The sequence below is a fragment of the Blautia sp. AM28-27 genome, from assembly GCF_003480905.1.
In the GTDB taxonomy this organism is placed as follows: Bacteria; Bacillota; Clostridia; order Lachnospirales; family Lachnospiraceae; genus Fusicatenibacter; species Fusicatenibacter saccharivorans.
The window spans coordinates 1-57671 of the sequence record NZ_QUJK01000014.1; the positions used below are offsets into that span (position 1 = coordinate 1).

At 46.6% G+C, this 57671-nt stretch carries 52 protein-coding genes and 3 tRNA genes (1 of these 55 running past the window's edge); 47 read left to right on the plus strand and 8 right to left on the minus strand.

Annotated elements, in window-relative coordinates:
• The first annotated feature begins 196 nt into the window (after positions 1–196).
• A tRNA-Asn gene (locus tag DW743_RS14060) sits at positions 197–268 on the plus strand.
• A gap of 158 nt (positions 269–426) precedes the next feature.
• On the opposite strand, the gene DW743_RS14065 is transcribed toward DW743_RS14060, so the two are convergent.
• A complete protein-coding gene (locus DW743_RS14065; RefSeq protein ID WP_117761929.1) occupies positions 427–1284 on the minus strand; it encodes an AraC family transcriptional regulator in 858 nt (285 codons plus the stop codon).
• Between the two features lie 245 nt (positions 1285–1529).
• On the opposite strand from DW743_RS14065, the gene DW743_RS14070 reads away from it, so the two are divergent.
• Together DW743_RS14070 and DW743_RS14075 are read left to right on the plus strand one after the other, a co-directional pair.
• The gene (locus tag DW743_RS14070) at positions 1530–3725 is read left to right on the plus strand and encodes an alpha-galactosidase (RefSeq protein ID WP_117761930.1); all 2196 of its coding nucleotides are present in this window, start codon (positions 1530–1532) and stop codon (positions 3723–3725) included.
• A 197-nt stretch (positions 3726–3922) separates the two neighbouring features.
• Positions 3923–4807: an SH3 domain-containing protein gene (locus DW743_RS14075; protein WP_117761931.1), complete on the plus strand. Its 885-nt coding sequence runs from the start codon at positions 3923–3925 to the stop codon at positions 4805–4807.
• Positions 4808–4917: 110 nt separating this feature from the next.
• Here the strand turns inward: DW743_RS14075 and DW743_RS14080 are convergent.
• The 3 genes from DW743_RS14080 to DW743_RS14090 all read right to left on the minus strand — a co-directional run bounded on the left by DW743_RS14080 (position 4918) and on the right by DW743_RS14090 (position 6177).
• Positions 4918–4989: transfer RNA gene (locus tag DW743_RS14080), tRNA-Cys, on the minus strand.
• A 3-nt stretch (positions 4990–4992) separates the two neighbouring features.
• Positions 4993–5064 (minus strand) — tRNA-Glu (locus DW743_RS14085).
• 150 nt (positions 5065–5214) lie between these two features.
• Entirely contained in the window at positions 5215–6177 is a 963-nt protein-coding gene (locus DW743_RS14090) for an AraC family transcriptional regulator (RefSeq protein WP_117761932.1), read from the minus strand.
• A gap of 101 nt (positions 6178–6278) precedes the next feature.
• On the opposite strand from DW743_RS14090, the gene DW743_RS14095 reads away from it, so the two are divergent.
• The 7 genes from DW743_RS14095 (at position 6279) to DW743_RS14125 (ending at position 17019) form a co-directional block, all read left to right on the plus strand.
• A complete protein-coding gene (locus DW743_RS14095; RefSeq protein ID WP_022461722.1) occupies positions 6279–7910 on the plus strand; it encodes a glycoside hydrolase family 13 protein in 1632 nt (543 codons plus the stop codon).
• 66 nt (positions 7911–7976) lie between these two features.
• The gene (locus DW743_RS14100; protein WP_117761933.1) at positions 7977–9473 is read left to right on the plus strand and encodes a response regulator transcription factor; all 1497 of its coding nucleotides are present in this window, start codon (positions 7977–7979) and stop codon (positions 9471–9473) included.
• Entirely contained in the window at positions 9451–11163 is a 1713-nt protein-coding gene (locus tag DW743_RS14105; RefSeq protein ID WP_117761934.1) for a sensor histidine kinase, read from the plus strand. The genes DW743_RS14100 and DW743_RS14105 overlap by 23 nt, the downstream gene beginning before the upstream one ends.
• A gap of 253 nt (positions 11164–11416) precedes the next feature.
• Positions 11417–12403 carry an ABC transporter permease gene (locus DW743_RS14110; RefSeq protein WP_243004588.1) on the plus strand — a complete coding sequence of 329 codons (987 nt, stop codon included), beginning with the start codon at positions 11417–11419 and terminating at the stop codon, positions 12401–12403.
• Positions 12404–12414: 11 nt separating this feature from the next.
• Positions 12415–13314, plus strand: a complete 900-nt coding sequence (locus DW743_RS14115) for a carbohydrate ABC transporter permease (RefSeq protein WP_022461726.1) — start codon at positions 12415–12417, stop codon at positions 13312–13314.
• A gap of 21 nt (positions 13315–13335) precedes the next feature.
• Positions 13336–14958 (plus strand): extracellular solute-binding protein, encoded by a 1623-nt coding sequence (locus tag DW743_RS14120; protein ID WP_117761935.1) that lies wholly within the window; start codon positions 13336–13338, stop codon positions 14956–14958.
• Positions 14959–15135: 177 nt separating this feature from the next.
• A complete protein-coding gene (locus tag DW743_RS14125) occupies positions 15136–17019 on the plus strand; it encodes a serine hydrolase domain-containing protein (protein ID WP_158568577.1) in 1884 nt (627 codons plus the stop codon).
• A gap of 87 nt (positions 17020–17106) precedes the next feature.
• On the opposite strand, the gene DW743_RS14130 is transcribed toward DW743_RS14125, so the two are convergent.
• On the minus strand, positions 17107–18171 hold the full coding sequence (locus DW743_RS14130) for a PTS transporter subunit IIC (protein ID WP_117761937.1): 1065 nt from the start codon (positions 18169–18171) through the stop codon (positions 17107–17109).
• A gap of 207 nt (positions 18172–18378) precedes the next feature.
• Between DW743_RS14130 and srtB the strand changes: the two genes are divergently transcribed.
• The 10 genes from srtB (at position 18379) to DW743_RS14180 (ending at position 26168) form a co-directional block, all read left to right on the plus strand.
• Positions 18379–19230: a class B sortase gene (srtB, locus tag DW743_RS14135; RefSeq protein ID WP_117761938.1), complete on the plus strand. Its 852-nt coding sequence runs from the start codon at positions 18379–18381 to the stop codon at positions 19228–19230.
• Positions 19231–19256: 26 nt separating this feature from the next.
• On the plus strand, positions 19257–19991 hold the full coding sequence (locus DW743_RS14140; RefSeq protein ID WP_117761939.1) for an NAD-dependent protein deacylase: 735 nt from the start codon (positions 19257–19259) through the stop codon (positions 19989–19991).
• Between the two features lie 32 nt (positions 19992–20023).
• On the plus strand, positions 20024–20215 hold the full coding sequence (locus tag DW743_RS14145) for a DUF951 domain-containing protein (protein ID WP_022461609.1): 192 nt from the start codon (positions 20024–20026) through the stop codon (positions 20213–20215).
• A 147-nt stretch (positions 20216–20362) separates the two neighbouring features.
• Positions 20363–20650: a 30S ribosomal protein S6 gene (rpsF, locus tag DW743_RS14150; protein ID WP_022461610.1), complete on the plus strand. Its 288-nt coding sequence runs from the start codon at positions 20363–20365 to the stop codon at positions 20648–20650.
• Positions 20651–20661: 11 nt separating this feature from the next.
• Positions 20662–21123, plus strand: a complete 462-nt coding sequence (locus DW743_RS14155) for a single-stranded DNA-binding protein (protein WP_055220137.1) — start codon at positions 20662–20664, stop codon at positions 21121–21123.
• Between the two features lie 20 nt (positions 21124–21143).
• A complete protein-coding gene (gene rpsR, locus DW743_RS14160; protein WP_022461611.1) occupies positions 21144–21392 on the plus strand; it encodes a 30S ribosomal protein S18 in 249 nt (82 codons plus the stop codon).
• A gap of 189 nt (positions 21393–21581) precedes the next feature.
• Positions 21582–23627: a DHH family phosphoesterase gene (locus DW743_RS14165; protein ID WP_055228105.1), complete on the plus strand. Its 2046-nt coding sequence runs from the start codon at positions 21582–21584 to the stop codon at positions 23625–23627.
• A 1-nt stretch (position 23628) separates the two neighbouring features.
• Complete coding sequence (rplI, locus tag DW743_RS14170) at positions 23629–24075, plus strand: 50S ribosomal protein L9 (protein WP_022461613.1); 447 nt, start codon at positions 23629–23631, stop codon at positions 24073–24075.
• A gap of 4 nt (positions 24076–24079) precedes the next feature.
• Positions 24080–25414, plus strand: coding sequence for a replicative DNA helicase (dnaB, locus tag DW743_RS14175; RefSeq protein WP_022461614.1), 1335 nt, complete (start codon positions 24080–24082; stop codon positions 25412–25414).
• Positions 25415–25571: 157 nt separating this feature from the next.
• On the plus strand, positions 25572–26168 hold the full coding sequence (locus DW743_RS14180) for a MerR family transcriptional regulator (RefSeq protein ID WP_055220134.1): 597 nt from the start codon (positions 25572–25574) through the stop codon (positions 26166–26168).
• A gap of 64 nt (positions 26169–26232) precedes the next feature.
• On the opposite strand, the gene DW743_RS14185 is transcribed toward DW743_RS14180, so the two are convergent.
• The gene (locus tag DW743_RS14185; RefSeq protein ID WP_022461615.1) at positions 26233–26436 is read right to left on the minus strand and encodes a DUF1858 domain-containing protein; all 204 of its coding nucleotides are present in this window, start codon (positions 26434–26436) and stop codon (positions 26233–26235) included.
• Between the two features lie 206 nt (positions 26437–26642).
• Between DW743_RS14185 and DW743_RS14190 the strand changes: the two genes are divergently transcribed.
• Positions 26643–26813, plus strand: a complete 171-nt coding sequence (locus DW743_RS14190) for a DUF362 domain-containing protein (RefSeq protein WP_022461616.1) — start codon at positions 26643–26645, stop codon at positions 26811–26813.
• Positions 26814–26881: 68 nt separating this feature from the next.
• On the opposite strand, the gene DW743_RS14195 is transcribed toward DW743_RS14190, so the two are convergent.
• Positions 26882–27631 (minus strand): adaptor protein MecA, encoded by a 750-nt coding sequence (locus DW743_RS14195; protein ID WP_055220132.1) that lies wholly within the window; start codon positions 27629–27631, stop codon positions 26882–26884.
• A gap of 695 nt (positions 27632–28326) precedes the next feature.
• Between DW743_RS14195 and DW743_RS14200 the strand changes: the two genes are divergently transcribed.
• The 15 genes from DW743_RS14200 (at position 28327) to DW743_RS14270 (ending at position 44840) form a co-directional block, all read left to right on the plus strand.
• A complete protein-coding gene (locus DW743_RS14200) occupies positions 28327–30027 on the plus strand; it encodes a glycosyl hydrolase family 18 protein (RefSeq protein WP_158565888.1) in 1701 nt (566 codons plus the stop codon).
• A gap of 60 nt (positions 30028–30087) precedes the next feature.
• Positions 30088–31104, plus strand: coding sequence for a hypothetical protein (locus DW743_RS14205; RefSeq protein ID WP_117509772.1), 1017 nt, complete (start codon positions 30088–30090; stop codon positions 31102–31104).
• Positions 31105–31186: 82 nt separating this feature from the next.
• The gene (locus tag DW743_RS14210; RefSeq protein WP_330410121.1) at positions 31187–31978 is read left to right on the plus strand and encodes an N-acetylmuramoyl-L-alanine amidase; all 792 of its coding nucleotides are present in this window, start codon (positions 31187–31189) and stop codon (positions 31976–31978) included.
• Complete coding sequence (locus DW743_RS14215) at positions 31875–33149, plus strand: transglutaminase domain-containing protein (protein ID WP_117761941.1); 1275 nt, start codon at positions 31875–31877, stop codon at positions 33147–33149. Before DW743_RS14210 ends, DW743_RS14215 begins: the two co-directional genes overlap by 104 nt.
• 135 nt (positions 33150–33284) lie before the next feature.
• Positions 33285–33449: a hypothetical protein gene (locus tag DW743_RS17995; protein ID WP_158568578.1), complete on the plus strand. Its 165-nt coding sequence runs from the start codon at positions 33285–33287 to the stop codon at positions 33447–33449.
• A 120-nt stretch (positions 33450–33569) separates the two neighbouring features.
• Positions 33570–35231, plus strand: coding sequence for a class I SAM-dependent methyltransferase (locus DW743_RS14225; protein WP_117761975.1), 1662 nt, complete (start codon positions 33570–33572; stop codon positions 35229–35231).
• Between the two features lie 10 nt (positions 35232–35241).
• On the plus strand, positions 35242–36183 hold the full coding sequence (locus DW743_RS14230) for an ABC transporter permease (RefSeq protein ID WP_117761942.1): 942 nt from the start codon (positions 35242–35244) through the stop codon (positions 36181–36183).
• On the plus strand, positions 36180–36986 hold the full coding sequence (gene nikC, locus DW743_RS14235) for a nickel transporter permease (RefSeq protein ID WP_117761943.1): 807 nt from the start codon (positions 36180–36182) through the stop codon (positions 36984–36986). The genes DW743_RS14230 and nikC overlap by 4 nt, the downstream gene beginning before the upstream one ends.
• Positions 36987–37022: 36 nt before the next feature.
• A complete protein-coding gene (locus DW743_RS14240; RefSeq protein ID WP_117761944.1) occupies positions 37023–37859 on the plus strand; it encodes an ABC transporter ATP-binding protein in 837 nt (278 codons plus the stop codon).
• A complete protein-coding gene (locus DW743_RS14245; protein WP_022461627.1) occupies positions 37852–38619 on the plus strand; it encodes an ABC transporter ATP-binding protein in 768 nt (255 codons plus the stop codon). Before DW743_RS14240 ends, DW743_RS14245 begins: the two co-directional genes overlap by 8 nt.
• 71 nt (positions 38620–38690) lie before the next feature.
• On the plus strand, positions 38691–40253 hold the full coding sequence (locus DW743_RS14250) for an ABC transporter substrate-binding protein (protein ID WP_055228099.1): 1563 nt from the start codon (positions 38691–38693) through the stop codon (positions 40251–40253).
• Between the two features lie 107 nt (positions 40254–40360).
• Positions 40361–41770 (plus strand): Sapep family Mn(2+)-dependent dipeptidase, encoded by a 1410-nt coding sequence (locus tag DW743_RS14255; RefSeq protein ID WP_117761945.1) that lies wholly within the window; start codon positions 40361–40363, stop codon positions 41768–41770.
• A gap of 105 nt (positions 41771–41875) precedes the next feature.
• Positions 41876–42637: a GHKL domain-containing protein gene (locus DW743_RS14260; protein ID WP_117761946.1), complete on the plus strand. Its 762-nt coding sequence runs from the start codon at positions 41876–41878 to the stop codon at positions 42635–42637.
• Complete coding sequence (locus DW743_RS14265) at positions 42634–43920, plus strand: hypothetical protein (RefSeq protein WP_117761947.1); 1287 nt, start codon at positions 42634–42636, stop codon at positions 43918–43920. The genes DW743_RS14260 and DW743_RS14265 overlap by 4 nt, the downstream gene beginning before the upstream one ends.
• Before the next feature lie 203 nt (positions 43921–44123).
• Positions 44124–44840, plus strand: coding sequence for a LytR/AlgR family response regulator transcription factor (locus DW743_RS14270; RefSeq protein WP_117761948.1), 717 nt, complete (start codon positions 44124–44126; stop codon positions 44838–44840).
• 256 nt (positions 44841–45096) lie between these two features.
• Here the strand turns inward: DW743_RS14270 and DW743_RS14275 are convergent, their stop codons facing one another.
• Entirely contained in the window at positions 45097–45459 is a 363-nt protein-coding gene (locus DW743_RS14275; protein ID WP_227094231.1) for a helix-turn-helix domain-containing protein, read from the minus strand.
• A 158-nt stretch (positions 45460–45617) separates the two neighbouring features.
• Here DW743_RS14275 and DW743_RS14280 point away from each other — a divergent pair, with 158 nt between their 5' ends.
• From DW743_RS14280 to DW743_RS14330, 11 genes are all read left to right on the plus strand, one after another.
• Positions 45618–47024 carry a WG repeat-containing protein gene (locus DW743_RS14280; RefSeq protein ID WP_117761950.1) on the plus strand — a complete coding sequence of 469 codons (1407 nt, stop codon included), beginning with the start codon at positions 45618–45620 and terminating at the stop codon, positions 47022–47024.
• Between the two features lie 95 nt (positions 47025–47119).
• A complete protein-coding gene (gene essC / locus DW743_RS14285; protein ID WP_117761951.1) occupies positions 47120–51637 on the plus strand; it encodes a type VII secretion protein EssC in 4518 nt (1505 codons plus the stop codon).
• A 4-nt stretch (positions 51638–51641) separates the two neighbouring features.
• Positions 51642–51893 (plus strand): hypothetical protein, encoded by a 252-nt coding sequence (locus DW743_RS14290; protein WP_147345110.1) that lies wholly within the window; start codon positions 51642–51644, stop codon positions 51891–51893.
• Between the two features lie 8 nt (positions 51894–51901).
• Positions 51902–52198, plus strand: a complete 297-nt coding sequence (locus DW743_RS14295; protein WP_117761953.1) for a WXG100 family type VII secretion target — start codon at positions 51902–51904, stop codon at positions 52196–52198.
• 46 nt (positions 52199–52244) lie between these two features.
• On the plus strand, positions 52245–52550 hold the full coding sequence (locus DW743_RS14300) for a WXG100 family type VII secretion target (RefSeq protein WP_117761954.1): 306 nt from the start codon (positions 52245–52247) through the stop codon (positions 52548–52550).
• Positions 52551–52568: 18 nt separating this feature from the next.
• Positions 52569–52859 carry a WXG100 family type VII secretion target gene (locus DW743_RS14305; RefSeq protein ID WP_117761955.1) on the plus strand — a complete coding sequence of 97 codons (291 nt, stop codon included), beginning with the start codon at positions 52569–52571 and terminating at the stop codon, positions 52857–52859.
• A gap of 18 nt (positions 52860–52877) precedes the next feature.
• Complete coding sequence (locus DW743_RS14310) at positions 52878–54035, plus strand: hypothetical protein (RefSeq protein ID WP_147345111.1); 1158 nt, start codon at positions 52878–52880, stop codon at positions 54033–54035.
• A gap of 31 nt (positions 54036–54066) precedes the next feature.
• Positions 54067–54360: a DUF4176 domain-containing protein gene (locus DW743_RS14315; protein ID WP_117761957.1), complete on the plus strand. Its 294-nt coding sequence runs from the start codon at positions 54067–54069 to the stop codon at positions 54358–54360.
• A 1-nt stretch (position 54361) separates the two neighbouring features.
• Positions 54362–55828, plus strand: a complete 1467-nt coding sequence (locus DW743_RS14320; protein ID WP_117761958.1) for a serine/threonine-protein kinase — start codon at positions 54362–54364, stop codon at positions 55826–55828.
• 25 nt (positions 55829–55853) lie between these two features.
• Positions 55854–57422, plus strand: coding sequence for an NPCBM/NEW2 domain-containing protein (locus tag DW743_RS14325; protein ID WP_117761959.1), 1569 nt, complete (start codon positions 55854–55856; stop codon positions 57420–57422).
• A 35-nt stretch (positions 57423–57457) separates the two neighbouring features.
• Positions 57458–57671, plus strand: the start of a protein-coding gene (locus DW743_RS14330) for a zinc-ribbon domain-containing protein (RefSeq protein WP_117761960.1). The gene runs 566 nt beyond the window's last position; 214 of the gene's 780 nt are visible here — the first part of the coding sequence; it begins with the start codon at positions 57458–57460; its stop codon lies off the right edge, out of view.

Consider the following 57671-nt stretch of genomic DNA (forward strand, 5'->3'; position numbering starts at 1 on the left):
GGTCGAGGGCTTGACCTAATTGGTTGTGTTCACAGAAATGGAATGATAGATGTAAAGTATGTGCGGTTTTGAAGGTATATCAGAAAGGCCATCGGAGAGATCCGGTGGCTTTTTGTAATTATTTTCCGCAAAATACTTGTTTTTCGAAAAAGATTGTGTTATAGTAACGATTGTCAGGAAAAGATTCCTGAGGTATTCCTCGATAGCTCAATGGTAGAGCATTCGGCTGTTAACCGAAGGGTTGTTGGTTCGAGCCCAACTCGGGGAGCTAAGATGAAGAAGCGATACAGAAATGAGAAATCATAACTGTATCGCTTTTTTGATGTCTGTAGCCATTAAGAAACGCCATCTAACATTTTGACGGTTTTCCATAACATTTCTTCCTGTTCATGGAAGAAAGATTTCGTTATAATAAAATCAGACAGATCACGGAACATGTGCAGAGTCAGGAGTCGTGTCAAGGCGGAACTTTTTCCGATAGGCGCTTGGCGTCATGCCCTGCTTCTGGCGGAAGGCTTTGGTAAAAACTTCGGCATTCCGGTAACCACAGGAAAAAGCGACCGTTTCGATGGGGAGATCCGTATATGATAAAAGCTCAAGCGCACGCGTGATCCGGCAGGAAGAAAGATAGTCCTGCGGTGAGGTATGGAGATATTTCTGAAACAGGGTATAAAGGTAACTCCGGTTGATGCATACATATCTGGCAATATCCGAGACAAGAATTTCATTGGAATAATTATTTCGGATAAACTCAACGGCTTTTTCCACGTAAAGATTGCCGATCTCCCGTGCAGAAGGATCGGCAAGCGTGATTTCGCGGGAAAGAATTGAGAAAAACTGGTACAGACAGCCTTCCAGAAGATACTGGTCAGAGGTGTCATAGGTATTGTGCTTCTGCATCTGAAACAGGAGGGACTGCAGTTCACCGGAAAAACTGCACTGGTAGACAGGGTGCTCCTCGGAAAGACCGAGTTCCTGTACATAAGAGGCAGCTTTTTCGCCGTCAAAACCGATCCAGAGATAGGTCCAGGGATCATCCGCATCGGCTTCATAGTAGGTGCGGACATTTGGCATCAGGAAAAAGCCCTGTCCGGCGGTTAGGCGGTAAGTGCGGTTTCCGATGGTAAAAGTGCCTTTCCCGGAAATAATATAGTGGATCACGTAATTGGGGCGTACAGCAGGGCCGTAGCTGTGGAACGGCTGGCAGGCTTCGTAGCCGCAGAAGCAGAGATAAAGATCCGAAAATTTATGCTTTGGGACAGGAAGTGTCCAGGAAGTTTCCATAAGTATACCTCACAAAATGAATCATCAGAAAAGCCGGAATGTCACAAAAGGATGAGATTCCGAAATATCAGTAAAATTATATCGTGTTTTGCAGGATACTGCAAGCAGCTGTAGGAGATCAAAAGCCCGGAGTAGCAGCCGTTACGGTTCACGCAGCACCGGAACACTTGTTGTTCGGGTATGTAAGAAAGTGATTTTGGTGTGAGCAGCCCGAAAAAATGCGATAAGATAAAGGAGAAAAAACCATGGCAATCAAAGTAAGTGAAAATGGACGGTTATTTACCCTCCAGACAAAAGACAGCAGTTACCAGATGTTCGCAGATGACAAAAATGTGCTTCTGCATCTCTACTATGGAGAAAAAATCGGTGAGGAAAATCTTTCCGGTCTGATTTTCTGTACGGATATGGGATTTGCAGGAAATCCGGAGGAAGCCGGAAGCGATCGCACGTATTCTCTGGATACACTGCCGCAGGAAGTACCTTCGAGCGGAGTCGGCGATTACCGTGATGATATGGTTCGGATTCGTCAGGTGGATGGAAGCTGTGCGGCAGATTTCCGTTTCGATTCTTATGAAATCCTCGATCATTCCTATGCGGTTCCGGGTATGCCGGCACTGTACGATACAGAGGAAGAAAAAGGAGAAACGCTTGTCATCACGATGAAAGAGAAAGCTTCCGGTGTTGTACTGAAATTGTTCTACGGAGTATTTGAAAACGAAAACGTGATTACGAGAGCGGCAAGACTGGAAAACCACGGAGAGACGGCAATCGAGCTGGAAAAAATGCTGTCTTTCAGCATGGATCTGATGTATGAAAATTATGAGATGATCTATTTCTCCGGCCGTCATGCGATGGAGCGTACGGCAGAGCGGATTCCGGTGCAGCGCGCAAAAGTCGAGATCGGCAGCATCCGCGGCACGTCGAGCCATCATTACAATTCGGCCGTAATCCTCTGCGAGGAGGGGGCTGACGAGACACACGGTTCCTGCATCGGCGCATGCCTTGTTTACAGCGGAAACTTTGTTGCAGCGGCACAGAAGGATCAGAAAAACCAGACCCGTTTCCAGATGGGTATTCACCCGGCAAACTTCTGTTTCCACCTGGAAAAAGGAAAAGTGTTCGATACCCCGCAGGTGATCCTGAGCTACTCCGGAAGCGGCCTTACCAAACTGTCACAGCAGTATCATGAGATCATCCGCGAGCATATCTGCCGCGGTGCGTATAAACATGCCGAACGTCCGATCCTGATCAACAACTGGGAGGCAACGTATTTTGATTTCAATGAAGAGAAAATTCTGAAAATCGCAGAGCAGGCGCAGAAACTCGGCATCGAAATGCTGGTGCTTGATGATGGCTGGTTCGGAAAACGAGATGATGACAACAGCGGCCTTGGCGACTGGTTTGTCAACGAGAAGAAGATGAACGGTTCCATGGCACAGCTTGCAGAAAAAATCCACAAGATGGGCATGAAATTCGGTCTCTGGTTCGAGCCGGAGATGATTTCCGAGGACAGTGATCTCTACCGTGCACATCCGGACTGGGCATTTGCAGTTCCGGGACGTGTGCCAAACCATGGAAGAAATCAGCTTGTACTGGATATGACGCGTGACGATGTGCGGGAGTATCTGCTGGAGCGTTTGACGACCATCGTCCACGATGCAGAAATTGATTATGTCAAATGGGATATGAACCGCAGTGTCTGCGATGTTTACAGCCATGTGGCAGCACAGAGCCGAAACGGAGAGCTGTATCACCGCTATGTGCTCGGTGTTTATGATCTGCTCGAGCGTTTCCTTGCCGCGTGCCCGGATCTGCTGCTTGAGGGATGCAGCGGAGGCGGCGGAAGATTTGATGCCGGTATGATGTATTATTCCCCGCAGATCTGGTGCAGTGATAACACGGACGCGATCAACCGTCTGTCGATTCAGTATGGAAGTTCCTTCTTCTATCCTATCAGCACGGTTGGATCCCACGTTTCGGTATGCCCGAACCATCAGACCGGCCGCGTAACTCCATTCAAGACAAGAGGTGATGTAGCTCTTGCAGGAAGCTTCGGCTATGAGATGGACCTGAACAAGATTTCGGATGAAGAGAAAGAGATGGTAAAAGAGCAGGTTGCTGCAATGCATACATATTACGATCTGACGCACGAAGGCCTGTATTACCGTCTGACCGGGCTGAAAAAGCAGGATTTCATGGCATGGGAGTTCGTGGCAAAAGATCAGAGCCGCGCACTGCTTACACTGGTAAAGACGGATGCAGAAGGAAATCCGCTTCCGGTTCACACGAAAGTGTGCGGTCTTGCAGAGGATAAGCTGTACCGCTGCAGTCTGGATGGAGAAATCCGCTCCGGCCGTACTTGGAACCGTGCGGGACTGACGCTGCAGCAGGTGCTGGGAGAGTATGAGAGTATCCGGGTCGAATTTACAGAAGTAAAATAAAAAAGATAAGAAAAATCTTCAACTGGATTTGAGAGGAAGGGAACCTCAATCTGGTTGGAGATTTTTTTGCATAAAGAAAATCAAAGCAGGAGGGAAGGAACGTACTCTTTACAGTGCAAAAATAGTTATGATACAATAAGCAAAAGAAATTTTCTGACAGAAAATAAAGAGGGAACTGTCAAGAAAGGAAATTGTACATGAGAAACAAAAAAAACTGTTTAGCTGTTCTTCTGATGACAACTATTGTGGTAATGGGATGTGGAAATCAGCAGGTGGAAAAGGAGAATCCATCGGTTGTCTCCGAAAGAGCATCCAGTGTCCAGGATGAGTCAGAAGATGGTGAAAAAGAGTTTCTTTCTACATACCAGAATATTATAATCACACTTCCAGAAGGCTGGAATGTAATGAGAGATGAAAAAATTCAATGCAGTTTCATATCGGAAGATGGGGAAAGTCTTGAGATATCGTATCGGGAAGGAATGGCAAAAGTGATACTTATGGATTTCCCGGAGGACGAAGAGAGTGCTGAAAAATTAATCGATCAAAATGAAATAACCGGGGAAAACAGCATCAGTGATTTTGTAGCGAAAACAGTTAACGAAGGAAAAAGTAAAGAGAGTTCCTTTTATCGTTTCCAGGTAAAAAATTCCCTGCAGATTCCGACCGCATTTTTCTGCGGAGTGAAAACGGAGAATGAAGGGTATCAGATTATATGGAAAAAAGGAAACGGCAGCAACGATACACAGCAAATCGTGCCGGAAATACTGGAGTCTCTGCAGTTCCCGGACAATGAGCTGCTGACAGAAACATTTCAGACGGCCTGCCAGGAGCAGAAAAGAGCGCTGGAAGCAGAAAATAATTCGGATGGCGTGAAAAAGCAGAAGGGTAAGAAAACCGTCACCTGTATCTCACCGGTCAATGTACGTACAGAACCCAACGTCAGCACAAGCCAGGTTATCGGAGCTCTGACGACAGGGGAAGAAGTGGAAATGCTCGGAAAAGAGAACGGATGGTACAAGATTTCGTATGAGGGAAAAACGGCGTATGTGTACGAAGACTATGTGAAAGAAAAAGAAAATTAAAAAAGAATGATATTTTCAAAAAAGCTGCCGAAGCAAACAGAACCGGTAGCTTTTTTGAAATAATTTTGAAAAAGAAAAATCCCAGAAACTATCTGTTTCCGGGAAAGAAGAGGCGTCGACCGGATTTGAACCGGTGGATACTGGTGTTGCAGACCATTGCCTTACCACTTGGCTACGACGCCATATGACTCCGACGGGAATCGAACCCGTGTTACCGCCGTGAAAGGGCGATGTCTTAACCGCTTGACCACGGAGCCGAAGTTTTTGATTTGTCTGCCGTGATTTTTGCTCAGCGACAAGTAGTATATTATCATAAGAAAACGAGTTTGGCAAGTGTTTTTTGAAAAAAAATCAAAAATTTTTGAGATTTGTGTTGTCGTGCATTCAGAAGGAAAAAATTTGCCGGGTCAGGGCATGGCTTTTCGATATTCTTCCGGTGACATACCAAAAGTCCGGCGGAAAATGCTGGCAAAATAGCTGGGGCTTTCAAATCCGGTATGCAGAGCAATTTCCAAGATAGAAAGCGAGCTGCCGGTAAGAAGATCTGCGGCTTGGGTTACGCGGTACTGGTTGATATAGGAAATAGGCGTTGTGTGAAAGTGCGTTTTGAAGAAACGACAAAAATATTGTGGATTCATATTGAGTATAGCAGCAAGATCTGAAAGACGGATTTTGGAATCATAGTTATCCTGAATATAACGTAAGAGTTTTTTACACTGATCAGATCTTTCTTTTTTACGAGTGCAGAGGGGTTCCGGATGAAGAAAAAGCTGGTATTGCGCCAGAAGTGCAAGAATCCGATACATGTCACTTTTGATCAGAAGAAACCAGCCGATGGGTTTGGTATCGTATGCATACAGGATTTCCTGGAAAAGCTCAGATAATGTCAGTACAAATGTTTTCTGTGTCTGAGAGGAGGCTTCAGCAGCAGAAAGCTCTTCCAATGGAAAAGCCGGAAGAAGCAGTTGATGAGAGAGCAGCGGACGAATCCAGTCTGCTTCACAGGAATCCAGATAGGCACATGAGAGAATTTCTGGAAGAAATACAAGGGCATGGTGAATCGAAGGGGTAGTTCCAATGCTGCAGAGCTGATGCAGTTCGTGACTGTTGATGAAAAGAAAAGTACCTTCGGAAATTGTCCGGGTTTCAGTTTTCAGTGTCAGAGTGAGAGTACCTTTTTCAACCCAGATCCATTCTAATTCTTTATGCCAGTGAAAAGGAACAGAGAGCCCGCCATGCGCATAATCCTGATGATAGATATGGAGCGGAACAGGTTCGGTTCCATGCACGGTAAAATCCCGGATTCCGCCAGAAAGAACAGGGGAACAAGATTCAGGAGAAAAGAGCTCTTTTGAACGTTCTTTTTTCATAAAAGTCAAAATCCTTTCATTAAATACGAAAATCAGGTTAGAAAATATAAGATAATATCATTATACTGCTCTTATAGGAAAAAAGAAAGAGAGGACAGAAAATGAAAAGAGAGTGGTGGCATAGCTTAACCGTATATCAGATTTACACCAGAAGCTTCTGTGACAGCAACGGAGACGGCATCGGCGATTTTGGAGGGATTCTGCAGAAGCTGGACTATCTGCAGGAGCTTGGTGTTGGAGCCATCTGGCTTTCGCCTTTTAACGATTCTCCTAATTACGACAATGGATATGATGTCAGTGACTATTATAAAGTAATGGAAGAAGCGGGCACAATGGAAGAGCTGGAAGAACTGATCGCAGCCTGTGAAAAGCGGGAAATTGTGGTCATGATGGATCTTGTTTTAAATCATAGTTCCCATCTGCACCCATGGTTCCTGGAAGCCAGAAAGGATCGAAACAGTAAATACCATGATTTTTACATCTGGAAGGAAGGAACGAAGGAGCAGCCGCCAGAAGGCGGCGGAGCATTCTTTGGAGGAAGCACCTGGGAATGGGTGCCGGAGGTTCAGGAATATTATTATCACAGTTTCAGTGTAATGCAGCCGGATCTGAACTGGAAAAATCCGTCGCTTCGGAAAGAGCTGTACCGGATGATCCAGTTCTGGATGGATAAAGGGATCCGTGGTTTCCGGCTGGATGCAATTGACAATATTGTAAAAGATGGACATGGAGGAAATGATACTCATTCGGAGCAGATTCATACATACTTAATGGAAATGAATCAGAATACGTATGGAAAATCAGAACAGATCCTGACAGTGGGGGAAACCGGAGGTGCTACGGTAGAAATGGCACAGCAGTATTCTGATCCGGAAAGCCAGGAGCTCAGTATGATTTTTCAGTTTGAACTGATGGGAATCGACGGCATCCGAAGTGGAAACTGGGATCCGAAACCGTATACGCTGCCGCAACTGAAGCAGCTCTTTGAAAAATGGCAGACGGGACTGGAAGAAAAAGGATGGAACAGCCTGTTCTGGGGAAACCATGATTTTCCGCGTGTCGTATCGCGCTTTGGAAATGACAGGGAACCGTATCGGGAAAAATCAGCAAAAATGTTGGCTGTCCTTCTCCATGGGATGAAAGGAACTCCTTATATTTACCAGGGGGAAGAAATCGGTATGACAAATGTGTCAGGGCTTCGGATCGAGGACTATCAGGATATCGAGTCTGTAAATTTTGCCGAAGACCGTAAAAAAGAAGGCTGGGAGGAAGAAAAAATTCGTACCTATCTTGCACGGAACAGCCGGGACCATGCGCGGACGCCAATGCAGTGGAATGCGGAAAAACACGCCGGATTTACAGCGGGAACACCGTGGATGGCGGAAAATCAGAATTACGAGGAGATCAATGTGGAAAACAGCAGAAAAAATCCGGATTCCCTCTTCTATTTCTATCAAAAACTAATTGCGCTGCGTAGGAAAAATGACACTCTTGTTTATGGGGATTTCCGTCTGATTGAGGAAGAAAATCCGGATATTTTTGCTTATGAGAGAAATCTGGGAGAGAAAAAGCTGATTGTGCTCTGCAATTTCCGGGATACCGCGGCAGAGATGAAAGCCCGATATGATTTGACAAAAGGAACGGTTCTGATTCATAATGATACAGAAAGCCTCACAAAAGAAGTGTGGAAGTTACAGCCGTATGAGGCGTATATGATTGAACTTCTGCAGTAAAAAGACAGAAATGAAAAGCAGCAGGAGAAGAAAACTGCAGGAGCAACTGGAAACAGGAGGGAGAAAATGTATCGCGTTCTTCTTGTAGAAGATGAAGAAATTGAACTGGAGACATTGCGGGATTATATTGACTGGAAAAAGAACGGGATTTCCAGAGTATTTACCGCGCGCAATGGCAGAAGGGCACTGGAGTGCCTGGAAGAAAATATGGCAGATATTGTGATTACGGATATTCAGATGCCAGGAATGAGTGGAATTGAACTGGCAGAGACGATCGTACGCCGGGGATATCCATGCAAAATTGTTTTTCTGACAGGATATGATGATTTTTCCTATATCCATTCCGCTTTTCAGGTGAATGCCGTGGATTACCTTTTAAAGCCATTTACGATTGAAGAAGTAGAAGCATGTCTGAAAAAAGTGAGAAGTGAACTGGAGAAAAGAGAGATAGCAGACTGGTCGCGGAAAACGGCGGCGAAGCAGTTGCTGGAAATGGCTTTGCGGGAAAAACAGGAAACAGAGCTTTTACGGAAAAATTTCCGTGGTGTATTTGGAGAAGAACTGGAAGAGTGCAGGTTTGGAATCATAGCGGTTTATGGAAAAACGGAAGAAAACATCTGTAGCCAAATTCAGGAAAAATACAAGGGCATCCGTTACATCAGCAAAACGGAACGGATCAGTATGCTGCTGCTGGCGGGGTATCTGTCGGTGAAAGATACGGCATTTCAGATCTGGAATGATTTGAAAGAAGACGCACCGAGAGCCGTTGGATGGTGCAGTGGAGCATGGACAGCTGACTGCCTGTACGAAAAGGCGGAAAAACTTCGGAACTGTTGTGTTCTGGCATTTCATATGGATCCACCGGAACTTTTCTGTGCAGATGAAAAAGAAACGGAAGAGGAAAAAGCATATCATTTCCGGGAACAGAAGGAGCGGAGAGAAGAAATCTGTCGTCTGGTCAGCAACGGGAAAAAGCAGGAAACGCTGCAGACCATGAAAGATTATTTTCAACAGCTAAAGGGGCTTGCGCCGAAAACATTTGCGGGAGAAGTTTACAATCTCTATATGTATCTATGGAACCGTCTTGTTTTGAGCGATGAACTGCTGGAAAACTGGATGGAAGCAGAAAAAATTTTGAGAGAAAATGAAATTTTTGAAGCAAACAACAGTTATCAGATGCGGGAAAAGATGAAGCAGTATCTGGAACGGATGTTGGCATTTTTTGAAGAACAGAATCAAAATCCAAATTACTATGCCGTTTATCAGGTAAAAACATATCTTCAGGAGCACTGCTCGGAAAGCGCAGATATCGAGAAGCTGGCCGCGGAGGTTGGTTTGTCTCCGAATTATCTGAGGAGCCTGTTTAAAGAGGCAACAGGAAAAACGATTTTGGAATACAATACGGAAATGCGTCTGCAGAGGGCGGCGGAACTGTTAAAGAATAAGAAAAATAAAGTACGGGAAGTGAGTCTGGCGGTTGGATATGAAAATGTTTCTTACTTTGGCGTTGTTTTTCAGAAAAGATTTGGAGTGACACCAAATGAATATCGTAAAATGGTATAAAAATCGGAGTTTTCAGTTTAAACTGGTGATCGGCTATCTGGTACTGGCACTGATTCCAATGCTGTGTGTTACCTGGTACAGTTATGGAAAAACAAGGAATGTGCTTCTTACTGAAGCATATCAGAGTGCAGAACAGGAAGCAGAACGAATTGAAAAAAATTTTTCTACGATGGTCGAGCCTTACGAAACAATTCTGGATGTGCTGTATGTGGATCAGATGCTGAGCGGATATTTGTTTCAGGATTACAGCAACGATTCTTATGAAGATATGTTTTACTATATTGATAAGAAGCTCAGCGAAATCTGTCTGATGAATGCAGGAATTTACAAAATCTGTTTTTACAGCAACAATGAAACGCTTCCGCAGGATAATTATTATTTTTATTCCATGCAGGATCTAGATCGGAGGGAATGTGTGCTGACATTTGATGCGATAGGGGAAACGGTATTCTGTGGGACATCTGGAGACGGAAAAGCATTTCATATGAATCGTCTGATGAATTTTTATCCACAGGGCGGGATGAAGGGCGTACTGTCGTTACAGATTGAAAATCAGCAGATACAGCCCCTCCTCGAAACAATAAATTCCACCGATGAAATTTATCTGGTGGATCAAAAAGGATATATTCTGGCTGCTTCCGAACCGGAAATGGCAGGCCTTCCGATCCGGACCAGAATGCCGGAAGAGGATCTGGAGCAGAAAGCGCAGATTGAGTTTGAGCGTGACGGCATTTCAAAAATCGGAAATATCCAGAGCGGAGTTTTCGGAACAAAAATTCTTGTGATTTCGGATAAGGAGACGGTTTTAAAAGACGCAAAAGCTGTTTCAAGAAGGATGCTGTTCCTGATCCTCTGCAGCGCGGCTATGGTATTTCTCTGCATTATCTGTTACACAAGATGGATTTCCATGCGGGTGCAGAAAGTGGTGTATGCAGCAAAACGGATGGGACAGGGAGAATTTGATTACCGTCTGGAAAATATGGGAGAAGATGAGATCGGACAGATCGGGCTGGCGTTTAATCAGCTCAGTGATCAGATTCAGGAGCTAATTCGGGAAAATTACGAAAAGAAAATCCGGATTCAGACGAGCGAACTGAATCTGCTGCAGGAACAGATCAATCCGCACTTTCTTTACAATGCACTTGCGGTTATTTCAGCACTGGCGATGCGGGAAGGTGGAAAACAGACGATGCAGGCGGTCAAAAATTTGTCCAGCTTCTACCGGATTTCCCTGAATAAGGGAAAACAGGTGCTTTCCATCCAGGAAGAAGTGGAACTGCTGCAGAGCTATCTGAAAATCCAGCAGATGCGTTTTCGGGACAGCGTACAGGTGGAGTATGAGATTGCAAGAGAAGTACTGACATATCGAACCATTAAACTTCTTCTGCAGCCGCTGGTTGAAAATGCCATTCACCATGCGAGAAAAGAGGAAGAAGTTCTCCACATTGCGGTCAGAATTCAAAAAGAAGAAAGGGATGTGGTATTCCAGGTGACAGATGATGGATGTGGAATCGAGGCGGAAAAACTGATTAAACTGCGAAGTTCTCTGCGGCGCTTAGAGGAAGGATATGGACTGAGAAATGTTGCAAACAGGGTTCGTCTGGCTTATGGAGAGGATTATGGTGTCCGAATAGAAAGCCAGGAAGGATATGGAACGACAGTTTCTGTCAGAATTCCAGTAAACGAATAAAAAATCAAACAAAGCAGAAATAACTTCGTATTGTTTGCATAGAAGAGGAAACAGAAACCGGCTGATAAAGGTGATTTTGCCCGTCAGCCGGTTTCTGTTTCGTTAGATATTGACAGAAATCGTAAGAAAACAACAGAATAAAAAAGAGAATTATAAAACTCCGTTAAATCGAGATAGAAATCATAAAAAAGTGAGATTGTTGCAGGACAGACTATCCATTAGAATGGAAACATAGACAGCAAGAGTGTACAAGATGAACAAAAAGAAGAAAGAAGGAGAAGGCATGAAAAAAGAAAACGTGCATGCAAAGCACAAAAAAAGCCTCGCGGAACGGTTCTGGAAACAGAAATATCTGTTTTTACTGCTGCTTCCATCGTTGGTATGGGTCATTCTGATCTGCTATGCACCAATGACAGGACTGTATATGTCCTTCATCAACTACACGCCGCAGGGTAGCGGCTATTTTGCGGATATGGTGAATTCGCAGTTTGTCGGTCTTGACTGGTTCAAGTATTTCTTTTCCACAGATTTCACAAAAATCATGAGAAACACACTGGCAACCAGCTTACTGACACTGTTATTCTCATTCCCGCTGCCAATCATTCTGGCGCTTTGCCTGAATGAAGTTCGAAACCAGAAGGCAAAGAAATTTGTACAGACCGCATCTTATATTCCCTATTTTATTTCCTGGGTTATTGCGGCAAACATTTTCCTTACATTCCTTTCTTCAGACGGCGTCATCAACAATCTGTTAAAATTCCTCGGATTAACCGATGAGTCGATTCTGTTTTTCCAGAAAGGACCATATTTCTGGTGGATCATCGCGATCGCAAATGCGTGGAAGGTACTTGGATACAATGCGATTATCTATATGGCGGCAATCTCCGGCATCAGCCAGGATATGTATGAAGCAGCGGATGTGGATGGTGCGACGAGAATGCAGAAGATTCTGCATATCACACTTCCGGCATTAAAGCCGACCATTATGATTCTTCTGATTCTGGCAATCGGAGGTGTTCTGAATACAGGATATGAGCAGCAGCTGTTGATGTCTAATGATGCTATTTTAAATTATTCTGATGTACTTGATACGTATGCATACCGCTATGGTCTGAAAAACGGAATGTATTCTTACGGTACTGCAGTAGGATTCTTTAAATCCGCAGTCTCCTTCATTCTGGTCATCAGTGCAAATGCACTTTCGAAGAAATTCAGTGATGATAATACGGCACTGTTTTAGGAGGAAGGAAAATGAGAGAAAAAGCAATTAAAATCAAAAGAAAACGTTGTGCCAGTGACTGGTTTCTTGATATTTTCAAAGTGGTTTTTCTGGTGTTAGTTACTGTGATCTGTGTGTATCCGTTCTGGAACATTTTTGTGGTATCCATTAACGATGCAACCGATGCACTGCGCGGCGGGCTCTACTTTCTGCCGAGAAAACTGAGTCTGGCAAGTTATAAAGATATTCTGGGACGTGCCACATTTTTGCATGGCATTCTGATCACTGTACTTCGTACTGCAATTGGTACACCGCTGGCGGTCCTTGTCACGACAGCACTTGCCTATGTGCTTTCCAGAAAAGAGCTGCTGTTCCGGAAACAGCTGAACCTGTTCTTTATCTTCACCATGTATTTTGGCGGCGGAATGGTTCCGTATTATATGGTATTAAAGAGCCTTGGAATGCTGAATAATTTCATTGTATTTATTTTCCCGAACCTGGTAAGTGTTTATAATATGATTCTGGTAAAGAATTATATAGAGGGAATGCCGGCAGAGATTTTTGAATCGGCGAAAATTGACGGAGCAAACGATCTGACAGTTTTCTTTAAAATGGTAATTCCATTGTCCAAGCCGATTATTATGACCATTGCACTGTTTGTTGCAATTACCCATTGGAATTCTTGGTTCGATGCATATTTGTTTACGAATGCACAGTCTTTAAAAACAATGCAGTCCATTTTGGTTGAAATTCTGAATCAGTATCAGACTTCATCAGCGAACCAGGCGGCAAATCAGGCGTCACAGACCATTACGCCGGACAGCATTCGAATGGCTGCTACGATGATTGCGACCATTCCGATTATCATGGTTTATCCGTTTATTCAGAAATATTTTGTTAAAGGAATCATGCTCGGATCTGTAAAGAGCTGATGATAGAAGGAGGAAAAGAAAATGAAGTTCAAAAAAAGTATCGCAATGGCGATGAGTGTCCTGATGGCAGCGGGAATGCTTGCAGGATGCGGATCAAATGGCAGTACATCATCAAGTACTGCATCCGGCAGTGCATCATCTGCATCGGGCGAGGTATCAACAGACGGAGTTACGATTTCTATCTTTGACAAAAACTCCGGAAGCAATACCTTTGATGATCCAGTTGCAAAAGCAATTGAGGAAAAAACAGGTGTCAAAATTCAGGTAGAAAATCCAACCGGAGATCCGCTGGAAAAATTGAACCTGATGCTGACCGGTCAGAATTACCCGGATATCGTCCTGATGGATCGTGGAAATGATATTGTAAACCGTTACATTGAGGCAGGCGCACTGCTTCCGTTGAATGATCTGATCGATGAGTACGGTCCGGATGTAAAAGAGATGTACGGGGAAACCTTAAACAAGAGTCGTTATACCGATGGAAAGAATTACTATCTGAATAACTGGTACGGAGAAGATCCGGATCCGGTAGCCGGTGTTCTGATGCGCTATGATTATCTGTGCGAAATCGTTGGAAAAGACCGCGCAGACAGCGATGAGCCATTTACACAGGAAGAGTATATTGACATTTGCAAGAAATTCAAAGAACTTCATCCGACCATTGACGGAAAAGAGAGTATTGCCATTACCTTTGATGCAGAATCCAAAAACTACGATGGAACATTAAAAGGAATGTATGGTCTGAAAACATATTATCAGGATGGGGACAATCTGGAACATGTTGCCAAAGCACCAAACTTCAAAGAGATGATGTCCTTTGCCAATGAACTGTATACCGAAGGCCTTCTGGACAAAGAGTGGGTTGTCAACAAGAAAAATCAGTGGACGCAGAAACTGTCTGCAGGTAACGTATTCAGTACCTTTGCTTCCTACTGGGATACCGATGCAGCAAATACAGCACTTGCTTCTTCTGTAGGAGAAGATGCAAAATTCTATTCCTATAAAATCCTTGGAAACGGAATCAGTGCAGATGAAACTACTTACTGCGGAAGAAGTACACTTGGCTGGGATGCAATCGCGATCACCAAGAATTGTAAAAATCCGGAAGCAGCCATGAAGATGATCAACTACCTTGCAAGCGAAGAAGGACAGTATCTTCTGATGTGGGGTATTGAGGGAACCAACTGGAATATGGAAGATGGAAAACACGTTCCGAACGATGATCTGATTGAAGGATTCCAGACGGATTTTGACAAAACAAAACTGGATACCGGCGTCCGCAAATGGACTTGGTTTGTAAAGAACGGAAATGGTACAGACGGAACTCCATACGATGTATCACAGTATAAAGTAAAAGAGACCCGGCAGGTGGCTATGAATCACTTTGGTGAGAACGACAGATGGGATACCGCAGAGTTTACAGGCCTTGCCCCGGCAGGAAGCACTCCGGATGGCTTGAAATGGCAGAAAATCCAGGATATCTACGATCAGGAATATCCGAAGATTGTGAATGCAGACAGCCACGATGCGGCAATGGAAGAGTACGACAAGATGATTTCCGAAATGAATGACGCAGGACTGGAAGATGTAGAAAAAGTTATCACACAGAATTATCAGGAGCGTATGAAACTCTGGAATGAGTAAGCTAAAGTAAAATAAAAAAATCACACACGGAAAAGAACCGGCAGAAATCGAAATACAGATTTCTATGTCGGTTCTTTTTTATCAGAAGAAGCATTGCGATTTTCAAGGAATCTGGATATAATGAGGAAAACTGGAAAAACAGGGAAATCCAACCGCATGAGACAGGAGGCATCGTACATGGCAGCGAAAGAACAGTTAACCGCAATGGAAATGATCTGGGGATTTATGAGTGGGACGACAGGACATATGGGAAAGACGGACTTTGCGCCGCAGAAGGAAGCGTTCGGGGATTTTGCATCTCCGGAAGCGTATTTTCCGCGCGTGGTGCCGGAGAGCGAGGGCATCTCATCGGAAAAGCTGACGCAGATGCTTCGTGAGCTCGCCGCTGCGCGCCATACGGACATGCATCATCTGCTGGTCCTGCGGAACGGACATGTCATCTGCGAATGCAATTTCGCCCCATACCGCAGCGGCATCTGGCACGCGACGTATTCGATGTGCAAGAGCATCACCGGCATGGCGGTCGGTTTTCTGATCAGTGAAGGAAAACTTTCCCTGGACGAGAACGTCTATGATATTTTTGAAAAACGAAACGGTCTGCTGCAGAAGATCCTGCGCCCGAATCTGACCGTGGAGCATCTTCTGGCGATGAAGAGTGGCGTACAGTTCAACGAGATGGGCGTTGTTTCCGGCAACGACTGGGTGGACAGCTTCTTAAATGCGCCGGTCAAGGGAACACCGGGCGAAGCGTTTGAGTACAACAGTATGAACACGTATCTGCTGTCTGCAATCATACAGGAGCGCACCGGCATGAAAATGGTAGATTACCTGCGGCCGCGTCTGTTTGAGCCTCTCGGCATCCGGAAAGTTTTCTGGGAGAGCTGCCCGGCAGGGATTACGAAAGGCGGCTGGGGCCTCTTCCTGTGCCCGGAGGACGCGGTCAAGCTCGGGGTGATGTACGTGAACGGCGGAAAATTCGAAGGAAAACAGATCGTCCCGGCGGAATGGGTCGCAGCGTCCACCTCCGTTCATGCGACACCGCCGGAAAAGATGGGAAAATATGGCTATGGTTACCAGGTCTGGATGGAGGAGCGGCCGGGCAGCTTTGCGTTCAATGGCATGCTGGGGCAGAACGTGCTCGGTTACCCGGATACCGGCGTGGTGATTGTGACGAATGCGGGCAGCAACGAGCTGTTCCAGACGTGTGAGATGCTCGACATTGTGCGGAAGTATTTCGGCGCGGAATTTGGTGCAGAGCTGAAATCCGGCGAGGCGGAAAGCCCGATGGCATATCAGAAGCTGGTGCAGACCTGCCGTGATCTGGAGGGCGCGAAAGAGACACCGGGAAGAATCCTGCGCGGCGGCTGGAAGCGGAGAACACCGGGGCCGCGGAACAGCGGAACACCGCGTCAGATCGATATGGCGCAGCTTCTGCACGGAAAAGAATATAAAATGGAGGACACGCATGTCGGCATGTTTCCGCTGACGCTGCAGGTCTTCCACAACAACTTTTCCGACGGCATCCGCCGCATCGGTTTCTTCTATGAAAAAGGCCGTTTCTTTGTCGAGCTGACCGAGGGAGAAAAAACACAGCGCATTGAGATCGGTCTTACGGGGTCCAAAGTTGTAGAATGGGTGGAAAACGAGGAATCGTATCTGCTCGGAACGACGGGACAGTTTGCGGAGAATGAAGACGGCGAACTGGTGCTGAAGCTTGAGTTTGCATTTCTGGAAGAGGCCGCAAGACGGAGGGTCAAAATCATTTTCCAGCGTGATTTCGAGCGGATCAGACTGGAGTGGAATGAGACGCCGGGCAAGGATCTGATTATCGAGGGCCTTGAATCCCTCGTGACGGATGTGGCGATCGCACCGCTTCTGCCGTCGCGGTTCCGCGAGCGGAGCCTTGACATGATCCATCTGCTGATGGCACAGACCATTGAGCCAATGGTAGAGGCACACCGTGTGCGGCCGGGGGAAGAAACGGGGACAGAAGAAGCGGCAGCGGAAGCTGAATCGGCCGCGGCAGTGGAAAATGCGGAAAACGCAGAAGAAACGGTGTAAAAACAGAAAAAATCAGAAGAGAAATGTGGATAAAAAAGGGAATGGAGCTGCCGGATGCGCAGTTCCATTCCCTTTTAAAAATACAGATTACAGATTCAAAGCCATATCGCCGGATTTGATCAGGTTTGCCTTGCAGAATACCTCTGAGAAGAACAAGGTGATCACAGCCGGAAGCACGAAGTGGAGCAGAATGATTTTGATGATGACGAGCTTCGGATCATCGTAAGCGATCATCGTCTGATACGTTGTGATCTGTCCGACAAGACCTGCGGAACCCATGCCGCTTCCCGTTGCATTATTCTGCATATTGGCGAGGATTGTGGAGACGGGTCCTAAAATCGCACTCGAGAAGATGACGGGCAGCCAGATCAGTGGATGACGCATGATGTTCGGCACCTGGAGCATCGAGGTTCCAAGACCCTGTGCGACAAGGCCGCCGAATTTGTTTTCCCGATAACTTGCAACCGCGAATCCGACCATGTTGCAGCAGCAGCCGATCGTTGCGGCACCAGCGGCAAGACCGGAAAGATTCAGAATGATGCCGAGTGCAGCGGAGCTGATCGGCAGTGTCAGAACCATACCCATGACGACCGAAACAACGATGCCCATGATGAACGGCCGCTGTTCCGTTGCCCAGTTGATGATGCTTCCAAGGCCTGTCATCATCTGGGAGATCGGCGGTCCGACGAGCAGTCCGACAACGGAACCGGCTCCGATGGTGATGACCGGTGTCACGATGATATCAACCTTGGTCTTGCCGGAAACCAGATGGCCGCAGGTGATGCCTGCGAAAGCTGCGATGAAAGCGCCGAGCGGTTCGCCAGGTCCTGCCAGAACGGCATTTCCGTCCACAAAGAATGTGCCGCCGGTGATCTTGCCGGCATAACCGCCGACCATGGCGGCGACGGCTGCAGAAACCGTGACAAGCGGGCTTTCCCCATATTTCACTGCCACGCCGACACCGATACCGGCACTTGTCAGGGCTGCGGCAGCTTTTCCAAGCAGATAGATCACATTTCCGGTCGAACCGCCGATCAGAAGACCGATCTGCTGAATCATCGTACCGATAATCAGGGTTGCAAAAAGACCCTGCGTCATGCCGCCGAAGCCATCAATGAAGATGTGCGAGGCGACTTTTTTGATTGTTCGCATATGGAATTCCTCCTCATGTATGTGGTGTGTTACTGTATTCACAAGTGACTTGTCAGTCGACTTTTAGTCTATCATAAGATGGGGGCGGGTGCAATCCTTTTCCGGGGGCATAAGTTGACAAAAGAAAGGGGCACGCTTATAATTGAGACAAATTCAGAGCGCTTCCAGAAAACAGCGCAGACAGTAAAAAAGTGATAAAGGAGACGCATGGGAAAACAGAAAAAGAAACAGAAAAAACGCGGCAATCCGCTTTGGACTCTGGTATTTTTAGCGGCACTTGCTGTTTTCTGCTTTTCCGGGTATAAGCTGATCGGCATTTACCTGGATTACAAGACCGGTACGGATGAATACCGGGATCTGCAGCAGTATACGACGGAAATTACAAAAACACCGGAGACACCGGCACCAAAGAAAACAGAGGAGCCGCAGGCGGAATCCAAACCGGCGGAGCCTTCCGAACCGGAGCCGGAACCACTGTCGTATCCGACAGAACCGCCGCTTGCCGTCGATTTTGAATCCCTAAAAGCGATTAACCCGGATGTGAAGGGATGGCTTTATATCGAAGCTCTTGACATCAGTTACCCGGTCGTACAGGGGCCGGACAACGATGCGTATCTTCATACGACGTATGAGGGAACGAGCAACTTTGCGGGTTCCATTTTCCTCGATTACCAGAATCAGGGTGATTTCAGTGATGGAAACACAATCGTTTACGGTCATAATATGAAGAATCTCTCCATGTTCGGAAAATTGAAACAGATGAAGGAGCAGGAAAAATATAGGGACAGCGTCTATTTCTGGATGCTGACGTCGGAATCAAACGATGTGTACCAGATTTTTTCTGCCTTTTATACGGAGGCAGACAGTGATGTCTACACGCTGTATTCCGGCGGGGGTGAAGCGTTTGTACAGTATCTGAATACCATGGCGGCGCGGTCAGAGATTCCGGTGGAGCAGCCGGAGATGGATGAACACAGCCATATTATTGTGCTGTCCACCTGTGCGGCGAGCGATACGACTGGACGGTTCGTCGTTCTGGGCGTGCGGCGGAACCGGTAATGATTGGTCAGGAGGAGGAATGACAGATGGAAGAGGAAAGAAAAATCGAAGAACTGCAGAGATTGATTGATACGCATGAAAATATCGTATTCTTCGGCGGCGCGGGCGTGTCCACGGAGAGCGGGATTCCGGATTTCCGGAGCGTGGATGGCCTTTATCATCAGAAGTATGACGTTCCGCCGGAGACAATTTTAAGCCACAGCTATTTCCTGCGGTACCCGGAAAAGTTTTATGCTTTTTACCGCGACAAAATGCTTCCGGTCGGCGCAGAACCGAACGCGGCGCATAAGAAACTTGCAGAGCTCGAAGCGGCGGGAAAATTAAAAGCGATTGTGACGCAGAACATTGACGGACTGCATCAGGCGGCGGGAAGTAAAGTAGTGTATGAACTGCATGGAAGCACACACCGCAATTACTGTATGAAATGCGGGGCATTCTGCGATACAGAGCTGGTGAGAAGGAGCAGCGGCGTTCCAAGATGTGAAAAATGCGGAGGCATGATCAAACCGGATGTCGTACTCTACGAGGAGAGTCTGAATGAGAAAGTGCTCGACGGTGCGATCCGCTCGATTGCGGCGGCAGATCTTCTGATTGTCGGCGGAACGTCACTTGCGGTTTATCCGGCGGCAGGCCTTCTCCAGTATTTTGAGGGCGATGCGCTGGTTCTCATCAACAAGGGCGCAACGCCGATGGATAAAAACGCGGATCTTCTGATCCAGCAGCCGATCGGGCAGGTGCTCGGCAGCATCAAAGTAAGATAGATTTTAATTAGAAAATATAAGGCGGAAGAAACATGGCAGAACATTACGAAGTAGGCGATATTGTAAAACTGAAAAAGCCGCATCCGTGCGGCAGCAGCGAGTGGGAAATCCTGCGTGTCGGCGCAGATTTCCGTCTCAAATGCACCGGCTGCGGCCACCAGATCATGGTAGCACGCAAGCTGGTCGAGAAAAACACCCGCGGATTACGAAAAAAAGATGCGTAATATCGTGAAAAAAACAAGAAAACACGCGAAAAAGGGCTTGCTATAAGCCCTTTTTTATGTTAAAATAACAAATTGTGACGTATAAAAATAATTCCTTGCTCCCCATAATGAAAATGGGGTGCCAAAAAGTCCAAAAGGAGGTAAAGCATGAACAAGTACGAATTAGCACTGGTTGTGAATGCAAAACTTGAAGAAGAGGAACGCGCAGCTGTAGTTGAGAAAGCCAAAGGTTATGTAACCCGTTACGGCGGAACAGTTGGCGAAGTAGAAGAGTGGGGCAAAAAACGCCTTGCATACGAAATTCAGCATATGCGTGAAGCATATTACTACTTTATTCAGTTTGAAGCAGACGCAACAGCTCCGGCAGAGATCGAGAGCCATATGCGTATTATGGATAACGTACTGAGATACTTAGTCGTTAAAAAGGAAGCTTAAGAGGTAAGCGAATGAATAAAGTTATATTGATGGGAAGATTGACCAGAGATCCCGATGTCAGATACTCTGCTGGAGAGAACTCCACAGCGGTAGCCCGTTATACACTGGCTGTTGACCGCAGATTCCGCAGAGACGGCGATTCCGCAACCGCAGACTTTATCGGATGCGTTGCTTTCGGCCGCCAGGCAGAATTTGCAGAGAAATACCTGCGTCAGGGAACGAAGATCGCCATCACCGGCCGCATTCAGACCGGAAGCTACACCAACCGTGAAGGCCAGAAGGTCTACACGACAGACGTAGTTGTAGAAGAGCAGGAGTTTGCAGAGAGCAAAAATGCAGGCGGAAACAACGGAGGATACTCCGCACCGCAGCATAACAATCCGGCTCCGTCCGCGAATACATCTGACCTGGGCAGCGCCGATGGTTTTATGAATATTCCCGATGGCATTGACGAAGAATTGCCATTTAATTGATAGAAAAGGAGAGATTGATCATGGCTTATAATAATAGTGAAAGACCAGCTTCCAGAAGACCGGCCCGCAGAAGAAGAAAAGTTTGTGTTTTCTGTGGTGGAGAAGAGATCAGCTACAAGGATGCAGCTAAACTGAAAAAATATGTATCCGAGCGTGGTAAAATCCTGCCGAGACGTGTAACTGGAACCTGCGCAAAACATCAGAGAGCAGTAACAGTAGCCGTTAAGAGAGCAAGACATATGGCTATTATGCCGTACGTAGATGATTGATTCTGACTTGCGCTAAGCACTGTCCGAACGTTCATTTTGAATCGGTAAATAAATGGAGGTATCTGCCCGAAAAGGGCGGGTACCTTTTTTGTATCCAGAAGTATCTTGTTGCCAAAGTACAGGTCAAAGTGGTATAATCGGAAGGACAGGAGTGAAATACAACACGCAACGTTGGAAAGGTGTTAGGAAATGAAAAGCAAAATGAAGTTGAGCGGCCAATTGCGGAGCTATCTTCGATGGCCGCTGATTTTGTCCATCCTGATGCTTGTGATGAATATCGGCATGTATTTTGTGGATGTGATGGCAGGAATGTGGTTCACGCTGTTTTTTGCAGTCTATGTGATCGCAGCCGCAGTTCTCTATTACAGACAGCGTCCGCAGGTGATCAACGAGCTGATTACCTTTGCGACCGAATACGGCCAGGTTCAGAAGCATCTGATCCAGGAACTGGCGCTGCCCTATGCCGTTATGGATTCGCAGGGAAAACTTCTCTGGGTCAACAAAGAGTTTACAAAAATCACAGGGAAGGATACACAGTATCATAAATGTATCGCCACCATTTTTCCGGAGCTGACGGTCGAGCGGCTGCCGAAAAATGAGGAGGAGACCGACATCAACGTGGCTTACGGCGAAAAGAATTTCCGTGCCCATGTAAAAAGCGTCTGCATCGACGAGCTGATCCAGAATTCGGAGATGATCAACACAGATATCAAAGGCTATTTTATTCAGGCACTGTATCTGTTCGATGAGACGGAGCTCCGCGAGTATATGCGGAAATTCGAGGACGAAACGATGGTCACCGGTCTTCTGTATCTGGACAACTACGACGAGGCGCTGGAGAGCGTCGAGGAGGTCCGCCGTTCCCTTCTGACCGCACTGGTCGAGCGAAAGATCAACAAATATTTCAACGATCTCGACGGACTGGTGAAGCGGTATGAGAACGACAAATACATCGTGGTCATGCGCCGGAGTTCGTTAAATGAACTGAAAGAGAAAAAGTTCGATATCCTCGAGGACGTCAAGACCATCAACATCGGAAACGAGATGGCGGTCACAATCAGTATGGGTATCGGAGCAGATGCTGGATCGTTTGCGAAAAACTCCGAGTATGCGAAAATCGCGATCGACCTGGCTCTTGGCCGGGGCGGCGATCAGGTCGTTTTAAAGGACGGTTCGAAGATTCAGTATTTCGGCGGAAAAACGCAGGCTGTGGAAAAGAATACGAGAGTCAAAGCCCGCGTCAAGGCGCACGCGCTGAAAGAGTTTATGAACACGAAAGAGAAGGTCGTTGTCATGGGACACCGCCTGCCGGATGCCGATTCGTTCGGTGCGGCCATCGGTATCTACCGTGCGGCGAAAACGCTGAATAAAAAAGCGTACATCGTCATCGACAACCCGACCAGCTCGATCATTCCGCTGATGAATACGTTCAGCGACAACCAGGATTATGAGGCGGACATGTTTGTCAACAACCATGAGGCGAAAGAGATCATGGACGACAACACGCTGCTCGTTGTGGTCGATACGAACAAGCCGAGCATCACACAGTGTGAGGATCTGCTGTACATGGCGAAAATGATCGTCGTGCTGGATCATCACCGGCAGGGAAGCGATACGATCCGCAACTCGGTGCTTTCCTATATTGAGCCGTATGCATCATCCGCGAGCGAGATGGTTGCCGAGATTCTCCAGTATTTTACCGAGGGAATCCGCATCCGGAACGTGGAGGCGGACAGCATCTATGCCGGCATCATGATCGATACCGACAACTTTATGCAGAAAACAGGTGTCCGCACGTTCGAGGCGGCAGCGTTCCTGCGCCGCTGCGGTGCGGATGTGACGCGTGTGCGCAAGCTGTTCCGTGAGGATATGAACGATTACAAGGCAAGAGGAGAGACGATCCGCAATGCGGAGCTGTTCCGCGGCCAGTTCGCGATTTCCGAATGCCCGAGCGACTATGTGGACAGCCCGACGGTGGTCGGAGCACAAGCGGCGAACGAGCTGCTGAACATTGTCGGTGTCAAGGCGTCCTTTGTACTGACCGAGTATAAAGGCGTGATCTATATCAGCGCCCGCGCGATTGATGAGGTCAATGTACAGATCATCATGGAGCGGATGGGCGGCGGCGGTCATCTGAATATGGCAGGATGCCAGCTTGAGACCGTCGATCTGGAGGGGGCGCGCAGCCTCCTAAAATCAACCTTAACAGAAATGCAGGATGGAGGAGAAATCTGATATGAAAGTTATCTTACTGGAAGACGTAAAAGCACTTGGTAAAAAAGGACAGACTGTAAACGTAAGTGACGGATATGCAAGAAACATGCTTCTGCCGAAAAAACTCGGCATCGAGGCAACCGCAAAAAACCTGAATGAGCTGAAACTCCAGAAAGCACACGAGGACAAAGTGGCAGCAGAGCAGCTCGCTGAGGCACAGGCTTTCGCGAAAGAGATTGAGGACAAACAGGTTACCGTAGCAATCAAAGTCGGCGAGGGCGGAAAAGTATTCGGAAGCGTATCGGCAAAAGAGATCGCTGAGGCAGCAAAAGAGCAGCTCGGATACGACATCGACAAAAAGAAAATGCAGCTTCCGAACCCGATCAAGGTTCTTGGAACGACAGAAGTGCCGATCCGCCTGCATACCAAAGTAACTGCAAAGCTGAAAGTTATCGTAAAAGAAGCATAATTCTATGGAAGAAGCACTGATTAAACGAATCCTTCCGCACAGCATCGAGGCGGAGCAGTCGGTCATCGGTTCCATGCTGATGGGGCGCGAAGCCATCATGGCGGCATCGGAAATCCTGACGAGCGACGATTTTTACCAGCACCAGTACGGCGTCATTTTTGATGCCATGGTGGAGCTGTTCAATGAGGGAAAACCGGTCGATCTGGTCACCCTGCAGAACCGCCTGCGTGAAAAGGATGTTCCGCCGGAGATCAGTTCGATGGAGTTTGTCCGCGATCTTTTAAATGCGGTGCCGACTTCGGCGAATGTGCGCCATTATGCGAACATCGTCAGCGAGAAAGCGGTGCTGCGCCGTCTCATTAAGCTGACAGAAGAGATTGAGAATGACTGCTATCTGAACAAAGAGCCGGTGGAAGTCATCATGGAGGAGACGGAAAAGAAGATGTTCCAGTTATTGGGCCAGCGGAATTCCGGAGACTTCATGCCGATCCGCCAGGTTGTCATCAATACGCTGGAGAACATCGAGCGTGCATCGAAGACGAAGGGAAATGTCACGGGTATTCCGACCGGATTCACGGATCTGGACTACAAGACATCGGGTCTGCAGAACTCTGACTTTATCCTGATTGCGGCACGTCCGTCTATGGGTAAAACGGCGTTTGTCCTCAATATTGCGCAGTATATGGCGTTTAAGAAAGACAAAGCCGTTGCGATTTTCAGTCTCGAGATGTCGCGGGAGCAGCTGATGAACCGTCTGCTCTCGATGGAGTCGAAAGTAGATTCCCAGCATCTGAGAACCGGAAACCTGAAAGACGACGAATGGAGCAAGCTGATCGAGAGCGCCGGCATGATCGGTGAATCCCGACTGATGATCGACGATACACCTGGTATCTCGATCGGAGAGATGCGGTCGAAATGCCGCAAATACAAGCTGGAGCACGGTCTTGATATCATCATCATTGACTACCTGCAGCTGATGTCGGGAAGCGGAAAGAGCTCCTCGGAATCGCGTCAGCAGGAGATTTCGGATATCAGCCGTTCCTTAAAAGCACTCGCGAGAGAGCTGAATGTGCCGGTTGTTGCACTGTCCCAGCTTTCCCGGGCTGTTGAGCAGCGTACCGACCACCGTCCGATGCTTTCCGACCTGCGTGAGTCGGGAGCGATCGAGCAGGATGCCGACGTTGTTATGTTTATCTATCGAGATGATTACTATAATAAGGATTCCGAGAATAAGGGAATCGCGGAAATCATCATCGCCAAACAGCGAAACGGCCCGATCGGAACCGTCAATCTGGTCTGGCTGCCGGATTATACGAAATTTGCGAATGCAGAGAGATAAAAGAAAATATTTTATGTGTCAGAACGTGTCGTGGGATAGTCCTGCGGCACGTTTTTTGTGTATAATTGTATGAATTTGTCGGAATATTACGATGAGATTTTCTTGCGGCAGGGGATAACAGATCCTATAATAAAGGGAAGAAGGGAGTGGCTGCCGTATGGAAAATAGAACGTATCTGGTCACGGAGGCGGAGAAGCTGACCGGGGAGAAAGCGCATGTGCTCCGGTACTGGGAGGACGAGCTCGGCATGGAAATCCACCGCAATTCGCTGGGACACCGCTGCTATACTGCGCAGGACATTCAGATTTTTCTGGGAATCCGGGAACTGAAGAAAAAGGGGCTTCACCTGAAAGCGATCCGCGAGCTGATGCCGAAGCTGGTGCAGGCAACGGCGGAGATCAAAGCGTTTCCGGCGGAAGCGGCAGAGACGGCAAAGGAGAAGCCGGATCCGGCAATACCGGGAAAAGCGGACGAAGTGCCGGAGGTGGTTGTCGATCTTCTGCCCGAGCGGGAAGCAGAACAGCTGGCGGACACTGTGATGCGGCAGGAAGAGGAGGAGCGTCAGACGGAGTTTTACCGCGTGCTCGGCCGTCTGCTCGATCAGATGATACAGAAGCGGCGCCAGGAAGAGCGGAGCCGCCGTGTGGATGAGGCGATCCGCCGCCACCAGCAGAGCCGGAGAGAAGCAGCGGCGACGCTGGAGCAGAAAGGAAAACGGACGAAAGCAAAACGGGGCCATCGGAACAATGGGTAAATCGGACAGAAAAAAAAGAACGCCTGCGAGAGGCGTTCTTTTTGGATCCACGCGGAAATCCGACTTATTTTGCAGCCAGATAATCGTTGATCTGGTCTTCCAGAACCTGAGCGTCCAGGCCGTGAACCATAGCTGCTTCTTCCAGGGACTCACCCTGTGCAGAAGGGCAGCCGATGCAGTGCATACCGGCTCCCATCAGGATTCCGATGATATTTGTATCCATTGCGATTAACTCGCCGATTGTCATGTCTTTCGAGATCTTTGCCATCTTAAAGTTCCTCCTTTAAATGTGTATATACCCGTCGTTCCGATTTTGACGGCTATTTTGATTATAGCGTACCCCCGGGGGGAATGCAAGAACAAATTCATAAGATTATAGAATGTTTATAATTTTGTACTTGTATTTCAGGGGGCAATCGTTTACAATGTGGATAGTACCGAAAGGGCCAAAAAATCTATAAGGAGGATAAGATCATGGCATATGTAATCACAGACGAATGTGTAAGCTGCGGAACCTGCGCTGGAGAATGTCCAGTAGAGGCTATCGCTGAGGGAGATTCCCATTACGAAATCAACCCGGATGTATGCGTTGAGTGCGGAACATGCGCAAGCGTATGTCCAACCGAGGCTATCACAGAAGAGTAATTTGTACGGAACGTACAAAAAAGGAAGTCCTTCGCGGACTTCCTTTTTTTATACATACGTTTCAAAACTTACAGAGAAGCCAGCTCCTGCAGAGCATTCTCTTTTACCATTGCATTTCCATGTTCCAGCAGAAATGCTTCAGCGGCCAGGGAGAAGGATTCCTGTCTGCCGTACTCAGAAAGAATGTTGCAGACCTTGTTGAATTCCTCCGGTTTGCAGCCGGACTGGTGCAGAACGAGCTGATAGTTGGCATCTGCCCTGTTCTTATAGAGGGAATTGCTGCCGGTAAAATACTGGTTCAGCGCTTTTGCGGAGCTGATGACATCGTCGAGGGTTGAGAAGTGGAAGGTGCGTACCAGATCCACATTCTTTTCCTCGGATGCTGCAGGCTCTTTTTCGTTTTCCTTCTGTGCCGCTTTCTTTGCGATTTCCTGTGCCTTGTTCTTCACATCGCAGAGCTTGTGGAACAGGTCGATGATGTCGTCCGCGCCGGAATACTGTACCGGTTCCGGTCCGTCCGTATCGTCGCCGGATGGAGCAAATTTGGCGAAGCGGGTGTCGAGCTCCTGTGGATCCTCGACTCTGGTGATAATGAGGACAATGCTGTCCGGAGCCACCGGAACGGCCTCGACCATGAGCGGGGCATTATCCACATTGAAGCCGAACTGCTGGTTGGCTTCAAGCATCATATCCTGAAACAGGCTGCGGGCCTTTTCCGTGCCGTAAGCCAGTTCGCTGAGCTTTAAATTTCTTTCGGCAAGATCGGCGCTGGTCAGTGTGCAGCGGATCTTGTTATCATTGATTTTTTCTATTTTCATAACTCTCACGTCCTTAATTACTCTTTACTTATATAAATAGGGCTGCTTACAATATAGTATAACACATCACGGAAAGAAGTAAAGAACTTAAGATTTTTTTTACATTTCGCATAATTTTTTCAGAAATGAAGGGACAAACTTTATTTGTAATTCCCCCGGCTTGAAGTATAATAGGAGTTGGGGAAACCTTTGCTTCTGCCCGGAGGGTGCATACTCCGGCCAGAAGCAGGCACAGAAAAAACGGATCGGATAAGAAGGCGTCCCCGTGAAACATGATCATTGAAACTAAAAACAAAAGTATTTCATACGGATCGATGGGGCTTTCTTTTTTGTACGTCACAACTGCAAATAAGCCATGAAACAAACAATCGACAAAACTTTTTAAACAGATTTTCTGAAAAATACCCAATAGCAAAAAGCAACGATACTTTCGTTACTGTTCAATCAGCAGTGAAACACCTGCTGTTTCGCTGCGTAAGAACATGATTCAGGTGTGAGCAGCCCTCCTTTTGCAAAGCAAAACTTTAAATGAGGGCTGCGAATGTTACAGTTCGCTGGGAACCAGTGAACTGTAACGATACTTTCTGACTCGCATGCGGTTCCCTTGCGCATAACGGTTGCTATTGGGTATTTTTTTTGTTATAATGGGCGCAAGTGGGGAGATCTTCAGAGAGAAGAAAAGGGGAAAAGAACACATGAAGGAGCAACAGAAGAAAAAAGCAGCGCCGGTACTGGTCGTACTGATTTTGATCGTGCTAGTCGGTGCAGCAGGCGTTGTTTCATTTTTGATAAACCGATATAAACCCGGAACCGAATACATGGCCGGGAACGAATATTTTAACCTGACAGACGAAAACAGCGTTGCGCTGATCCAGAACGGAGAACTTCTGGAAGAGCAGGCCGTCCTTATCGGAGGAGAGCCGTATGCGGCGTACACATATGTAGAATCCCAGCTGAACAGCTGCTTCTACTGGGATGAAGAAACAAAAGGAATCCTGCTTACAACGAGCGGCGGCGTGCAGACACTGCTTCCGGGCGATGCGGCCATTGCCAAAACACCGGGCGGACAGCCTGCCGTACAGCAGGAGAGCGACGGAACGGTTTACATTTCGCTGGATGTCGTAAAAGAATACACAGATCTCGACTATGCATATTACAGCGATCCCAATCGTGTTGTAATCCGGAATGAATGGGACGGCGTGGAGCAGGCGACGGTACAGTCAGACACCGCGCAGGTGCGCCAGAAAGGCGGCATCAAGAGTCTGATTCTTGCGGATGTACAGAAGGGTGACACCCTGCTGTATCTGGAAAATCTGGACAACTGGTGCAAAGTCATGACGGCGGACGGCTATACCGGATACATCCAGACAGAGGATATCTCCGAGCCGGAGGCCATCGAAGCGCGGACGGCAAAGAAAGATTCCTATGAAAGAATTACACGGGATCACAAAATCAATCTGGTCTGGCATCAGAGCACATCGACCGAGTCGAACGACGCGATGGCAGAGATGACAGCAGAAATGACCGGCGTGAACGTGATTTCACCGACCTGGTTTTCCGTGACAGACGAAACCGGTACGATTTCCAGCCTTGCGAGCGCCGATTACGTGAAACTGGCGCATGAAGCGGGACGGGAAGTCTGGGGATTGATTGATAACTTTAATGAAGCATTTGACGAAACAACCGATCTTGCCTACGCATCCGTGCGCAGCAGAATCATTGAGCAGCTGCTCGCCGAGGCAGCATCGTGCGGCATGGACGGCATCAACGTGGATTTCGAGAATCTGAAAGAGGCCGGAATCCCGCATTACCTGCAGTTTCTGCGGGAACTGACGAGCGCGGCGCATGCACAGAATCTTGTGGTGTCGGTCGATACGCCGGTACCGCAGGCTTACACGATGTATTATCAGCGCGGCGAGCAGGCAAGATTTGTGGACTATATGATTGTCATGGCCTATGACGAGCATTTCGCGGGAAGCGAGGAGGCAGGCTCTGTTTCATCCCTCCCGTTCGTACAGCAGGCCGTGGAGGAGATGACGCGGGTGATGCCTGCCGATCAGGTGATCTGCGGAATCCCGTTTTATACCCGTGTCTGGACGGAAAAGTTCGGACAGAGCGCCATTACCAGCGAGGTGCTGGGCATGGATGGCGCCAAAAACTATGCAAAAGAGAATCAGATGACAGAAACCTGGGATGCATCCCTTGGCCAGAATGTGGCAACGGTAGAAACTTCCGATGCCAGATACACGATCTGGATGGAGGATGAGCAGTCCATGGAGGAAAAACTGAAAGTGATCCAAAGCGCCGATCTCGCCGGAGTGGCAGAGTGGAAGCTCGGATTCGAGCGCGCAGACATCTGGAGTCTGATTTCAGAATATATTGAAACAAACAGTTGACGAGGAGTCCGGGAAGGATAAGGGGAATGATAAAAGCCCGGGCACGAAGGAGGAGTATACATGTCAGAAAACAATCACGAAGAATTATTTAAAACAACGCTGATGGGCGGTTTCGATAAGGACGATGTCATGACGAAAGTGCAGAACCTGAAAGATCAGGCGTATGCCGCTCAGAAGAAACTGGAAGCGAAGATCGAGGAAAACGAGCAGGAAATCGAGAAGCTGAACCGCAAGATCCGCGAGCGTGAGGATAAAATCGAGGAGCTCGAAAAAAACATTCATGAGAAATACCAGAGCTATATCGACAATTATGACAGCATCAGCGGCCTTGTGTTTGAGGCACAGGTGAAAGCGAAAAAACTGACACAGGAAACAGAGGAGAGCTGCAGAAAGCTAAAAGAAGAGACCGAGGAAGCCTGCCGCCGGAAAACCGAAGAAACGGACGAGTCCTGCCGCGAGAAAACGGAGGAAACGGATGAGGCGTGCTGCAAAAAGAGAGAGGAGACAAACGAGTCCTGCCGGAAACAGCAGGAAGAGACAAAGGAATCCTGTGCAAAGCAGCGCCGCGAGACGAAGGAACAGTGCGAATACATGGTAGAGAGCGCACGTCAGAAGGGCGAGGAACTGGCTGCTGTTTATGAAGAAAAACTGCAGGCCGAAGCAGAAGAAATCCAGAGCCATATGGACGCGGAACTGCAGAAAGCCAACACCAGATACCAGAAGATTTACGCCGAGATGGAAACCATGACAAGTGTACTCGAGAAGAACCGCAGAATTTTTGAGGAGGCTTTTGCCGGCATCGAAAAAATGCGTGAGGAGATGAAACGTTCTGCGTCGGAAGTGGAAACCTTCATGAAAGATCCGGTAAAAAGTATCTTTCCCGGAGAGGCAAAAGAAACAGCCGCAGAGCCAGGCAGTGAAGATACCGCAGAAGAAGCAGAGGAAGAAGACGAAATCGTCGAAAATTCCGCAGTCATCGATTTCGAAAATGAGCCGGATTATCTCGATGATGACAACGACGAAGAAGAGGATGAAATCCCGAATCGCGCGCATGATGAAGAAGATGAGGAAGAGTAACCGGAAGCAATAAGAGTTGTAACCTGCCCCGCTGCTGCATAAAATGACCAAGAAAGGAAATTTGCAGCAGGGGGCTTTTCATTTGGAAAAAGGGAAAAAACTGGAATGGCTGATGGCGGTGATTCTGCTTTCGGCGGCGTATGTTCTGTCCCGCGAGGGCGCACGGCTGGTGGCAGCACAGAAGGCAGCCACAAAAGTAGTGGTGCTGGACAGCGGCCACGGCGGCGACGATCCCGGCAAAATCGGGGCAAACGGTGTCAAAGAAAAGGACATCAACCTTGCGATTGCCCGTCTGCTGAAAAAGAAGCTGGAAAAGCAGGGAATCCTTGTGGTGATGACGCGGGAAGGGGAGGATGATCTCTCCGATCCGGGAGCCGTGAATGCGAAAGTGCAGGATCTGCAGCGGCGCGTGCAGCTGATTCATAAAAAAAAGCCGGACTGTGTGATCAGCATTCACCAGAACAGCTACCCGGATGCGGCGGTCAAAGGGGCGCAGGTGTTTTATTATACGGATTCAAAAGAAGGCGAAAAACTGGCGCTCTGCATGCAGGCTGCACTGGTCGCGGGGCTCGATCCGGCGAATCACAGGAAAGCCAAGGGAAACAAAACGTATTACATGCTGAAGAAGACAGACGCAGTGCTGGTGATCTGCGAGTGCGGATTCCTCTCAAATCCGGAGGAGGAAGCGCTCCTGAACACAAAGGAGTACCAGAAAAAGGTGGCGGATGCACTGTGTGACGGCGTTTTAACGTATCTGGGAGAAAAGAAGAATGGCAAAGAGAAGACACAGACGAAGACGGAAGAGACCGCTGCGGGCGCTGCTTCCGCTTATGCTTGTCCTGCTGGCGGCTTATCTGGTATTCGGAGAATTTGATGAGAGCGATCCCGCGCAGAACGGAAGCGGAGCGGACAGCAGCACTGCTTCACAGACGGCAGACGAAAACAATGGTCTGTCAGAGAATGGCGCAACACAGTTTCAGGCGGAAAATACAGATGAGGAGGAGCTGGCGAAGCGGTATTATTACAGCCAGCTCGATGAAAACAGACAGATGATTTACCGCGAACTGGTGCAGGGAATCGCGGAACACCAGGAAACCATCATCACAAAAGGCGGCGATCCCGATGTGACGGCGGAGGTTTACGGATGGGTCTATATGGATTACCCGGAGTACTGCTGGATCAACGGAGCATCACATGTCACGGGATACGGCGAGCCGAAGAACTACTGCGAGGTAGTTCCGGAATACACGATTCCTGCGGAGGAGATCACAGGACGCCAGACCCAGATCAAAGGTTCGGGAAACGATTTCTTAAGTGATATCGACCGTTCGATGGATGACTATGGGAAGATCAAGGCTGTCTTTGAAAAATGTATCCGGCAGATTGATTATGTGAAAGATGCGCCGGAGAATCAGACACTCTACAGCGGACTTGTGAACGGACAGACGGTCTGCGCAGGCTATGCCAGAACGTTCCAGTATCTGATGAACCGCCTGGACATCCCGGTCATTTATGTGACGGGAACGACAGACACCGGCGAGGCGCACGGCTGGAATATCGTAAAGTGCGGAGACAATTATTACAACGTCGATGTAACCTGGGGCGATCCGGTATTCGCAGAGGGCGAGAGCGGCGAGTACAATCTGCCGGACGACCTGATCTACTACGATTTTCTCTGCGTTTCCGATGCGGAATTTTCGGACACGCATCAGGCGGATGCGAATCTGCCGCTCCCGGCGTGCAATGCAGATGACCTCGAGTATTACCGCCAGATCGGCCGGTACATGGATACATTTGATGCGACGCAGATTCTGTGGGAAATGGAGACGGATATTGAAGAGACAAAAGAGTATTCCGAATTTAAATTTGCCACCGATGATCTGATGGCACAGGTCATGGAAGCCCGACCGGAGCTTCTCGATAAGGCTTCCGGCTATCTTTGCAGCTATTACGGGCTCGGGTCCGTAAAATATACATACAGCGAGGATACGGCGACAAGAAAGCTGATGGTATTCTGGCAATATAAAGGAGAACCGAGTGAATGACGGTTCTCCTTTAAAAATATCCGGAAACAAAATGTCGATCAGCTCGCGCTCGAGAAACTCGATGGTAATCAGGCACGAATAAGGGAGTTCGGAAACCTGGGAAACACTCACAAGATCCTGACGGACGGTGATGGAATGATCCGTGACATCGGTAACCTCTGCGACCCAGGCGGCATGCGGGATCGTCAGATGTTTCACAATCAAAGGGCCGACCTGCGCGGTATCGCCGTCGGTTGTCTGACGTCCGCAGATAATCAGATCCGCGCCGCCGATCACCTGAATACCCTGCGCCGGCGTTAAGAATATCCCCCGTGGGGGCTTGTGAAAAAGGCCGATTTTTGGTAGAGTAAAGGGATATTTGAGCGGTTGGAGAACGACCGCGCCGGGAAAGTTAAGAAAAAGAAGAAAGAAGCGGAAGATATGGAACAGGAATTATTACAGGAAATTGCCTCCTACTGGGGAACCCGTGCGGAGGGGTATTCTGAGGTCAATGAAAAAGAACTGGCGGGAAGCCAGAGAGAAGCGTGGCTGCATGTATTAGAGGAGCAGTTTCCAGAGAAAAAGAAAGAAGAGATGAAGATTCTCGATATCGGAACCGGCCCGGGATTCTTCCCGATGATTTTGTCGGAGGCAGGTTATACGGTGGCGGCTGTTGACTACACGGAGGAGATGCTGGAAAAGGCGAAAGAGAATCTGGGAAAATATACGAAATACGGTCTGGAGCGCGTGACGCTGCAGCGGATGGATGCACAGAATCTGGAGTTTGCGGATGAGACCTTTGATGTTGTCATTTCCAGAAATCTGACCTGGAATCTGGAAAAGCCGGAGCAGGCATACCAAGAGTGGATGCGTGTCCTGAAACCGGGCGGCGTGTTGCTCAATTTTGATGCGAACTGGTACGGTTATCTCTATGACGAGGAGAAAAAAGAAGCGTACGAGGCAGACCGGAAGAAAGTGGAAGAGCAGCAGCTCGACGACCATTATCTGTGCACGGACATTGACCGCATGGAAAACATTGCGCGTCAGGTGCCGCTCTCTGCGATGGAACGGCCGGCGTGGGATACGAAGGTGCTCGAATCCCTCGGCGTCTGTTCCATCCAGACCGATTCCGAAATCTGGAAGCGCGTCTGGAGCGAGGAAGAGAGACTGAACTATGCATCGACACCGATGTTTCTGGTGCGCGCGGAAAAAAGCGCAGAGCAGCCCTTCCAGCTTGGTGATGTGACCGTCCGCCGCGGCGAAAAATATCAGGGGGTTTCCGAAGACGGCCTCTGGTATCCGGCGGCAAAACCGGGCGATATGGTAACAGAAGGGGGCCCTGTCGTTGCTTACGGAAGAATTGTGCGCGAGCCGGAGTACGACGACCGCAAAGAGCAGATTGTCCATTACTGGGAGAAGCGGAGCGAGAACTTTTTAGAGCAGAGACGCTCCGAACTTGCAAACCCGATTGCGAAGCGCTGGATGAAAGAGATTGAAAAACAGATCCCGGCGGGAAGACGGTTAAAGATCCTTGATGTGGGCTGCGGAGCCGGATTTTTCTCGATCCTGCTGGCAAAAGAGGGCCACGAGGTCTTCGGCATCGACCTGACACCAGAGATGATTGAGAATGCGATCCAGCTCGCCGAAGAAGAGAATGCCGACTGCTGCTTCCAGGTCATGGACGCGGAAAATCCGATGTTTGCGGATGAAACGTTCGATGTTGTCATTTCCCGAAACCTGACGTGGACGCTGCCGAATGCGGAGCATGCTTACGGCGAGTGGATGCGTGTGCTGAAAACGGGCGGTGTGCTGCTGAACTTCGATGCCAATTACGGAAAAGAAGATGTTGCCGATACGAAGGGACTTCCGGAGGCGCATGCCCATTTCAAGGTTGGAAACGAGATGCTCGAAGAGTGCGAACGGATCAAATCACAGCTCCCGATCAGCCGCAAAAACCGGCCGGCGTACGATGTGGCGGTGCTGTGCGAAAACACAGCGGGAGAAATCCGCATTGATACGAGCCTTGGAAAACGCATTTATCTGGAAAAAGACGAGTTCTATAACCCGGCACCGATGTTTTCGATTTGTGCCGTGAAGCAGTAAAGGAGTATTTGTGAAAAAATATTTGTTAAAACGACTGCTTCGCCTGATTCCGGTATTCCTCGGCGTGACGATTCTCGCTTTTCTGCTGACGGGACTTTCCTCGGTCGATGCGGTGGATTTAAAAGAGAGCAGCAGCGGCGGCGTGATGTCGGAGGCGGAAAAAGAAGCGATGCGGGAGGAGCTGGGACTGAATGAGCCGAAAGCTGTCCAGTACCTGCAATGGCTGAAAAACGCCCTGCGCGGTGACTTCGGGGAGTCGTACGTTTCCGGCAAACCGGTGCTTGTAAGCTTCTGCGAAAAACTGCCCGCAACGATTGCACTTGCGGCGCTGGCGCTTGCCATGACGGTCTGTCTTTCGTTTCCGCTCGGTATCTTAAGTGCAAAATATCAGAATACATGGGCGGACCGCAGTATCAGCCTGTTCTGCTTTGCAGGTAATTCGTTTCCGGGGTTTTTCACTGCACTTCTTCTCTTGTATTTCTTTTCGCTGAAATGGAATCTTTTTCCGGTTCTCAGTATGGGAAAGGGATGGAAAAGCTGTGTGCTTCCGGCGGCGACGCTTGCGGTTTCGATGACGGCAAAATACACCCGTCAGGTGCGTTCTGCCGTGCTTGCAGAGCTGGAGCAGGAGTACGTGGCGGGTGCACGGGCACGTGGGTTAAGTGAAAACCGGATTCTGTTTGGAAATGTATTAAAATCCGTGCTGCTTCGGATGGTCACGCTGCTATTCTTATCCGCCGGTTCGCTGCTTGGAGGAACCGCCATCGTTGAGACGATTTTCATGTGGAATGGTGTCGGAAAAATGGCCGTGGATGCCGTTTCCATGCACGATATTCCCGTGATTCAGGCATATCTGGTGTGGATGGCGGCGATCTATCTGCTGCTGCATCTCATTGCTGATCTGCTGATGGGTGCACTGGACCCGCGGGCGAAGCTGGAGGGAATGCGATGAAAAAAGAACAGAAAAGAAAGATCCTTTTTTATGGCATCCTCGCCGGTGCGCTGCTGCTGTTTGCCGCGTGTGCGGCCCATCTGGCACCGTACGATCCGTATGAGCAGAATCTGGAACTGTCCCTTCTTCCGCCGTCCGCGGCGCACTGGATGGGGACGGACCGCTATGGAAGAGATCTGTTTTCAAGGATTCTCTCCGGCGCGCGGGTCAGCATTTTTTCAGCACTTCTTGTCGTTGCGGCAAGCGCTCTGATCGGAACACTCGCCGGAATTTTCAGCGGCTGGCTGGAAGGTAAAACGGATACGGTTCTGATGCAGATCTCCGATATTTTTCTGGCCTTTCCGGGTATGGTATTTGCAATCGCATTTTCCGGCGTTCTGCAGAGCGGCATGACGGGAGCCGTTGTGTCGCTGATCCTTGTTTCCTGGCCGAAATATGCACGGCTTGCGCGGAACCGTGTGCTGGCATTGAAACACATGCCGTTCATCGCGGCGGCGCGCCTTACAGGAAACGGAACATGGAAGATGATCAGACGCCATATTCTGCCGAATCTTGCGGGGCAGACGATTGTCACAGCGGTGCTTGATATCGGAACGATGATGCTGGAAATCGCGGGTCTGTCCTTCCTCGGCCTTGGTGCGGAAGCGCCGTCGGCGGAGTGGGGAGCGATGATGAGCAACGGAAGAAGTATGCTGCAGACCGCGCCCTGGGTCATTCTGGCGCCGGGACTGGCGATTTTTCTGACCGTTCTTGTCTGCAATCTGCTTGGTGAGGCGGTACGGAAAACGGTGGATCAGGGATAAGGGGCAAACGAAAATGGAAACAAAGGGAGCAAAAACATGAGCGAAAAACTGCTGGAAATCAGCGGCCTTTCTGTCTGTTATGAGGGGGAGCAAATTTTAAATAACATCTGTTTTTCCGTCGAAAAAGGAGAAACCGTCGGCATCGCCGGGGAGTCGGGCAGTGGAAAAAGTACCTTGCTGCGAGCGATCCTGCGGCTGATGGGAAAGAATGGTTTCATCACCGGCGGGCAGATCACATTTCGCGGAGAGGAGCTGACGGACATGTCCGAAAAGAAGCTGCGGAGTCTGTGCGGTTCAGAAATTGGTATGATTTTCCAGAATACAGGGGCATCACTCTGTCCGACCCGGAAAATCGGAGCACAGATCTGTGAAAGCGTGCGCGCCCATGAGAAACGCTGCGGATTCATCACCCCGATTTCTGGGGGAATGTCTGGCAGAAAAAGCCGCAGAGAAATCAAAGATATGACGCTCCAGCGATTTGCGGATATGGGGCTTTCGGATGGCGAGACGATCTGGAACAGCTATCCATCGTCGCTCTCCGGCGGCATGAACCAGCGCGTCGGGATTGCGCTCGCAATGCTGCTGCATCCGTCGCTTCTTCTGGCGGACGAGCCGACGAGTGCACTCGATGTGGTTTCGCAGGCGCAGGTGCTGCGGGAGCTTCAGGCGTTGCAGCAGAAAGAGCAGACGGGGATGGTGCTGGTGACGCACAATCTTGCGGTTCTCGAGCAGATGGCAGACAGGGTTGCTGTTTTGAAGGATGGAAACATCGTGGAGCAGGGGGAGACAAGGACGGTTTTCGATCACCCAAAGGACGAATATACAAAAAATCTCCTTGCGGCTGTGCCGGGAAGAGGGAAGAACGATGCATAATCATAACATGCTGGAAGTAAACAACTTAAGCAAAAACTTTGCTGGAACCGGCCGGGAAACGGAATTTGCCGCCGTGGACGGCATCAGCTTCACACTGGATGCGGGTGAATGTCTTGGCCTGATCGGGGAGAGCGGATGCGGAAAAAGCACGACGGCCCGTCTGATCACCGGATTGGTCCAGGCGGATGCAGGCAGCGTTCTGTTGGAAGGCGAGGAAATCCTCGGAAGAAAAGGCAGGCGGCAGCGCGAAGTTTACCGGAAAATACAGATGGTCTTCCAGACCCCGCAGGATTCCTTCGATCCAATGCAGACGCTCGAAACCGGGATTCTGGAAGCTTTTCGGAATCAGGGAATGAGCCGGAAAGAGGCGTGTCTTCATCTGCCGGAGCTGCTGAAAAAAGTGGAACTTAGTTCGGAAACGGCGATGCGCTATCCCCGCGAGACAAGCGGCGGAGAGTGCCAGAGAGCCGCAATTGCGCGGGCTCTTGCTGTGCAGCCGTCTCTTCTGATCTGCGACGAGGCAACGAGTGCGCTCGATGCGGCGGTACAGGCGCAGATCGTTCAACTGCTGAAAAAACTGCAGCGGGAAGAAGGACTTGCGATGCTGTGGATCGGCCACGACCTTGCGCTGGTGCGGGAACTCTGCAGCCGTGTGATTGTCATGCGGCAGGGAAAAATCGTGGAGCAGGGGGAGACGCGGGAGGTATTGGAGTACCCGAAAGAGGAATATACGAAACTGTTGATGGAGTATAGTCTGTGAGAAAACTATTGAAACAGAAAATCAGACAGCGGAAATGGTGGTGCCATTTGCGAAAACAGGAGAAGTACAGAATGCAGAGAAAGAACGGCAGAAGAAAAAAAATTGCATATGTTTTGTGCGGCATTCTGGCGGTGGTACTGTTTTCCGGTTGTCAGAGCACAGCGGCAGATGGTACAGATGAAAAAGTTTTCATATACGGCGACACGACATTCAACGCCGAAAACGACGAGTCCGATGTCAACCCGCACAACGGCTATTCCGGCTGGGCGTGTATCCGCTATGGGATCGGTGAGACGCTGTTTCATTATTCCGATTCTATGGAGATCGAGCCATGGCTGGCAGAAAGCTATGAGATTGTGGACGATACAACATGGCGGATTACACTGCATGAAGGCATCTCCTTTACGAGTGGGCGCACTCTCGACGCAGAGGCGGTCAAAGAATGTCTCGAGGATCTGATCGCAGTACATGACCGTGCACGCGGGGATCTGAAAATTGAGAGCATCAAGGCAGACGGCCTGATCGTAACGATTCACACCGAACAGCCTGTCCCGGCGCTTCTGAATTATCTGTCTGACCCATATGGATGCATCATTGATATGCAGGCAGGTGTGACGGATGACGGCAATGTCGCCGGAACCGGCCCGTACCGCGCAGTACAGGTGGAGACGGATCAGGGACTGACGCTCGTGAAAAATGACAATTACTGGAACGGAACGCCAAAGCTCGACCGGATCGAAGTAAAAACGATCCGCGACGGCGATACGATGACGATGGCGTTACAGTCAGGCGAGCTCGACGCGGCGTACGGCCTGCCGTATTCCAATCTGATCCTGTTCCGCGATGAACCATACACGATTTCTTCGGCGGATACGTCGCGTACCTTCTTCGGACAGTTCAACGGATCATCCGAGGTGCTGCAGGACGACCGCGTGCGCGAGGCAGTCATCGGAGCGATCGACCGGGAGGGCTTTGTGAATACGCTGATGGAAGGAAACGGAAGCGTGGCGGAAGGCCCGTTCCCCTCTTACTTTGCATTCGGCGACAGCAAAGTGCAGGAGGAGTCCTATGATCTTGAGTATTCCAGAGAACTGCTGGCTGAAGCAGGCTGGACCGATGAGGACGGCGACGGCTACGTGGAAAAAGACGGAAAACGCCTGACCATCTGCTGGCTCACGTATCCGAGCCGCCAGGAACTGCCGCTTCTCGCGGAGAGTGCACAGGCATCGCTGAAGAAAATCGGAATCGAAGTACAGATCCAGTGCACGGCAAATCATCTGGAACTGCTGAAAAAAGGAAACTGGGATGTTTATGTCAGCGCATTTGTCAGCGCACCGACGGGCGATCCCGAGTATTTCTTTACAACGCACTGCCTGCAGGATTCCTCCAAGAACCGCGGCGGTTATTACAGTGAGACACTCGAGATGCTGGAGCAGCAGTTAAGCGGCGAGTTTGATACCGAAAAACGAACCGAACTGGCCATCGAGATGACGCAGACGCTGCTGGATGACCACATGTTTTTCTTCGCATCACACCTCAAAATGTCGATGGTATCCGGCGAGGGCGTGACGGGGCTTACGGCGCATCCGTGTGATTATTATGAAATTACAGTCAATTTGGACAAAAACAAATGATTATTTGGAAAAAGAGCAGAAAATGTGGATTTTCTGCTCTTTCTGCGCTATGATAGAAAAAGAACGGCACTGCGACGGTGCCAGAGAAGAGAAAAGGAGAAGTTACGATGCGGAAAGAAGAATTAAGAACATATATTGAAAACCACGAATCCGAGATGATCGAGGATCTGAAAAGCCTGATCCGGATTCCAAGCGAAAAACAGGCGGCAGAGCCAGGCAAACCATTCGGCGCACCGGCGGCAGAAGCACTGGCGCAGGGAATTGAAATTCTGGAAAAATACGGCTTTGCCGTAACCAACTACGACAACTACGCGATTGCAGCTGACTTTAATCAGGAAGAAAAGGGCCTTGATATTCTCGCCCATCTCGATGTCGTACCGGCAGGCGAAGGCTGGCAGGAGACCGATCCATTCACCCCGCTCATCAAAGAAGGAAAAATGTTCGGCCGCGGAACCGCAGACGACAAAGGACCGGCCGTTGCAGCCATCTATGCAATGCGCACTGTCAAAGAACTCGGTTACCCATTAAAGAAAAACGTCCGTCTTGTCCTTGGTTCCGACGAGGAGTGCGGAAGCTCTGACCTCGAATATTATTATAAGAGAGAAGTGGAAGCACCATGCACCTTCTCACCGGATGCCGAATTCCCGGTCATCAACATTGAAAAAGGCGGCATGCGCGGCCACTTCGAAAAAACATCCGATGCCGGAACGACAGGCGTGCGCCTCGTATCCTTACAGGCCGGCACCAAACTGAACGTTGTACCAGGCAAAGCATATGCAGAGCTTGCCGGCATGGCAAAAGAAGACCTGAAAACCTGCGCTGACGAGACTGAGCAGAAGACCGGCGTTTCCTTCGTTCTGGAAGACACCGAAAACGGCAATGTAAAAATCACCGCCTGCGGTGCCTTCGCCCACGCATCCACCCCGGAAATGGGTAACAACGCACTGACCGCACTGCTGCAGCTTCTCGCATCCGTTGGAATGGAAGAGAGTGAACTGAAAAACGACATCAGTTTCCTTGCAAAAGTTTACCCGCACGGCGACGGCAAAGGCGCAGGCCTCGGTGTCGCCATGTCAGATGAAGAGTCCGGCGAGCTCACCTTAAGCCTCGACCTCATGAACTACGACGGCAAAACCTTGACCGGTTCCTACGACTGCCGCGCCCCGATCTGCGCGACAAAAGAAAACCTGTATGATACTGCCGAACAGAATATGAAAAAAGGCGGCTTTTCCATGGAAGGCAGCGCCATGTTCCCGCCACACCACGTTCCGGCAGACAGCCCGTTCGTTCAGACGCTGCTGCAATGCTATACAGACGTCACCGGCAAACCGGGAAAAGCCTTTGCAATCGGCGGCGGAACGTATGTCCATCACCTGAAAAACGGTGTTGCTTTCGGCTGTGCAGACCTTGAAGTTGACAATCGCATGCACGGGGCAGATGAGTTTGTAGAAATCGAATGCCTGAAACAGTGTGTTGTAATCTTTGCAGAGGCGATTCTGCGGATCTGCGGGGAATAAAAATCCCGTCAGTACAAGACGAAATCAGAGTCCTTATGCTGTGAACCATTTTGAGCGGTGTGGGACTCTCTTACCAAAGAAGAAGGAATAGATGAGGGCGGACAAATGAGGGAAACACTGGGAGTTTTGCTGGGATTTTTTCTGGCAGCCGTACTTGGCTATCTGATTTCAGAAATCGCGCAGAAGGAACAGGAGAAAGAAGTTCTGGAAAGCTATATGGATTCCCTTCAGGAGATTTATGAAGTGATCCGGCAGAGAATGGATGTGACGAGAAAATTTCGCCATGATCTTCTGAGCCATGTGCAGACGCTGGAGTATCTGATAGAAAAGCAGAAAAATCCGGATGGGGAGCTTCGAAAATATGCGGATCAGCTGACAGAAACATACCGGAAAATTCAGAAAGGAACCTTCTGCCGGGATGAGATCACAGATGCATTTCTGATGATGGAGAAACAGGTCTGTATAGAAAAAGAGATTCCCTTTCAGATCCAGGTATCGAAAACCTGCATGGAATGGATGATGCCCGTAGAACGAATCGGTTTTTTACATAATTTATTGGATAATGCAATCGAAGCGAACGGAAGAATTCCGGAAAAGGAAAGAAAAGAGCTTTCTTTTTGGATAGAAGAAGATTCCGATTCCTGTACGGTGAAATTGAGAAATGCGCTTGCAAGCAAAGAGGTTTTCAACTTATCAACCTGGAAAACAGATGGAGCAGAACACGGCGTGGGAACCAAAATCATTCGTGCCATTGTTGAAAAATACCACGGAACCAGCAAAACCTTCTGGGATAAAGAAAGACACAGCCTGGAACAGACCATTGTTTTTCCGATCGAACATCCGACAGAAAAGAGGGAAAAAGAATGAAAGATCCTAACCTTAGTGAACTGGTCCGGACCTGTATTCGCTGCTGGCTGTATCTGGTTCCACAGGCGTTTCTTGGCATTCACCTGTTTGACATGTTTATGCGGAGAAAAAACAGCATAAAGCCTCTGATGATCTGGCAGCTTCTGCGGGTATTCTTGATCGGTGGCATCAGCGACATCATTCTGCGGGGATACTATGGAGATGAGAGCTGGTGGGGAATTCTGATGATGTTCTGTTCGGTTGTCATCATGATAGCAAACACCGTTCTCATTTACTACACCTTTGAAGGCAGCCTTCCCAAGGTTGTGCTGGGCGCGATGCTGGCCGATATCGTAACGTCCATGATTCATTATCCGGCAATCTGTATTGTGGATCTTTTGTCAGGGCGCCCGCTCTATATCCTGAAATGCCCGGTAGAACCATGGGATTTACTGATCCCGGTTCTGGAATATCTGTTTTACAGGCTGGAGAAAAAAACAATCCTCCATGTTCTGAGAAGATATAGAGATTTTGAGGCCAGGTACCTGAAAATTATCTGGGTTTTTGTCTATTTTCTTCCGGTTCTATACTATGTGCCGAACGGACTGACGGACATACAGGTGATGTTTCTGGATGATATTCTGATTATTCTGATTATGGTATTCAGCATTTTAAGCATAGTGCAGCGTCAGCGCCGGGTAATGAAGGATTATAAATTTCTTTCCGAACAGCAGAAAATGGCAGAATACCATTACCAGGTTCTGACAGAGCAGATTCCCCGAATGGAACAATATCAGCAGACCATTTCGGAGCAGATGGAAAAAATCATGACCGGAACTGCTGAGATATCCGGGGAGACGCTGAAACAGTATGCGGACAGTCTTAAAGCAATCAGTCATCAGGTGCGGCAGGGGATTTACTGCAAAGATCGAATGACAGATGCGGTTTTGTGCGCATGGAAATCCAATCTGGAGAAGAAGAAAATCGAACTGCATTACGAGATTGAGGGATACGATCGGGGAGAAATCGAAGAACAGGATCTGGCAAAAATCCTGATCGGAATCTTAAACTGGGGAGAAAATCTTGTGAAAAGAGAAGAACACCGGGAAATCCGGCTGAAGATCACAGGGGTGAAAAATCAGCTGATTCTGGAATGCCTGACCTCTTCCGGGCGCCAGAATCCGATGAGCCGGAAGCTGTTTCGCGGACTCGTGAAAAAGTACAATGGAAAAATACAGGAGAAAAAAGAAAAGACCGGGAAATTTGGTCTGACTGTTATTTTGTCCAGGTACGTCAGCCTTTAACCGAATCAAGCAAGTCCCCTGTTTCCATTGCGAAAAGCAATAAGCAGTGGGTGGGGACTTGCTTGTATCAGGAGGAGTGCAAACTCGTTCTGATAAACTGTGGAGCAGTTATTCGGTTATGAGCAAGGAGCGAAGCGGATTGCGAATATCCATTTGACTATGAGAACAGACAAAAACAGAAAGTACGACTGGAGAAAAAAAAGATGGATTTAAGAATAGGAATTTGCGATGACGCGCCGGACTGGCGGGAAAAAACGAGAGAAACCGTGAAACACTGTACAGACCAGATGACAAATAGCGTAGAAATTTATTCCTTTCAGAATGGAAACGAACTGCTGTCAGAAGACCATCCCCCCATGCATATCCTGTTTATGGACATTGAAATGTCGGATGAAAATGGAATTGACCTGGCGATGGAAGTCAACCGGAAATGGCCCAAATGTCAGGTCGTTTACCTGACCAATTACTGGTCCTATGCAATGGAAGTTTACGAGACACGCCATGTCTACTATATAGTAAAAGAAAAATTCGAGGAAAAACTGCCGGGTGTGCTGGAAAAGGCGATAGAACAGCTGCGGAAACAGAACAGAAGAGTTGTTCTCCAGTGCCACGGAGGTGTAAAAGCAAGTCTGAAGCTGGATGACATTCTGTATTTTGAACGGGACCGGAGAGTCACCTATGTGATTACAAAGGAAAAAGAATATACGGTGGACGAGAAAATCCCGGAAATCGAAGAGCGAATCGCGAGCGATGATTTTGTAAGATGCCATACCAGCTTTCTGGTCAATTTTTCCTATGTGAAGGAATGCACGAAGAAGAAAATGCTGCTGGAGAACGGGAAAATTGTGGATATCAGCAGGAGCTACTGGAAAAAGACGGAAGAGGTGTATGTGGAATGGGTGAAGAGGTGGGCGAGGTAGAAACAGAATAGGGATAGAAAAGAGGAAAAATACTGCACGGGAATGGTGTGGTATTTTTTTTTGTTGCAGAAAAATGGGAGCGAATATGGAAAAAATGCAGAAAAATGCTGATTATTACGAAAAAAGTGCAGATTGTGCAGCGAGTATAGGAAAAAATATGAGATATGATACAATTTTTCTTATGAGAACCGAAAAAAATCTCATGTAATATACAAAAAAGATATTACATGAGAATTGAGAGAACTATCAAAATTATTTACAAATTTTTCTCCAAATCATTCATCTCCTGCTGTTTGAGAAGCAGATCCAGCATTTGATTTACAGTCAACAGCGTGGAGGTATTACAACGGCTGAGTTTTTCCGCAATTTCTTCATCAATCAGGCGATCACGCTTGGCATATTGGGTATCAAGAAGAAAATAATCAAGATCCTGATCCAGAGCAAGCGCCAGTTTGGAGAGCATGGAAAGAGAAACTTTTGTCTGTGCGGTTTCGATGTGACTAATATGGTTATTCGAACAGCCGACCAAGCCTCCAAGCTCTGCCTGACTGAGCTTCTTTTGCAGACGTGCAGTGCGGATGCGTTGTCCGACGGTTTTATAGTTGATTTCCGGCTGCATGAGTAAAACCTCCACAATTAATGTAATTTATATATTATAAAAGTATAAAAAATATACAACAACCAACTATAGATGCATATTGCATTGATAAATATAATGTGTTAAAATTTTATAAATAAAATCGAAAATAAGAATTATTTGTAGAGAGGAGAAAAAATATGAAAAAAAGAATACTGGTATTGATACTCGCTTTAACCATACCATTTTCTGTAATGGGCTGTGGAAGGAAGGAAGAAAAAGTTAGTATAAGCGATAGCGTGGAGGCTACAGACAGTGGAAGCGTGGAGAAAGAGCAGACAGAAGAAGTCGATAACAGCCTGGAAAGTACAGAAACAGTATCAGATGAAAACATAGAAGAGATGCCGGAAGCAGAGATGGAAAACAATATGGCAGGTTTTTCAATCAGCGGATATACGTATGAGAGTGGAGGGGCTGCCGCAAATGGTTATTATATTGTAGAATCAAGCAAATCGTCTTTGTATGGACTGGTAGATGCAGAAGGAAACTTTGTGATACCGGCAGAGTATGATGAGATGGAATTTGCAGGAAGGACAGAAGATCGAATAGAAGTTATTGTCAAAATGGAAGGAAAATATGGCGTATATGATAATAAGAATCAGAAAGTGATTCCTATGGAATACGATTTGATAAGAACTGGTAAGATCAATTATCTGGTAACAAAAGATAAAACGCAAAGTGTATGGGATTTTAATGGAAACTGTATAAAAGAATTGAACGATTATGGCTATGATAGTGTGATCGGAGATTTGTATCTTAAAAAAATTAGTTTGTCAGAAGGAATAAGGTATTTCGATATGAATGAAAACATAACGGATGCAGATTCTATAGAGTATAATTCGGAAACAGGAATTTACAATATCTTAAAATATTCAGAAGATCCTGAGCAGCAGGAAACATATCAGTTAATAGACGAAAACGGTGAGATCGTATATGAAGTAACGAACCGTGAAAGTGATGAGAAAGCATATATTATATCGTCGTTAAGCAAGAACATGATTAAGATCGCACGAAGTGTATTTTTTTATAATTCATTATACACAGATGGTCCTGCGTATTTCTATAATTTAAAAGAACAAAAACAAATAGATACATCGTATACATCTATTTATGGAATTGCGAATCATGAATTTTTAGGGAAAAGAGAAGATGGTATTGATATTTATGACGAAGATGGAAATAAAATACACTCTTTTGATTTAAGTGACTATGAATCTATTCAATATGAATATGATAGTTCACTTATTGTGGTTCAATATGGAGAAACCTGGCGAGTATATGATGAAGACGGAAATGATTTAATGGGAGAAAGATTTCAAGATGTCAGATTCATTGGTGAATTTTTAGAATTGAAAAATATGGATGGTGAATGCGGCGTGATCGATGAAAAAGGAAATGTAGTGATCCCTTTTGGCGACTTGTACGAAGTGGATTATGATGAGACATATCAGGGTGAAGAGATAAAGGCAATGAGCGCTGTTGCAGGAAAGTTATATGTTGTGACAGAAAAAACTCGTGATGATTTATTGAATCTGCATATTTTTTAAACAAGCAATAGAATTTTGAGTTCTGCTGAGAAAGAAAAGGCAGAAGAAACAAGGAAGAGTTTGTTTACAGGCAGAGACATTTGAGGAGGGCGCATATGGAAAGTCTAAAAATACTGTTTTTTCTGGAAAATCAATATTTGCAGACAGGAATAGAAACGGTATTGGACAAAACCAGAAATGGTTTTATCAGCAGAGAATTGTTAAATATGCGCCGGGAATTAAAATTTCCAGTATATGAACAGAATGGCACGTATTATCTGCAGAAGGCGGAAGAAATCATTGGCCCTGGAGAGGCTGAACTGAGAAAGCTGCAGGATGGAGACTTCTTTTCCGTGAAGGATACAGAATGTCCCTACCAGTTTCTGGTTTTAGCAGAGCGATATTTAAGTGCAGAGATGAAAAAGTATCATTTGCCGTTAGAAGCGGAACTACAGATAGGACGGGCAGATGATGCAAATATCATTCTGGATATCAATGAAAATATTTCAAGAAAACATGCTGTGCTTCGGATGAAAGCAGGAGAAGGATATATTCAGGACATCTCCGAAAAAGCAGGTGTGTATTTAAATGGCAAAAAGATCACCGCATCGCGGTTACAATGCGGTGATCAAATCATGATCATGGGATACACCATCGTATATTTAAAAGAATATATGATGGTGCCGAAACAGATTTCTGTACAAGGGATTGAACCATGCAAAAAGACCCAGAACATGGCCCCCAGAAAGAACCGTGCGGAAGTAGTATTTGAAAGAAATCCCAGAATTTATAAATCACTGATAACGGATGAAATTCGGATCGATGCACCGCCAGCGTGTCAGACAAGAAAACAACAGCCGTTTATTCTGGCAGCAGGTCCAACACTTACAATGTCATTGGCTATGATGGCACAATTGGGACTGGCACTGGCGAGGCTGGAAGAAACCGGAAACTTTTCATCGATCATCAGCAACGGAACCATGACAGTGAGTCTGCTGGCTGGCGCTGTATTATGGCCGTTTTTATCCAGAAAATATTATAAAAAACAGGAGAAAAAAGAAGAAACTTATCGAAAAGAGAAGTATACGGCTTATCTTGAAGAAAAAAGAAAAGAAATAGAAGGCTGCAGAGAATATAATCGCAGAATCTGGAATGTGGATTACTATCCAGGTATTGAAGAAATGCTTGGATATGTAGAGAGGAAAAACCGAAGAATCTGGGAAAAATCACCGGCAGATCAGGATTTTCTTTCTGTGCGGCTGGGAATAGGAGAAAGATCATCAGAACTTCTGGTAAAAGTACCGGAAGACCATTTTTGTTTAGAAGATGATGCATTGCTGGAACAGGCAATTCAGCTGGGAAAAGAAAATCAGCGGCTGTCAGAAGTTCCAATTGCACTTTCCCTTCGAGACAGGAAGATGGTTGGAATTGTCGGCGATAAAGAAAAAATCAATAAACTGATTTGGTGCATGATTACAGGAATTGTCGTTATGCATGCGCCGGATGAGGTGAAGATTGGGATTGTTGCAGATAAAAATCAAGCTCTGGATTTTGAATGGGTTTTGAATCTTCCACATATTTGGAATGAAATCGGAGAACAACGGTTTTTTGCTTCTGATCCAGAAGAGGTGAAAGAATTTCTGTTGTATTTGGAAGAAACAGCAAAAGAAAAAAGTGAAATAAATATACCACATTATGTAGTATTTGTTTTGAATGAAAAATTACTGGAAAGTATTTCTCTGGGAAAGAGTTCTTATATTGCGGAGAACTTTAAAGGGGTAACCATCGTGTATGCTGCAGAGTTTTTCTCCAGAATTCCCAGGGAAGCAGAAGCTATTATTTTAAATGATGCGGAACAAAGCGGTATTTATCGAAAAAATGAAGATGATAATCAGCTGATTCCATTTGTTCCTGATGAATTGAATTACCTGCAGATCCAGAAAATGATGCAGTTGTTTGAAAAAATAGAAAACCGTCATTGGAACCATAAAGTGGGAATTCCAGAGCGAATTTCTTTCCTTTCCATGTATCAGGCAGGAAATGTTCACATGCTGGAGATTGAAAGACGATGGCGAGAAAGTAAAATCAGTCGTTCTATGGCGGCTCCGATTGGAATGAAGCGGGACGGAGAACTATTTTACCTGGATATTCATGAAAAATATCATGGATGTCATGGCCTGGTTGCGGGAATGACAGGATCAGGAAAAAGCGAGTTTTTACAGGAATACATTCTGTCTTTGATGTTGAATTACAGTCCGGATGACATTGCTTTTATTTTAATTGACTTTAAGGGCGGCGACATGGCGCGTCCATTTTTGAAGGCACCGCATGTGTCAGCTACAATTTCCAATCTTTCCGGAAATATGCTGCATCGTGCGAAAGTTTCATTGGAAGCCGAAATACAGAACCGGCAAAAACTTTTTAACGCAACAGCGCAGGAGCTGGGGATTGATAAGCTGGACATTAATTCATGGCATAAGTACATGGAAGAAGGAAAAATAAAGAAAAAATTACCGCATTTGATTATCATTATTGACGAGTTTGCGCAGTTAAGAACACAACAGCCGGATTTCTTAGAATATCTGGTTAATGTTGCACAGGTGGGCAGAAGTCTTGGGATTCATCTGATTTTAGCAACACAAAAGCCAAGCGGGGTAGTAAGTCCGCAGATCTGGAGTAACTCCAGATTTCGAGTTTGTCTGAAAGTGCTGGATCAGGAAGACAGTAAGGAAATGATCCGGCGAAAAGACGCGGCGGCAATCAGACAGCCAGGAAGAGCTTATGTACAAGTTGGATATGATGAAATTTTTGAAGAAGTACAGACAGGTTTCAGCGGTGCGGACTATATTGCCTATGACAGATACATGGAAGATGGCGAAAACAGCATAGAAATGACTGGATATACAGCTGGAGTGCGCAGGACAGCCAAGAAGCGAGCGGATGGAAAAAAAAGTGGAAGAACACAGCTGGAAGAAAGCGTAAAAGAAGTAATATTGACTGCAAAGGCAATGCATCTTTGTGTGAAACCATTGTGGAAACCGGTATTGCCCAAAAAGATATTTCTTTCACAATGCGTTGCCCATTCAGAGAATTTTCTGCCGGAACAGTGGGATAAAGACAACGATGCAGCAACTGCATGCGGAATGTGTGACATACCGGAACTGCAGGAGCAGAAGCCATTTGAACTCTGCTTCCAGGAAAATGGACATGTTGCTGTTTATGGTGCATCTGGATCTGGAAAAACCACTTTTTTACAGACCATGGCATTTTCCATGGCACAAAAATATTCACCGGATCTGCTGCAGTTTTATGTACTGGATTTCGGAGGAAGAATGTTGGGCAACTTAAGAGAAGCTCCACATTGTGTTGCTGTGGCTTTTGAAGATGAAAAGCAAAAGAGTGAGCATATGATACAGCAGATAAGAAATCAGATGGAACTTCGAAAGAAAGTATTTGCAGAAAAAGAGTGCAATACATATTCCTCTTATTTGGAAACAACCGGGCAAAAACTTCCTATGCTGCTGGTAATCATTGATAATTACACAGTCATACATGAACAGATGCCGCGTCTGGAGGAAGGGATTATTCAGATTGCTGCAAATGGAAAAACATATGGCATTTATCTGGTGGTAACAGGAAACAGCCGAAATGCAATTTATTACAAAACAGCGGAACATATCAAAACGCGGATTGTATTTCAGATGAATGAATTACAGAATTACCGGGATCTTCTGAATATACGTACGGCAATAGAACCTGAAGATGTGAAGGGACGGGCGGTAATTTCCTATGGAGAGTTTGCAGTGGAAATGCAGACAGCACTTCCGTTTGATGCAGTCAATGAATCTCAAATGTACAGTAAACTAAAGCAGACTTATCGGAAAATGAGATTTTATTATGGCGAAAATCAAAAGGAAAGTACGGTAAGAGAAGACAGGAAAAACATACTGATAGAAAAGAAAACGGAAAAAGAAAGTGGCAGACTGCCAGAGCGTATTCCTGTTTTCGAAGGCGCCAGAGATAAAAAAGAATGGCTGTCACTTGGAGCTTCTTTATATGATGAGAGAAAGCAGGGATTTCTTTTAAAAGAAACAAAACGCATTTTTATCGGAAGTGAGACAAAAACTTCTCTCGAGTCTGTGATTGAAAATGGAATCATAATGGAGAACTGGGAACTTTACCGTTTCAGTTTAGACCCAGAAAGTAAGAAGTTTTGGCATGAAATCCGGACAGAAGAAGAAATAGGACGTTTCCTTCAAAGGTGTTTGGAACAAAAAAAACAAAAAAGAATCCTGTTGTATATTGATGATTTTTCTGATTTCTATGACACTATTTCAGATGAGGATTTGGTAGTATTTGGAAAATATTTGAAAACACAAAAGCAGGAACAGCTTTTGATTATTACACAGGGAATTTTTAAAAAACTGTCGGAATATAAAGACACAGGCTTGTATGTTTACTTAGTCAGATGCGAAGATGGAATGATTATGGATGGAGGAATCGACAATTCAAAAATTATGTTTTTGAATAATGCAGTCAGCAGAAGTGATCCAGAGGTAAGAAAAAAGCAGTTGGAAAGAAATCAGGCGATTCTTTATCATGGGGATACTTTGGCATATATCAAGGTTAGGTGAGAAGATGAGAAAGCAGGAATGTGTCATAAAGGTTCCGGGGTTGAATGAAAAATTTCGATTCAAAGTTCCCGATCACATGTCGATCGCAGAGGTAATAAGTCTTCTGGCGGTTTTGATCAAGGAAGAATATCCGGAAGCAGAAATTCAAGCAGAAAGTATGGAATTGTATCAGGCCAGAACAGGAAAAAAAGCAGACAGAACCCAATGTCTTGCGGAATTGGAAATATCAGAGCAAGAAGAATGGATTCTAGCATAGGAGTGCAGATGACATCAAACATAAGACTTAACTATGAAAAAGTAATGCGTGAGGCAGCGAGACTCGACGGAGAAGAAAATGTATTTGAAGAACAGGTTAAGAAAATTTGTGGAGTTGCGGAAAGATTGAGACATGAATGGGAAAGCCCGGCATCCGCAGTCTGTATTCAAAAGATAGAACAGATTGCAGAAGAAATGACAGAAACCAGAAAAAAAATGCAGCAAACTATTGAGTTAATTGAGCTGGTTGCAACACGAATTCAACATGCGGAAGAAGAAACAAAGCGTATGGCGGAGCAGTTGTAAAGAAATGTAATGGTCATGGATAAAGTATGACGGAAAGGAGCCTAAGATGGCAAGAGAGTGGTCAGTAACAACAGAAAGTGTAAAAAGATCATCCGAAAGAATTGGAGAACTAGTAAGTAAATATCAGACGGAGTATGAAAAACTTTACACAGAAGCCCAGGCGCTTCGAAGTGCAAAGTGGACAGGAATCGCAAGTGATACATTTAACAAAAAATTGGAGGAATATAAAACGGCATTTGAGGAATTGAGAGATGTCATGAACAATTATCAGGAGTTCTTAAAAAATGCGGCGGAACATTATGAGCAGGTAGAAAATAGACTGCAGGAAGAAGCAGGCAATCTTAGAGGATAACAGAAGGGAGATGTAATTATGGCAACCATTAAAGTAGATTCTACAGCAATACGGGAGAAAGCAGCAACGTTTGACAGCATTGCAACCAATATTGAAAATTATACGGAAGAAATTGAAAGAGAGATTCAAGGAATGAAAAGCGTGTGGGAGGGAGATGCGGCTGAGTCTTCCGTTGCAAAGTTTGAAAATTTTAAACGGGCATTTGCGGAAAGAAAAGAAACAATTCGCAATTATGCACAGTTTTTGAGAAACGCGGCAGAGGCATATGATAACAGCGAAAGAAATATTCAGAACGGAGCCAACGAATAAGTAGACGGGGGTTTTAAAATGCCTTATATCAGAGTCAGACCGGAAGGGCTTCAAAGAATGTCAGAAATGCTCGATAGAGTAGAAAAAGATATTGAACAAAGAGAAGAAGCTTTTTCTATTGTTTCCAGAAATCTGGATTGGCAGGTAAAACGGGAAGAAGACATTGACTGGCAGCTTCGATGTATTTGCATAGAACTTCAGGAAGAAAAACAGAAAATTGCAGAGATTGCAGAATATCTCCGTCGTGCATCTGTGATATATGAGAAGCTTGAAAAGAATCTGCAGGATGAAGACGAAAGATCTTTAAGCTATGGAACTGTATATGACCAAAACGAACAGGAAACACCATTTGGTACAGCTTATGTCGCGGTTTACAGCTGGCTTTTGGAAGTGTCCCAAAATATTATGAAGGCAGTGTCAGAAAAAAATAAAGATGAAGTAACAGGTTTAGCCGGTGACCTAGTTTCTTATTGTGACAGCCTGATTAAATTTTTTACAGGTGATTCCAAACATGCTCCGTTTGGGATTGGACAGTGGTGTAAATTGTCCAAGGCATCTGCAAGTGTATGGAAAGGATTCTACACCGTATTCAAGAAAAGCTTTTCAGATGAAAAAACGCAGAATTTGTTCGAGAAAAAATTTGGCAGCTGGGCCACTGCTGTTGGAGTAGCGGGAGGATTGATGGGAATCCTGGGTGCAGTGACAGAATATTCCAGAAATGGCAGCAGCACGGCGAATATCGGAAAAGAGACCGTGGGTTTTGGAAAGACACTTTATCTGATCGGTAAAGATCCGGTATTTAAATATCCGGCGCATGTGTATACCTCTATTCTTCAAAGTGCGATGGATGTTGCAGGACAGACATATGACAGTATTCATAAATATAAGGAAGATGGACATTGGTCGCTGGAAGATACAGCATATACAGGGATTGAAGCTTCTGTAAAAGGCTTGGATACGTTGCTGTCCAAAATTTCATTCGGAGTATTTTCGTTGAAAACGGCTGGAACCAGTGCAGGAGATACAGCAAAATGGCTGGAAGAAAAAACGACCGAAATCGGTGAAGCAGCTGGAAAGCTGATTGCATCCAATCCAGAATCAAAACAGGCTTTTCAGAATGGAAACGTAGCAAAAAGACTGCAGATGATTGTACAGGCGATGTGGCAGAAAAAATAAACAGTTTCAAAAAGGAAAACAGGAGGATCTTATGCAGCAGGTTGGAGAACTGCTTCCCGTTGGAAGTATTGTACTTTTAAAGGGCGGTACAAAAAAAACAATGATTATGGGTGTGCTTCAGACTGACGAAGAGCATCCGGAGACCGTTTATGATTATATGGGAATTCCATATCCGGAAGGGTACATGGGAGAAGAAAGTGTATATCTTTTTCAGCATGAAAATATCAATGATATCGTTTTTCGAGGATATGAAAATCCAGAGAGAGACGAAATGATACAAGTGCTGGAGATGATAATAGAAAAGACGCAGGAGCAGTTAGGATAAGATGATAGGGCGGGAAGTCTTCGGATATCGAGTAGAAGAATTGATTGGTAAGGGAAGTTTTGCTTCTGTCTACAAAGTAAAAAAAGAAAATGAATCCGGTACTTATGTCCGCGCGTTAAAACATATTGTGATTCCGGAGAAAACGCAGTATTTGAAAATCTGGAATGCAATGGGAAAGGATACAGAAAAAACGGAGCAGTATTTTGAAAATGTTTTTCAGGAGACGATGCAGGAAATTCAGTTGATGCATGCGTTTACAGAGAATGGAGTTCGAAATATTGTTCCATGTTATGAAAACGATGTGATTCGCCATGAAAATCCGAAACGTTATGAAATTTTTCTGTTAATGGAATATCTTACACCGCTGTCAGTTTATATCAGTCAAAATGAGCTGGTATTAAACGATGTCTTTGAGTTAGGAATACAGATCTTAGACGCGCTGGAGATTTGTCATGAAAATGGGATCATGCATCGGGATATCAAGGAAGAAAATATTTTCCGAAATGAGAAAGGAGTTTATAAACTGGGAGATTTCGGAGTAGCAAAAATGCTTCACGGGGAAGAGTCAGCTTCTTCTGTAAAAGGGACGGCAGATTATATGGCTCCGGAAATTTTACAGAATAAAAAAAGCTATAACGAGAGCGTTGATTTATATTCTTTGGGAATGGTTCTCTATCGAATCATGAATCATATGCGTTCTCCATTCTTTCCGTCATATCCGGAAACATTTGATTCTGAGGATGAAAAAGAAGCACAGAAAAGACGACTGCAGGGAGAAACAGTACCTTTGCCGGATGCGGCAGATCCGGCATTTGGGAAAGTTCTTCGAAAGGCGCTGGCACCCGAATCTGAGCGTTTTGCGAGAGCTGAAGATTTTCGAAGAGAATTGCTGAAAGTCATAAAAGCTACATCAGAAGAAAAAAAGAACAGTTCTGTTATGGCAATCAGAAATGGGAACGCGATTCAAAAAAAACAGTCGTTGAGCAGAAAAAAATCAAAAATCTGGAAAAGGATTGTGATTTTAAGCATAGTATGTCTGCTTTTGGGAGGCGCTGCACAGTTGTACGGGCAGCGACACGTTTGGATACAGAAATGCAATCGCTGGGAACAGGCAACAATTTTTCCGTTTGACTGTATTTCAACAGATATGACAGAAAAAGATATGCAGCGTTACTTTGGGAAACGTTTTTCGAAAGGAACAGATCAGCAATACTATCTGGAGATGGAGGGAAACGCGGTATCCGGTTACGTGAACATAAAGTTTGGAAAGAATCAATGGGATTCCATCAGTTATAGTTTTTTGACGCAGGAAGAAAATTGGAAACAGATCTGTCAGAACTTTTATCAGACCAGCGATAAAGAGATAACAGAGTGGCCTTGTCAGATCAGAAAAGATAATGTGCAGGTTGTGATGGATTATGATCCGAAGGCTGGAAAAGCCAGTTTGTTCATAAGACGTTTATCATAACAAAAAAGGAACAGGAGGAGAGAAAATGCGTTGTAATTATTGCGGGGCAGAAGTCAAAGAGGGAATGAAATACTGTCCGGGATGCGGAAAGGAAATACAGCAGGGAAAAGGTAGCTCGGACCATGGTTCTGGAACGATTTTTCAGCCTGGTGAGGAGCAGAAAAGAGAACAGGAGACACCGATAACACCAAGATCTCCGCAAAAACCGCCTAAGAATAAAAAAACGAAAAAGAAGAGAAAAAAAGCACCGATCATTCTGACCTTGGTGCTGGTAGTGATTCTGGCAGCCGGAGGAGCTGCTTTGACCTTTTATGTGAAGTCTCCGGCAAGAAAAATTGTAAGCCGGATCAGCAAAGGTGATTACAGTGATATCGAACAGCTTTATAAAAACGATGTCAAAGATCATGTTATCCAGGAAATGCTTCTGGACAAGCTGGCGGAGAAAGACTGTGCCACTGTTCTGGACGATTTTAAAGCAGAAAAAATTACATATGAGGAAGCCAGTGAAAAATTAAATGCATATCTTACGCTGGGATCTAAAAAACTGGAAACTGCATTTGGAGAACAGGAAAAAACGTTGGAGAGTCTGAACAGTTCGATGGAAGCATATAAAAAGGCGGAAGAACTGTATGAAGACGGCGACTATGAAGAGGCAATGGAGGCCTATGCGCAGGTCAGTGAGGATGACAGTAATTACGAAGAAGCACAGTCAAAAATGTCTCAGTGTGTTGACAGCTATAAAGCCGAAATTCTGAATAAGACAGAAAATCCGGAAGATGAGCAGGAATATGAAACCGCGATTCAGACGGTAGAAGTTGCCGCCGACATCCTTCCAGATGATGAAGACCTGGCAAACCGCCTGGCTGAGTTGAAGGATTCTTATGCAGCTATGTTGAAAAGCGATGCGCTGGATCATGGAACGCAGTATATGAATGAAGGAAAGTATGAGGAACTGTTTGCACTGTTGAAAAAAGCACAGGAAGTAAATGAAGGTGACTCAGAACTGGATAACCTGGAAAAGAGCGCGGAAGATGCTTATGTAAAAACGGTACAGGACACGGTAGATGATTATCTTACCAAAGATAATTATGACGATGCAATTACCTATCTGAAAAGTGCGACAAGAGTGCTGGAATCCAATTCGACGTTAACTGAGCTTCTGCAGCAGGTGCAGGAGAATGTGCCGGTGAAATTATGTGACTTGAAAATCAGTGAATCTGACCGGTTTGAGTCAGGAGAAGAACTGAAGGTCATGGAAGACAGTGTGGGAAATATCTATAGTCCTGGAAATTTATATAAATTGACACCATATCGTGGAAAAGGATATGCATCCTATTATGCGAACGGGGAATATACAAGAATGACCGGAACAATCGCGGTAGCGGATGACAGCAGTAAAGATACCGGAATTGTTACAGTTTATGACGAAAATGAAAAGATTTTGTATACGACGGGAGAAATCACCAGAACAACGGCACCGATTAAAGTGGATGTGGATCTCAGCGGTGTGAAGTGGTTTACTGTTTGCGCAGAAGATAAAGGATGGGATGGATTTAATTGCTTTATTTCAGATTTTGTATTGTATAAAAATTAAAAATACAGAATGACAGACAAAAGGAGAACATAATCATGGCAATGTTTGATGATGTAGATAAGAAACTTTCCGGATGGTTCAATGCCGGAGCAGAAAAAGCAAAGGGAATGTCAGAAACACTTCGGCTTTCCAATGCAATCCGGGAAGAAGAAACGAAGCAGGCCGAGCTGTATCGGCAGATGGGAAAATATTTTTATGATTATTTTGCAGTTGCAGCGGAAGGAAAAATGAAAGAATGGTGCGATGGCG

Coding starts and splice junctions, on each gene's coding strand:
- rplI (WP_022461613.1), top strand. CDS start 23,629: ATGAAAGTTATCTTACTGGAAGACGTAAAAGCACTTGGTAAAAAAGGA.
- DW743_RS14095 (WP_022461722.1), top strand. CDS start 6,279: ATGAAAAGAGAGTGGTGGCATAGCTTAACCGTATATCAGATTTACACC.
- rpsR (WP_022461611.1), top strand. CDS start 21,144: ATGGCTTATAATAATAGTGAAAGACCAGCTTCCAGAAGACCGGCCCGC.
- DW743_RS14180 (WP_055220134.1), top strand. CDS start 25,572: ATGGAAAATAGAACGTATCTGGTCACGGAGGCGGAGAAGCTGACCGGG.
- nikC (WP_117761943.1), top strand. CDS start 36,180: ATGAAAAAAGAACAGAAAAGAAAGATCCTTTTTTATGGCATCCTCGCC.
- DW743_RS14195 (WP_055220132.1), bottom strand. CDS start 27,631: ATGAAAATAGAAAAAATCAATGATAACAAGATCCGCTGCACACTGACC.
- DW743_RS14065 (WP_117761929.1), bottom strand. CDS start 1,284: ATGGAAACTTCCTGGACACTTCCTGTCCCAAAGCATAAATTTTCGGAT.
- DW743_RS14115 (WP_022461726.1), top strand. CDS start 12,415: ATGAGAGAAAAAGCAATTAAAATCAAAAGAAAACGTTGTGCCAGTGAC.
- DW743_RS14185 (WP_022461615.1), bottom strand. CDS start 26,436: ATGGCAAAGATCTCGAAAGACATGACAATCGGCGAGTTAATCGCAATG.
- DW743_RS14125 (WP_158568577.1), top strand. CDS start 15,136: ATGGCAGCGAAAGAACAGTTAACCGCAATGGAAATGATCTGGGGATTT.
- DW743_RS14110 (WP_243004588.1), top strand. CDS start 11,417: ATGAACAAAAAGAAGAAAGAAGGAGAAGGCATGAAAAAAGAAAACGTG.
- DW743_RS14280 (WP_117761950.1), top strand. CDS start 45,618: ATGAAAAAAAGAATACTGGTATTGATACTCGCTTTAACCATACCATTT.
- DW743_RS14260 (WP_117761946.1), top strand. CDS start 41,876: ATGAGGGAAACACTGGGAGTTTTGCTGGGATTTTTTCTGGCAGCCGTA.
- DW743_RS14155 (WP_055220137.1), top strand. CDS start 20,662: ATGAATAAAGTTATATTGATGGGAAGATTGACCAGAGATCCCGATGTC.
- DW743_RS14325 (WP_117761959.1), top strand. CDS start 55,854: ATGCGTTGTAATTATTGCGGGGCAGAAGTCAAAGAGGGAATGAAATAC.
- DW743_RS14320 (WP_117761958.1), top strand. CDS start 54,362: ATGATAGGGCGGGAAGTCTTCGGATATCGAGTAGAAGAATTGATTGGT.
- DW743_RS14205 (WP_117509772.1), top strand. CDS start 30,088: ATGTCAGAAAACAATCACGAAGAATTATTTAAAACAACGCTGATGGGC.
- DW743_RS14215 (WP_117761941.1), top strand. CDS start 31,875: ATGGCAAAGAGAAGACACAGACGAAGACGGAAGAGACCGCTGCGGGCG.
- DW743_RS14145 (WP_022461609.1), top strand. CDS start 20,024: ATGGCAGAACATTACGAAGTAGGCGATATTGTAAAACTGAAAAAGCCG.
- DW743_RS14275 (WP_227094231.1), bottom strand. CDS start 45,459: ATGCAGCCGGAAATCAACTATAAAACCGTCGGACAACGCATCCGCACT.
- DW743_RS14200 (WP_158565888.1), top strand. CDS start 28,327: ATGAAGGAGCAACAGAAGAAAAAAGCAGCGCCGGTACTGGTCGTACTG.
- DW743_RS14255 (WP_117761945.1), top strand. CDS start 40,361: ATGCGGAAAGAAGAATTAAGAACATATATTGAAAACCACGAATCCGAG.
- DW743_RS14315 (WP_117761957.1), top strand. CDS start 54,067: ATGCAGCAGGTTGGAGAACTGCTTCCCGTTGGAAGTATTGTACTTTTA.
- DW743_RS14305 (WP_117761955.1), top strand. CDS start 52,569: ATGGCAACCATTAAAGTAGATTCTACAGCAATACGGGAGAAAGCAGCA.
- dnaB (WP_022461614.1), top strand. CDS start 24,080: ATGGAAGAAGCACTGATTAAACGAATCCTTCCGCACAGCATCGAGGCG.
- DW743_RS14300 (WP_117761954.1), top strand. CDS start 52,245: ATGGCAAGAGAGTGGTCAGTAACAACAGAAAGTGTAAAAAGATCATCC.
- DW743_RS14100 (WP_117761933.1), top strand. CDS start 7,977: ATGTATCGCGTTCTTCTTGTAGAAGATGAAGAAATTGAACTGGAGACA.
- DW743_RS14190 (WP_022461616.1), top strand. CDS start 26,643: ATGGCATATGTAATCACAGACGAATGTGTAAGCTGCGGAACCTGCGCT.
- srtB (WP_117761938.1), top strand. CDS start 18,379: ATGGGAAAACAGAAAAAGAAACAGAAAAAACGCGGCAATCCGCTTTGG.
- rpsF (WP_022461610.1), top strand. CDS start 20,363: ATGAACAAGTACGAATTAGCACTGGTTGTGAATGCAAAACTTGAAGAA.
- DW743_RS14070 (WP_117761930.1), top strand. CDS start 1,530: ATGGCAATCAAAGTAAGTGAAAATGGACGGTTATTTACCCTCCAGACA.
- DW743_RS14105 (WP_117761934.1), top strand. CDS start 9,451: ATGAATATCGTAAAATGGTATAAAAATCGGAGTTTTCAGTTTAAACTG.
- DW743_RS14130 (WP_117761937.1), bottom strand. CDS start 18,171: ATGCGAACAATCAAAAAAGTCGCCTCGCACATCTTCATTGATGGCTTC.
- DW743_RS14265 (WP_117761947.1), top strand. CDS start 42,634: ATGAAAGATCCTAACCTTAGTGAACTGGTCCGGACCTGTATTCGCTGC.
- DW743_RS14270 (WP_117761948.1), top strand. CDS start 44,124: ATGGATTTAAGAATAGGAATTTGCGATGACGCGCCGGACTGGCGGGAA.
- essC (WP_117761951.1), top strand. CDS start 47,120: ATGGAAAGTCTAAAAATACTGTTTTTTCTGGAAAATCAATATTTGCAG.
- DW743_RS14120 (WP_117761935.1), top strand. CDS start 13,336: ATGAAGTTCAAAAAAAGTATCGCAATGGCGATGAGTGTCCTGATGGCA.
- DW743_RS14245 (WP_022461627.1), top strand. CDS start 37,852: ATGCATAATCATAACATGCTGGAAGTAAACAACTTAAGCAAAAACTTT.
- DW743_RS17995 (WP_158568578.1), top strand. CDS start 33,285: ATGATCCGTGACATCGGTAACCTCTGCGACCCAGGCGGCATGCGGGAT.
- DW743_RS14240 (WP_117761944.1), top strand. CDS start 37,023: ATGAGCGAAAAACTGCTGGAAATCAGCGGCCTTTCTGTCTGTTATGAG.
- DW743_RS14225 (WP_117761975.1), top strand. CDS start 33,570: ATGGAACAGGAATTATTACAGGAAATTGCCTCCTACTGGGGAACCCGT.
- DW743_RS14310 (WP_147345111.1), top strand. CDS start 52,878: ATGCCTTATATCAGAGTCAGACCGGAAGGGCTTCAAAGAATGTCAGAA.
- DW743_RS14250 (WP_055228099.1), top strand. CDS start 38,691: ATGCAGAGAAAGAACGGCAGAAGAAAAAAAATTGCATATGTTTTGTGC.
- DW743_RS14075 (WP_117761931.1), top strand. CDS start 3,923: ATGAGAAACAAAAAAAACTGTTTAGCTGTTCTTCTGATGACAACTATT.
- DW743_RS14090 (WP_117761932.1), bottom strand. CDS start 6,177: ATGAAAAAAGAACGTTCAAAAGAGCTCTTTTCTCCTGAATCTTGTTCC.
- DW743_RS14165 (WP_055228105.1), top strand. CDS start 21,582: ATGAAAAGCAAAATGAAGTTGAGCGGCCAATTGCGGAGCTATCTTCGA.
- DW743_RS14290 (WP_147345110.1), top strand. CDS start 51,642: ATGAGAAAGCAGGAATGTGTCATAAAGGTTCCGGGGTTGAATGAAAAA.
- DW743_RS14295 (WP_117761953.1), top strand. CDS start 51,902: ATGACATCAAACATAAGACTTAACTATGAAAAAGTAATGCGTGAGGCA.
- DW743_RS14140 (WP_117761939.1), top strand. CDS start 19,257: ATGGAAGAGGAAAGAAAAATCGAAGAACTGCAGAGATTGATTGATACG.